The sequence below is a fragment of the Bradyrhizobium sp. ERR14 genome (genome assembly GCF_014198235.1).
GTDB lineage: Bacteria > Pseudomonadota > Alphaproteobacteria > Rhizobiales > Xanthobacteraceae > Bradyrhizobium.
The window spans coordinates 458,463-516,133 of the sequence record NZ_JACIHD010000002.1 but is presented as its reverse complement, the minus strand read 5'-3'; the positions used below and the strand labels follow the sequence as shown (position 1 = coordinate 516,133).

46 protein-coding genes (2 of these 46 cut by a window edge) are annotated in these 57,671 nt (G+C 64.1%); 22 read left to right on the top strand and 24 right to left on the bottom strand.

Annotated elements, in window-relative coordinates:
- The 7 genes from neuB to GGD62_RS08590 all read right to left on the bottom strand — a co-directional run.
- On the bottom strand, positions 1 to 1,060 hold the 5' portion of the coding sequence (neuB, locus tag GGD62_RS08620; RefSeq protein WP_183707997.1) for an N-acetylneuraminate synthase. 11 nt of this gene lie to the left of the window's left edge; 1,060 of the gene's 1,071 nt are visible here — the first part of the coding sequence; its start codon is at positions 1,058 to 1,060; its stop codon lies beyond the left edge, outside the window.
- A complete protein-coding gene (neuC, locus tag GGD62_RS08615; protein WP_183707996.1) occupies positions 1,057 to 2,235 on the bottom strand; it encodes a UDP-N-acetylglucosamine 2-epimerase in 1,179 nt (392 codons plus the stop codon). Before neuC ends, neuB begins: the two co-directional genes overlap by 4 nt.
- A complete protein-coding gene (locus GGD62_RS08610; RefSeq protein WP_312014253.1) occupies positions 2,228 to 3,412 on the bottom strand; it encodes a LegC family aminotransferase in 1,185 nt (394 codons plus the stop codon). Before GGD62_RS08610 ends, neuC begins: the two co-directional genes overlap by 8 nt.
- 19 nt (positions 3,413 to 3,431) lie before the next feature.
- Positions 3,432 to 4,451: an NAD-dependent 4,6-dehydratase LegB gene (locus tag GGD62_RS08605; protein WP_183707994.1), complete on the bottom strand. Its 1,020-nt coding sequence runs from the start codon at positions 4,449 to 4,451 to the stop codon at positions 3,432 to 3,434.
- A gap of 132 nt (positions 4,452 to 4,583) precedes the next feature.
- The gene (locus GGD62_RS08600; protein WP_183707993.1) at positions 4,584 to 5,786 is read right to left on the bottom strand and encodes an HAD-IIIA family hydrolase; all 1,203 of its coding nucleotides are present in this window, start codon (positions 5,784 to 5,786) and stop codon (positions 4,584 to 4,586) included.
- A gap of 83 nt (positions 5,787 to 5,869) precedes the next feature.
- On the bottom strand, positions 5,870 to 8,377 hold the full coding sequence (locus GGD62_RS08595) for a hypothetical protein (RefSeq protein ID WP_183707992.1): 2,508 nt from the start codon (positions 8,375 to 8,377) through the stop codon (positions 5,870 to 5,872).
- 51 nt (positions 8,378 to 8,428) lie between these two features.
- A complete protein-coding gene (locus GGD62_RS08590; RefSeq protein WP_183257265.1) occupies positions 8,429 to 9,313 on the bottom strand; it encodes a class I SAM-dependent methyltransferase in 885 nt (294 codons plus the stop codon).
- A gap of 488 nt (positions 9,314 to 9,801) precedes the next feature.
- Here GGD62_RS08590 and GGD62_RS08585 point away from each other — a divergent pair, with 488 nt between their 5' ends.
- The 3 genes from GGD62_RS08585 to GGD62_RS08575 all read left to right on the top strand — a co-directional run bounded on the left by GGD62_RS08585 (position 9,802) and on the right by GGD62_RS08575 (position 12,698).
- Entirely contained in the window at positions 9,802 to 10,542 is a 741-nt protein-coding gene (locus GGD62_RS08585) for a hypothetical protein (protein WP_183707991.1), read from the top strand.
- 91 nt (positions 10,543 to 10,633) lie between these two features.
- Positions 10,634 to 11,476 (top strand): hypothetical protein, encoded by an 843-nt coding sequence (locus GGD62_RS08580; RefSeq protein WP_246800016.1) that lies wholly within the window; start codon positions 10,634 to 10,636, stop codon positions 11,474 to 11,476.
- Between the two features lie 82 nt (positions 11,477 to 11,558).
- Positions 11,559 to 12,698 carry a hypothetical protein gene (locus GGD62_RS08575; RefSeq protein ID WP_183707989.1) on the top strand — a complete coding sequence of 380 codons (1,140 nt, stop codon included), beginning with the start codon at positions 11,559 to 11,561 and terminating at the stop codon, positions 12,696 to 12,698.
- A gap of 78 nt (positions 12,699 to 12,776) precedes the next feature.
- Here GGD62_RS08575 and GGD62_RS08570 read toward each other — a convergent pair whose 3' ends face one another.
- The 7 genes from GGD62_RS08570 to GGD62_RS08540 are packed head-to-tail and all read right to left on the bottom strand — an operon-like array spanning position 12,777 to position 19,997.
- Positions 12,777 to 13,616, bottom strand: a complete 840-nt coding sequence (locus tag GGD62_RS08570; protein WP_183707988.1) for an SDR family oxidoreductase — start codon at positions 13,614 to 13,616, stop codon at positions 12,777 to 12,779.
- A 13-nt stretch (positions 13,617 to 13,629) separates the two neighbouring features.
- Positions 13,630 to 14,391, bottom strand: a complete 762-nt coding sequence (locus GGD62_RS08565) for an SDR family NAD(P)-dependent oxidoreductase (RefSeq protein WP_183707986.1) — start codon at positions 14,389 to 14,391, stop codon at positions 13,630 to 13,632.
- Positions 14,388 to 15,236 (bottom strand): TIM barrel protein, encoded by an 849-nt coding sequence (locus tag GGD62_RS08560; RefSeq protein WP_312014252.1) that lies wholly within the window; start codon positions 15,234 to 15,236, stop codon positions 14,388 to 14,390. Before GGD62_RS08560 ends, GGD62_RS08565 begins: the two co-directional genes overlap by 4 nt.
- Positions 15,233 to 15,997, bottom strand: a complete 765-nt coding sequence (locus tag GGD62_RS08555; RefSeq protein ID WP_183707984.1) for an SDR family oxidoreductase — start codon at positions 15,995 to 15,997, stop codon at positions 15,233 to 15,235. Before GGD62_RS08555 ends, GGD62_RS08560 begins: the two co-directional genes overlap by 4 nt.
- Entirely contained in the window at positions 15,990 to 16,679 is a 690-nt protein-coding gene (locus tag GGD62_RS08550) for an acylneuraminate cytidylyltransferase family protein (protein WP_183707983.1), read from the bottom strand. The genes GGD62_RS08555 and GGD62_RS08550 overlap by 8 nt, the downstream gene beginning before the upstream one ends.
- The gene (locus GGD62_RS08545; RefSeq protein WP_246800015.1) at positions 16,679 to 18,598 is read right to left on the bottom strand and encodes an N-acetylneuraminate synthase family protein; all 1,920 of its coding nucleotides are present in this window, start codon (positions 18,596 to 18,598) and stop codon (positions 16,679 to 16,681) included. Before GGD62_RS08545 ends, GGD62_RS08550 begins: the two co-directional genes overlap by 1 nt.
- Positions 18,599 to 18,620: 22 nt before the next feature.
- The gene (locus GGD62_RS08540; RefSeq protein WP_183707981.1) at positions 18,621 to 19,997 is read right to left on the bottom strand and encodes a CBS domain-containing protein; all 1,377 of its coding nucleotides are present in this window, start codon (positions 19,995 to 19,997) and stop codon (positions 18,621 to 18,623) included.
- Between the two features lie 197 nt (positions 19,998 to 20,194).
- On the opposite strand from GGD62_RS08540, the gene GGD62_RS08535 reads away from it, so the two are divergent.
- Positions 20,195 to 21,832, top strand: a complete 1,638-nt coding sequence (locus GGD62_RS08535; protein ID WP_183707980.1) for a carbamoyltransferase C-terminal domain-containing protein — start codon at positions 20,195 to 20,197, stop codon at positions 21,830 to 21,832.
- A 2-nt stretch (positions 21,833 to 21,834) separates the two neighbouring features.
- Here GGD62_RS08535 and GGD62_RS08530 read toward each other — a convergent pair whose 3' ends face one another.
- Positions 21,835 to 23,058, bottom strand: coding sequence for a phenylacetate--CoA ligase family protein (locus GGD62_RS08530; protein ID WP_179737674.1), 1,224 nt, complete (start codon positions 23,056 to 23,058; stop codon positions 21,835 to 21,837).
- A gap of 86 nt (positions 23,059 to 23,144) precedes the next feature.
- On the opposite strand from GGD62_RS08530, the gene GGD62_RS08525 reads away from it, so the two are divergent.
- Entirely contained in the window at positions 23,145 to 24,299 is a 1,155-nt protein-coding gene (locus GGD62_RS08525) for an AGE family epimerase/isomerase (RefSeq protein WP_183707979.1), read from the top strand.
- Positions 24,300 to 24,303: 4 nt separating this feature from the next.
- On the opposite strand, the gene GGD62_RS08520 is transcribed toward GGD62_RS08525, so the two are convergent.
- The 6 genes from GGD62_RS08520 to GGD62_RS08495 all read right to left on the bottom strand — a co-directional run bounded on the left by GGD62_RS08520 (position 24,304) and on the right by GGD62_RS08495 (position 31,453).
- Complete coding sequence (locus GGD62_RS08520) at positions 24,304 to 25,143, bottom strand: ABC transporter ATP-binding protein (RefSeq protein WP_018317431.1); 840 nt, start codon at positions 25,141 to 25,143, stop codon at positions 24,304 to 24,306.
- A gap of 143 nt (positions 25,144 to 25,286) precedes the next feature.
- Positions 25,287 to 26,570 carry an ABC transporter substrate-binding protein gene (locus GGD62_RS08515; RefSeq protein WP_018317430.1) on the bottom strand — a complete coding sequence of 428 codons (1,284 nt, stop codon included), beginning with the start codon at positions 26,568 to 26,570 and terminating at the stop codon, positions 25,287 to 25,289.
- A 44-nt stretch (positions 26,571 to 26,614) separates the two neighbouring features.
- On the bottom strand, positions 26,615 to 27,688 hold the full coding sequence (locus tag GGD62_RS08510; protein WP_183707978.1) for a branched-chain amino acid ABC transporter permease: 1,074 nt from the start codon (positions 27,686 to 27,688) through the stop codon (positions 26,615 to 26,617).
- 3 nt (positions 27,689 to 27,691) lie between these two features.
- The gene (locus tag GGD62_RS08505; protein ID WP_018317428.1) at positions 27,692 to 28,585 is read right to left on the bottom strand and encodes a branched-chain amino acid ABC transporter permease; all 894 of its coding nucleotides are present in this window, start codon (positions 28,583 to 28,585) and stop codon (positions 27,692 to 27,694) included.
- A 118-nt stretch (positions 28,586 to 28,703) separates the two neighbouring features.
- The gene (locus GGD62_RS08500; RefSeq protein WP_183707977.1) at positions 28,704 to 30,635 is read right to left on the bottom strand and encodes a long-chain fatty acid--CoA ligase; all 1,932 of its coding nucleotides are present in this window, start codon (positions 30,633 to 30,635) and stop codon (positions 28,704 to 28,706) included.
- Positions 30,632 to 31,453: an ABC transporter ATP-binding protein gene (locus GGD62_RS08495; protein WP_104463664.1), complete on the bottom strand. Its 822-nt coding sequence runs from the start codon at positions 31,451 to 31,453 to the stop codon at positions 30,632 to 30,634. The genes GGD62_RS08500 and GGD62_RS08495 overlap by 4 nt, the downstream gene beginning before the upstream one ends.
- A 334-nt stretch (positions 31,454 to 31,787) precedes the next feature.
- On the opposite strand from GGD62_RS08495, the gene GGD62_RS08490 reads away from it, so the two are divergent.
- Positions 31,788 to 32,462, top strand: coding sequence for a Crp/Fnr family transcriptional regulator (locus GGD62_RS08490; protein WP_018317425.1), 675 nt, complete (start codon positions 31,788 to 31,790; stop codon positions 32,460 to 32,462).
- 7 nt (positions 32,463 to 32,469) lie between these two features.
- Here the strand turns inward: GGD62_RS08490 and GGD62_RS08485 are convergent, their stop codons facing one another.
- Positions 32,470 to 33,732, bottom strand: a complete 1,263-nt coding sequence (locus GGD62_RS08485) for an MFS transporter (protein WP_183707976.1) — start codon at positions 33,730 to 33,732, stop codon at positions 32,470 to 32,472.
- 375 nt (positions 33,733 to 34,107) lie between these two features.
- Between GGD62_RS08485 and GGD62_RS08480 the strand changes: the two genes are divergently transcribed.
- From GGD62_RS08480 to GGD62_RS08465, 4 genes are all read left to right on the top strand, one after another.
- Positions 34,108 to 37,242, top strand: coding sequence for a CHAT domain-containing tetratricopeptide repeat protein (locus GGD62_RS08480; protein ID WP_183707975.1), 3,135 nt, complete (start codon positions 34,108 to 34,110; stop codon positions 37,240 to 37,242).
- A gap of 172 nt (positions 37,243 to 37,414) precedes the next feature.
- Complete coding sequence (locus GGD62_RS08475) at positions 37,415 to 40,732, top strand: adenylate/guanylate cyclase domain-containing protein (RefSeq protein WP_183707974.1); 3,318 nt, start codon at positions 37,415 to 37,417, stop codon at positions 40,730 to 40,732.
- 21 nt (positions 40,733 to 40,753) lie between these two features.
- Complete coding sequence (locus GGD62_RS08470; RefSeq protein WP_018317421.1) at positions 40,754 to 41,434, top strand: redoxin domain-containing protein; 681 nt, start codon at positions 40,754 to 40,756, stop codon at positions 41,432 to 41,434.
- 136 nt (positions 41,435 to 41,570) lie between these two features.
- Positions 41,571 to 43,016: an adenylate/guanylate cyclase domain-containing protein gene (locus GGD62_RS08465; protein ID WP_183707973.1), complete on the top strand. Its 1,446-nt coding sequence runs from the start codon at positions 41,571 to 41,573 to the stop codon at positions 43,014 to 43,016.
- 5 nt (positions 43,017 to 43,021) lie between these two features.
- On the opposite strand, the gene GGD62_RS08460 is transcribed toward GGD62_RS08465, so the two are convergent.
- On the bottom strand, positions 43,022 to 43,861 hold the full coding sequence (locus GGD62_RS08460; RefSeq protein ID WP_183707972.1) for a uroporphyrinogen-III synthase: 840 nt from the start codon (positions 43,859 to 43,861) through the stop codon (positions 43,022 to 43,024).
- A 175-nt stretch (positions 43,862 to 44,036) separates the two neighbouring features.
- Here GGD62_RS08460 and purU point away from each other — a divergent pair, with 175 nt between their 5' ends.
- On the top strand, positions 44,037 to 44,900 hold the full coding sequence (gene purU / locus GGD62_RS08455) for a formyltetrahydrofolate deformylase (RefSeq protein WP_183707971.1): 864 nt from the start codon (positions 44,037 to 44,039) through the stop codon (positions 44,898 to 44,900).
- A gap of 75 nt (positions 44,901 to 44,975) precedes the next feature.
- Here purU and GGD62_RS08450 read toward each other — a convergent pair whose 3' ends face one another.
- A complete protein-coding gene (locus GGD62_RS08450; protein WP_183707969.1) occupies positions 44,976 to 45,278 on the bottom strand; it encodes a hypothetical protein in 303 nt (100 codons plus the stop codon).
- A gap of 571 nt (positions 45,279 to 45,849) precedes the next feature.
- On the opposite strand from GGD62_RS08450, the gene GGD62_RS08445 reads away from it, so the two are divergent.
- The 11 genes from GGD62_RS08445 to GGD62_RS08395 form a co-directional block, all read left to right on the top strand.
- Positions 45,850 to 47,028, top strand: a complete 1,179-nt coding sequence (locus GGD62_RS08445) for an ABC transporter substrate-binding protein (RefSeq protein ID WP_183707967.1) — start codon at positions 45,850 to 45,852, stop codon at positions 47,026 to 47,028.
- Positions 47,029 to 47,209: 181 nt separating this feature from the next.
- Positions 47,210 to 48,079, top strand: a complete 870-nt coding sequence (locus GGD62_RS08440) for a branched-chain amino acid ABC transporter permease (protein WP_018317415.1) — start codon at positions 47,210 to 47,212, stop codon at positions 48,077 to 48,079.
- An 8-nt stretch (positions 48,080 to 48,087) separates the two neighbouring features.
- Positions 48,088 to 49,116 carry a branched-chain amino acid ABC transporter permease gene (locus tag GGD62_RS08435; RefSeq protein WP_183707965.1) on the top strand — a complete coding sequence of 343 codons (1,029 nt, stop codon included), beginning with the start codon at positions 48,088 to 48,090 and terminating at the stop codon, positions 49,114 to 49,116.
- Positions 49,113 to 49,868 (top strand): ABC transporter ATP-binding protein, encoded by a 756-nt coding sequence (locus tag GGD62_RS08430; protein ID WP_018317413.1) that lies wholly within the window; start codon positions 49,113 to 49,115, stop codon positions 49,866 to 49,868. The genes GGD62_RS08435 and GGD62_RS08430 overlap by 4 nt, the downstream gene beginning before the upstream one ends.
- Positions 49,861 to 50,577, top strand: a complete 717-nt coding sequence (locus GGD62_RS08425; protein WP_091959089.1) for an ABC transporter ATP-binding protein — start codon at positions 49,861 to 49,863, stop codon at positions 50,575 to 50,577. Before GGD62_RS08430 ends, GGD62_RS08425 begins: the two co-directional genes overlap by 8 nt.
- Positions 50,578 to 50,601: 24 nt before the next feature.
- Entirely contained in the window at positions 50,602 to 51,717 is a 1,116-nt protein-coding gene (locus GGD62_RS08420) for a cobalamin-independent methionine synthase II family protein (protein WP_092261066.1), read from the top strand.
- Between the two features lie 477 nt (positions 51,718 to 52,194).
- Positions 52,195 to 53,550, top strand: a complete 1,356-nt coding sequence (locus tag GGD62_RS08415) for a hypothetical protein (protein WP_183707964.1) — start codon at positions 52,195 to 52,197, stop codon at positions 53,548 to 53,550.
- Positions 53,551 to 53,612: 62 nt separating this feature from the next.
- Positions 53,613 to 54,809, top strand: coding sequence for a methionine adenosyltransferase (gene metK, locus GGD62_RS08410; RefSeq protein WP_092261068.1), 1,197 nt, complete (start codon positions 53,613 to 53,615; stop codon positions 54,807 to 54,809).
- A gap of 124 nt (positions 54,810 to 54,933) precedes the next feature.
- Positions 54,934 to 56,355: an adenosylhomocysteinase gene (gene ahcY, locus GGD62_RS08405; RefSeq protein WP_092261070.1), complete on the top strand. Its 1,422-nt coding sequence runs from the start codon at positions 54,934 to 54,936 to the stop codon at positions 56,353 to 56,355.
- Positions 56,356 to 56,521: 166 nt separating this feature from the next.
- Entirely contained in the window at positions 56,522 to 56,941 is a 420-nt protein-coding gene (locus GGD62_RS08400) for a nuclear transport factor 2 family protein (RefSeq protein WP_018317405.1), read from the top strand.
- Positions 56,942 to 56,990: 49 nt separating this feature from the next.
- Positions 56,991 to 57,671 carry the 5' end (the start) of an NAD(P)/FAD-dependent oxidoreductase gene (locus tag GGD62_RS08395; RefSeq protein WP_183257239.1) on the top strand. 786 nt of this gene lie beyond the right edge of the window, so the window shows 681 of its 1,467 coding nt (coding positions 1-681); its start codon is at positions 56,991 to 56,993; the stop codon falls past the right edge of the window.

Below are 57,671 nucleotides of genomic sequence, written 5' to 3'. Positions count from 1 at the left end.
CGTCGGGCTCGAGCGCGCGAGGCGCGGCCGTTCCGACCAGCGACCAGTAGTCGATCGGTGGCCGGCCTGCGCCCGGTCGCTTTGCGGTGATGTCGGTGGGGCCGATGGTCTCGCCGGCCATCAGCGCGCGCGCCGCAACGATGCTCTTGCGCGCCACAGGGACGTTCCTGATCTCGGAGTCCTTTGGCGACTTCACGCCGTCACCAAGCGCGCGTTCGACGTTGCGGATGGCGGCGACCATGCGCCTGAAATCGTCCGGCTCGAGTGAGGCCGCGTGATCGGGGCCTTGCGCCTTGCGGTCGAGTGTCAGGTGCTTCTCGATGATCGTCGCGCCGAGCGCGACGGCGGCCACCGAAACCTCGAAACTGTCGGTGTGATCGGAGTAGCCGACAGGAAGCTGGAAAGCGGACCGCATCGTCGCCATCGCCGCGAGGTTCACGTCGCCGATGGGGCAGGGATATTCGGTCGTGCAATGGAGCAGGCTCACATGCTGTGCGAGCGCCGTGCGCGCTGCCGGATCGCGCCACGCCGCGCGGAAGGCGGCAATGCCGGGTGGCCCGCCGGATGGGCCGTAGCCATGCGCAAGCACGCCCAGGGCCTCCTCGATCTCGCCGAGCGTTGCCATGCCGGTCGACAGGATCAGCGTCGCGCCGGCCCTCGCCGCCGCATGCAGCAGCGGAGCGTTGGTGAGATCGCCCGATCCGATCTTGATGCGCGGCAGTTTCAGCGACAGCAGGAAGGCGAGTGAAGCGTCGTCGAACGGCGTCGACAGAAATTCGATGCCGCGTTCCCTGGCGCGTTCGATCAACGTGTGATGCGCGGCACGCGGCAACTCGAGCCGCTCCAGCATGGCAAGCTGGTTTTCGTCGCCGGCCGTCGTGCGCTGCTGATAGTCGGCCTTCTTTGCCGCGCTGCCCGCCAATGCCTTCGCATTGAAGGTCTGGAATTTGACGATGTCGGCGCCGGCGTCTGCGGCGGCATCGACCAGCGCCAGCGCCGTCTCCAGGCTTCCGTCGTGATTGACGCCGGCTTCTGCGATGATCAGCGTGTGCGTTGTCATGCCTGCGCCCCACCTGGCGGAAGCTCGTAAAAGCCCTTGACCAGAAGCTGCCTGAAATCCGGGATGCCGGTGACGATTTCGGCGAATCGCCGGCTGGATTCGCCGTCGCCGTAAGGGTTGACGGTGGCTCGACGGCCGCGCCGGAGCCCTGCCGCGATGGCAGCGGCAATGGCGCCGCGCTCGGGCGCTGCGTGAAATACCGAGGCCGCGCGCTCGCGTCCCTTCTGACGGTCGCCGATATCGACGGAGGGAACGCCGAAGGAGGGCGCTTCGAGTACGCCGCTCGAGGAATTGCCGATCACCAAATCCACCTGGCTCATCAAGCTGAGATAGCGAAGCTGCCCGAGCGAGGCGACCGCGATCGTGTTTGGCCGGCTGGCGGCGAAAGCCTCGATCCTGGCGTTCAGGGCGCGGCCTTCGGCGTCGGCGTTGGCGAGCGTGAACACGAAACGAAAGGCGGGATCGAGCGTCGACAGGGCCGCGAACAATTCATCGAGTTCCGCCACCGAGCGCCCGGCTTCGACCGTGACGGGGTGAAACGTGATGAGCGCATTGCGTTCGCCGAGCGGCATCCCGATCGCACCGCCTATGTCGTGGCGATTCATCAGATCGAGACGCTTGATGGCGTCGATGCCGACCGAGCCGATGGTATGGATACGCGAGGGGTGCTCACCAAGCTGCATCAACCGTTGCGTCGAGCCCTGATTGCTGGTGAAGTGCAGGTGCGACATCTTGCTGATGGCGTGGCGCGTGGATTCGTCGACCGCGCCCTCGGTGACGTCTCCGCCGAACAGATGCGCCATCGGCAGCCGCATGAACATCGCGGCCTGCGCGGCTGCGAACATCTCGAAGCGGTCGCCGAGCACGACGACGAGATCCGGCTGAAGCCTTGTGAAGCTATCGGCAAAGCCGATGACACCGAGGCCGACCGATTTCGCGATGCCGGCGCCGGTGTCGCTGCTCAGCAGCGTTTCGACGCGCTCGTCGACCTCAAACCCCTCATCGCGGATTGCGTTGAAGGTGTAGCCAAACTCCGGCGCAAAATGCATGCCGGTGGCGACGAGCTGAAGTGTCAGGCCGGGCGTTTCCCGAATCGCGCGCATCGGCCACACCAACAGCCCGAAATCGGCGCGGCTGCCGGTGACGAAGCAGATCTTTCGCGCGCCACTATTCATCCGGGGACCTGATGCTGGCGCTGCTGGGCAGGTTGATCAGCCGGCGTTCGATGGATTCGGCGGTGGAAAGATCGCCGCGAGGGTTTTGCGCGAACATCGGCAGCTTGTGCATCAAGGTCCAGGCCGGGCGCGCGCCGAAGCCGGCGTCGTTGAGTGCGGCGAGGACCTCGTCGCGGCGACCGGCATTTTCCTCGTCGAGCAGGATCGCATTCAGCCAGTAATTGCTCGTCGTGTCCTTTGGCTCATGCGAGAAATGGACGCCAGGAACGTCCGCAAAGGCCCGTTGATAGGCCGTGGCCAATTTGCGCTTGCTTGCCAGGAAGCCGTCGAGCTGCTCGAGCTGGGCGCAGCCAAGCGCCGCGTTCAAGTTCGGCAGGCGGTAGTTGAAGCCGATCTCGTCGTGGATGAAGGCCCATTTGTGCGGCAGCTTGGCCGTCGTCGTCAGGTGCTTGGCACGGCGGCCCAGCTCCTCGTCATTGGTCAGGATGGCGCCACCGCCGCCGGTGGTGACGATCTTGTTGCCGTTGAAGCTGAGTGCTGCAAGGCGCGCCTGCGATCCGACCACGTGGCCTTTGTAGATCGATCCCAGCGATTCCGCGGCGTCTTCGACCAGCGCGATGCCCCAGTCGCGGGCGATCGCGGCAATCTCGTCGAGCTCGACCGGGTGGCCAAAAGTGTGCATCGGGGCGATCGCCGCGATGCGGCGGCCGGTCTCGCGGTTGATGGTGCCGGTCGCAGTCTTCTGTGCGATCGCATCCAGTCGCACCGCGAGAGCGCGCGCGTCCATGCCGAGCGTCTCCAGCGAGCTGTCGACGAAATGCGGCGTCGCGCCGCAATAGGCGATCGCGTTCGTCGTCGCGATGAAGGTCAGCGCCGGCGAAATCACCTCGTCGCCGGGCTCGACACCGGCGAGAATGAAGCAGGCATGCAGCGCGGCCGTGCCATTGACGACGGCGACCGCGCGCTTGGCGCCGGTGACCTCCTCGAGCATGCGCTCGAACCGATCGACGAAGGGGCCGACCGAGGAGACGAAAGTGCTCTTGATGCACTCTTCCAGATAGGCGACCTCGTTGCCGGCGAACACCGGCTCGTGCAGGCCGAGAATGCCATTCGGCGTTCCCACCGCGCGTCGCACGGCATCGACGATCGTCTTTTGGTCGAAGCCTGTCCTCGTCACGTGACTGTCCACCATCGCCTCAGACATTGTACACGTCCGCCTTGTAGCGGCTGAGATTTGCAGGATTGGTGAACCAGTTCACCGTCTTGACCATGCCCCGGCGCATACCCTCGATGCCGCCGAATTCCGGACTCCAGCCGAGCTGCTGGCGTGCCCTGGAATTGTCGGCCCAGAGCCGCTCGACCTCGCTATTGGCGGGACGCAGCCGCGCTTCGTCGGTCTCGATTTCGATTGCCGTCCCCATGACGTCGGCGATCATCTGCGCGGTCGCGCCGACTGAGATCTCGAAACCGCTGCCGAGATTGATGGTCTGACCGACGACTTGCTCCGCAGGTGCCGTGAGGCCCGCGATCAGGCCGCGCGCGGTGTCGGTGACGAAGGAGAAATCGCGCGTCGGGCTGACGGCACCGAGGCGGATCTTGCGCTTGCCGGTCGCGATCTGGCTGATCACGGTCGGGATCACTGCGCGCGCCGATTGCCGCGGACCAAAGGTGTTGAACGGGCGGATCACCACGACGGGCATGTCGAACGAAGCCTGGAACGACAGCGCCATCTGGTCGGAGGCGATTTTCGAGGCCGAGTAGGGAGATTGCCCCACCAGCGGGTGACTCTCCTTGATCGGAACCGTCTGCGCGGTGCCGTAGACCTCGCTGGTCGAAGTCTGAACGAAGCGCCGCACCCCGGCCATGCGCGCGGCCTGGAGCACGTTCACGGTGCCGCGCACATTGGTCTCGACATAGGAATCGGGTGCGACATAGGAGAAGGGGATGGCGATCAGCGCCGCCAGGTGCAGCACGTCGGTGCAGCCGCTCGCAGCCGCGATCATGAAATGGGGATCGCGGATGTCGCCAGCGACCACCTCCACGGACTTCATGACGTCGGCCGGTATCGTGTCGAGCCAGCCCCAGGAGTTGAAGGAGTTGTAATAGACGATCGCCTTGACGCGGGCGCCGGCCTTTACCAGCTCCTCGACGACGTGCGAGCCGATGAAGCCGTCGCTGCCGGTAACGAGGACGCGGGCGTCCCTCAGATCTGCCATGCCGGACCCCAAAAGGCGATTAAGCCAGTATTCGCAACAAGATGGCGCTATAGCACACTGGCGGTTAGGCGCAACAGAGCAGGCTTTGGGGGCTGCCAAATGCCCGGGGATGCAGCAGTTTTCGTGGCGCGCCTAAGCCTCGCCCGCCGGACTCAGGCGCTGCTTCACGAACGTCTCCAGATTCCCGCCTTCGAACAGGTGACCCGCAACGCCCGCCGCCTGTGCCGCTTCCATGTCGCTTTCCTTGTCCCCGATCACCATGCTGCGTGTCATGTCGACGGGGAAGCGCCTGACGAGATCGGTGATCATGCCCGGCGCCGGCTTGCGCCGGTCGCTCGTGCGGCAATAGCGCGCCACGGTTCCGTCGGGGTGATCAGGACAATATTCGAATGCATCGATATGCGCGCCGATCAGCGCCATCTGGTCCGCCATCCAGCGGTGCAGCGTGACCACGTGATGCTCCTCGTAATAGCCGCGTGCGACGCCGGATTGATTGGTGATGACGAAGGCAAAATAGCCGGCGTCGTTGACGGCCTTCACGGCCTCGCGTGCGCCCTCGATCCATTCGAGCCTGTGCGTCTCGAACGTGTATCCGGAATCGTGGTTGAGCACGCCGTCGCGATCGAAGAATACCGCCGGCCGCCGCAGCTGCTGGCGCAATTCGCGATCGGCGCGCGCGAAATCGTCGGGAATGCCGATGTCGATGAAGTAACCGCGATAGGCCGTGCCACGCAGCGCGCCGGACTTGGCAAGTCCGGGGAATATCTCCTGCTCGAGCGAAGCGGGAAGCGTCGCGATGTCGTCGAGAACGGACTTGTCGATGACGTAGATGCCGGCATTGACCGGTCCCGTCGCACCCGCTCCCGGGGCGATGAAGTCACGCACCATGTCGCCATCGAGGACGACGCGCCCGTAGCGATCGCCGACGACGCCGTCACGCAATGCCATGTGCACGCGCCCGTCATGCGCGCGGGCGATCAGATCGAGCAGGTTGAAGTCGAACAGGGAATCTCCATTGAGCAGCAGGAAGCGATCGTGCAGCAGATCGCGCGCATGCAGGAGCGCGCCGCCGGTGCCGAGCGGCTCGGTCTCGCGCGACACGACGATTCGCGTCCGCCCCCGGACGGCCGCGGCGTAGTGCGTCTCGACGATCTCCGCCTTGTGGCCTGCGAGCAGGAGAATTTCATCGAACACGCCATAGCGCACGAGCTCGTCGATCAGCGTGTCGAGAAACGGCCGTCCGCCGACGTCGAGCATCGGCTTGGGAACCAGCTTCGTGCGCTCACCCAGCCGGGTGCCCAGCCCACCGACGAGGATCGCGGCCTGTCTCAGCATGAGGTGCCCTTTTCACAGCATGGTTGGCGGGCCGTCGCGCCAATCTGCGACCATGCGAGGATCAATGTCCGGTCCATTTCATATCAGCGCGAGCAGGGAATGCGAACGACGGCAGCCTGCCTGTTGGCAAACAGAACTGGAAACGGCCCGGTGCGCAACGCATCGGCGACCGCAGGATCGATCGGTTCGACGGGAGGAAAATAGCTGAGGCGCTGGTCGGCCGCGAGATGTGTCCAGGCGATCGTGCGGGGCGTGATGATCGCGACCAGGTTCCAGGCGTTGTCGCCCGCTTCCAGGATGTTCTGGATCGTGGATTTGGCTTCCTCACCCGTGAGTTCCGGGCTCACCGAGGCGCTTGGGTCGGAAGACGGTAGCGCCGTTTCCGGAAGCGGTGCCGTTACGGTGCGGACGGATCGCATCATTCCGCCCAAAGCATCGGCCCTCCGCATCTGAAAGAAGGTCTCCGAATTGATTGCTCCCACCAGGGGGGCGATCAGGCTGCAAGTGTCTTCAAGCAGCTGACGTCCTTCGGCCGGCTGCAGCATCGTGCGCACTACCGATTTTGTCCGCTTCGCGAGCGCTTCGTTCACGGTGTCCAGATTGGAGAACAGATAGGCGGCCGGCGCGCCCGTTATCGCCTGGACGATGCCCATCGTATACGGGTCCGAAAGAATGATTCCCTTTCGCAGATTGTCGCGGAGCCAGCGAGCGACTTCAAGGTCGTCGGCGTTGTAGTGTGAAACGACTGCAGTGCGGTCGGGAAGGGCGCCGTAACTGTAGCTCCTGACAATGCCGGACAGGCCAATCTTGTCGACCGCCACGCCCAATCCCACGACCCCCACCAGGCCGTAAAAGTAGATCCGTCTCGACCGGGCGAGGGTCGACAGCGCGAGTATCGCGAGCAGCACGAGGCCTGCGATTTCCGTCGGTCGCAGGAACGCCTGGTAGCGGGCAAAAGGCAGGTCGGCCCGCCAGGCAAACGCGTAGACCAGAACCACAAGAACGGTTGCAAGCAGCGTGACGGCTGCCGCAACCAGGACTCGTCGATATCGGGAAGGGCTGGAATCGATCAGCAACTGACAAAAAGTCTCAGCGGCCGTGATCGTGTACAGCGACATTATGATCGTGCTGATACGATACAGGAAAGGGAAGCCCGAGAGTACGGCGAGCATCAGGCCGCAGCCGGCAATCCAGGACCAGACGAGTGTCACGAAGCCTTCGCTTTGAGGTCCGATCGCCCCCGAGGGACTACGAACGACAGGCCTGGTCATCGACCACCATGCAACGCCCAGTGTGATGCAGATGGTGAAAAGCGGGCCCATCGCCCGGCCGAGTTCGATCGTGGCGACCTGTGGTCCGGAGCCCAGGAACAGCTCTTCGCCGCCCTCGATCCGTCTGCCCAGAATCAGGCCGGTGATCGAGGAGAACGTGTCGTTGGCGCTCATCGGCGGAATGTAGCCGAAGCGCATTCCCGCAACGCAGACGACGATTCCGCCAATGATGAGGGGCAGCGCGAAGGACAAAAACCGCAGGGCCGCGATGCTGGCGGACGGCCAGGCGGAGATCATCCGCACGATGGCGAGATACAAAAGCCAACTGGCCAGGACGGTTGGAACGAACAGGAAGGAGCCGCGATGTGCAAGTAGCAGCGTTGCCGGCCAGATCCAGCCAAGAAAGGGAAGCCCTGCATATCTTCCAGTGTTGCTCAGGATCCTGACCACGAGTAGCCCGGCCATAAGCAACGCAAGTACGAGCGTGTTGTTGTTGAATGCGAACGCGAGCAAAAGCGTCGCGCCGGCGATAACCGCCAGCAGTAAAACGGAACGCGTCGACAGATCGTTTGCGCTCCGCTCCGAATTGCGCATCAGCACGCCGAGAAACACGACACTGCTGGCGACAGCCAGGCTGCCGTTTGTCATCAAGACGACTGCGTTGCCGGTCGCGGCGAAGAAGAAGGCGATCCATTTTCGCGGAGACGTGGAATAGATGCCCTGCACGAAGGCATAGGACGCCAACAGGAAGAACAGGATCGAGAAGAAGCGATAGGTCCAGCTGAATCTCAGAAGATCCAGGCCGAGCGTTCCAGTAAGGGAGCCTGCGAGCGCTGAGCGAAGATCGACATAGGATTGGGCCGCGTAGGGATTGATGACGCCACTGTCGGCGTACTCTTGAGCGGTCTTCATCCAGTGAACATCCGCGCCGATGTCCCCGTAAGGAAAGCTGGAAAATGCGCCGAAGGACCACCACCATGTCAGGAGCGCAATCGGCAGCGCCAGGATGCACCAAGTGGCGGCGGCGCGCGTCTCGCCGGAGCTCGGGCGCCAGTTCGGCCATGACCAGGCAAGGCCGAAGCCGGAGACGGCAAGCATCGCGGCGAATTGGAGCCACATATCGTTTACGAATAGCGACAATAGTCCGAGCAGGATGCCCGTTGTAGAGGCGCCAACCGTAAATCCGAGAACGACGAACTGAGCCTTCGTGAGCCGGCATACCTCGATGAATTTCGTTGACGCAATGGTCAGAATCGAAAATCCGGTCCCGAGCTGTATCAGGAAGAACAGAAGCGTCAGGACAAATGTGGTCGTCCACATCGCGAGATCTCTACAATGGGCTTCCGCCAAGCAACCGGGAAATGGCGATCTTCAGTGTCCTGTCGATAGGTCGGCCGGGCGGCCAACGATCAGCGAGCCGAGCGTAAACAGATCCTCTTCGGAGAAGCCTTTGAAGCATGGCGCCAGTCGTTCCAGGATATGCCGCTCCGGCGGCCGGCGGTCAGGTTGGTCGCTCAGCAGTTGAAACCCCGCTTCCCTGAACAGCTGCAGATATTCGCTGTGGCGCAGACGATTGACGTATTGGAAGCGCGACTGGAAAGGCGCCCAATCCTCCTCGGAATATGTCAGGAAGTTGAATGAACTGATGGACGGATCGAAGCCTTTGAAATGGTCGCCATAGTCGATTTGCATGAGGACCAGTCCGTCAGGACGCATGATGCGTCGCAGCTCCTTCAAGATTGCCGCGATGTCGCGCTTGGGAATGTGCTCGAGCGTTTCGACGGAGACAGCGCAGTCGATCGAGGCGGCGGGCAGGCCCGTCGTCCGGGCATCGGACGGTGCGCGATAGTCGATTCGCCACGAAGGTTCGAGGTCCTCCAGGGAATTTATGTCGGCGTGGTCAGTGCCGCTCAATCGGGAAACAATGGCGGCGTTGGAGCGGATCAGCTCCAGCTTGGCCAGGCGCTCGATGTCGACGGTGATGAAGCGCCGGGCCCCGTGAGCGCTGAAAGCCAGCGGAACGATCAGATCGCGTCCGGCACCGAACTCGAAGCAAGTCGAATCCCGCAGCGGCCGCAAGCTGTACTTTTCGTGGACGGTCAGCAGCCGCTGCGCCAGGGTGTAGATGGATCTGACCTGCTTTTCGGGTCGCGGCAGCCGGCGTGTGACGTAGCGTTGCAGGGCGTAGTGCAGATCTTCGCCCCAGGGAATATTCGACAGCACCGAGAACGCCCGTGCCTTTGTTTGCCAGCGCACGTCAGCGTTTCCCCGGCGGAATGGACGCCGTGATTGGAGTGATGCTGAGGAGCAGTCGCTGAAGCACGGTGTGGATCCAGAAAAGGCCGATGTTCCGGCCTGTTTTCAGGCGGGTACCAAGTCACGTAGCCGGATTCGGTCATACGGGAGCCGCAGCGGCAATGCAAGGATTCCAGGACAGGCAGGATCGCGGGCACCTGTACCGGAAGCGGAGCGTCATCTTGTCTGGCTGCCACGCCTTTTCCGCTGCCGCACGGCCGCAAAGACTGGCTGATCCCGAGCGTGACGACGGTGCTCGCGCGGTCTTTTTGGAGCCGCTCGATGCGACGCCGTTCCCCGGTTGATTCTCCTGTCGGCTCAGCGTAAACAGGCCCTGAAATCGCGTCGACGTTTTAGCATGCGGGCAAGAACATCGCGTTTGATTTGTCCAAAGCCGCCGGCCCGTTCGGTCTGTGCCGATCCCTTGCTTTCCCGCCGAGTCTTGTCGAATGCCCGGTGAATTGCTGATTGGCGAGGCCGTCGCAAGGGGCTATCCGCCCGCCGTGCTCTATCTGCGCAACGATGAGACCGTCACGACGGAAGTCTGCGCATTCAACTACTTCTCGGTCTTCATGAAGGATCATCCGGAGGTGGATGCTCATGTCTGGCTCTTCGACGGAGCGGGCAAGCCGGCCGGATATTTCCACAGGGAACTTGGCGTCAACGGACAATTGCAATTGCAGACTTCGGAGCTGTGTCCGCGCGTTTCGGGAACGGTCGCGATGGCGCTGGTCCCGAAGCACGAGACCAAGCTTCGTCCCGGCCGGAAGGTGACGACCGGCTATTACGCACAATATTTCTCGCAGCACGGGGCGATAACGTTGTCGCACGAGCGCGAACCGGTCGCGGCAGCGCCGTTCCCGACCTCCGCCTGGATGCAGTCCTATCTCACGCGATTCCTGAAGGAGTCCGGCGTGGTGCTTGTGAACTCCTGCATGGCGTCCGAAGGCGTCTCGGTCGGGACCGCACGGCTCATGGCCCTGGATGGCACGGCATTGGGCCAGCGAGAGCTGCCGGAGATCGCGCCGATGGGCGCCATCCGCATCAGCACGCTGGACCTTTTCCCCGAGGCTGAACGGCTGGTCGGCGCGGCAGAGGGTTTTGCCCTGGAGTTCAAGGGCACCAACATCGCCAGCCCGTTCAGCTTTTATGAATTTGCCAACGGCAAGTTCAGCTTGCATCATTTTTAGGGGCGCGTCCGTGACACGTTTCTTGTCCAGCCCCTGGAAGCCCTACGAGCCCAGATTCATGTTCCCGACTTTCGCGGGCGTCGAGTCGCGCATGGGTTTTTCGATCCCTGCCTGGTATCGTCCGGTCGACATCAAGTATCTCCGCAGCCTCGTCGCCGGCAGTCTGCGCAAGAATTTTCGCGAAACGGTCAAGGATCTCGTTCCCGAGCTCGCCAGCCTGGTCGCCTCGGGCTTCAGCAAGAAACTAAGGTTCAAGCTGCACATCCTGTCGCGCGACGGCGAGTACAGGGCGACCTATGAATTTCCGGAAGATTACGCGCCGGGCGCCTCCGTCGAGATCGAGCTGTCGCGCCTTTTCGCCTCGCTCAAGCTGCCGCAGCACGATTATCTGGTCATCGCCGTGATGTCGCGCGGGCGGATGGACGGCTTCCGTTCCTCGCCTGCCAGCTATTCGATGACCTATGTCGATCAGGACAATGTCGCGATCTACCGCACCGGCGCGTTTGCCCGGCCCTTGAACGAGGGCAGGCTCAAGGCGCATGTCGGCTTCACCGGGATCAATCCGAAGATCATTGCGACCAGCGACATCGTCAGCAGCGTGATGCTGATCAATCACTCCTCCGATCCCGAATATGCTCACGCGGCGCGGCCGACGTCGAAGCTGATCCGCGAGGACGGCGAGCAGATCGAGGGCGATTTCGGCGAGATTCCGCCGCTCGGTGCGCGAGAGGTGTCGGTCGTCGACATGTTCGGCAGTCAGGTGTTCGACTTTCTCAAGCCGTTCGGCGGCCGCGGGACCACGGTTACCACTTGCACCGGAATGACACTCGCGAGCCTCCACTTGCAGCGCACGAACGACAATCGGCGGACGTTGCTGGGCATCGAGCACTCACGGCCCGCGCACATGAACCTCGCCGGCATTCTGCAGCATTGATCAGGGAAATCGATTGTCGGAGCACGGGGCAATGCTGTCATGGTCCGGCGGTCTTGGCCGCTTGCTGAAGTTTGACGATCACATGAAGACTCCATCCCTCGGCCTGGTGCTCGGGTTCTGGGTGGTCTCGAACGTTCTGGTCATCGCCTGGTATTGGGTGAATATATCAGACAGGTATCTCCCGGGTCTGCTGCGGTACGCCGGGATAGCCTTCTACGTGGCCGTCGCGCTCGTTCCGCTGCTGCTCCTGTTCAAGGTGAGACGGAGCTTCTTCAATCCTGTCGCGCTGGGACTGCTCGTCAGTTGCTGCCTTGCGCTGTCCATCACCGCGCACGAAGCCAATCTGCTGCGTGAGCAATTGCAGTTCAGCCTCGATCACGAGCGCGAGTTTGCCCATATGGACGCTGTCGAGGGCGTCATGCGGCCGTTGCTCGCCAAGATTACCGAGGCCTACGTCCAGATATTCGGCGACGATCGTACCCACGGCGGCTCGACGTTTCACACCCACATCATCGCCAACTATTTGTTCGATTCTCTGTCGTTTCTTGCCGTCTTTGCGTTGGCCACGCTGCTTCTTTCGCCGACTGCGACGTGGCTCTGTCTGCTGACTTTTGCGTTCTACACCCAGATCGCGATCTACCCGGGACGCATGGGGCCCGTTTTCATCGCGGGTGGCCTGTTCTGGCAGCTCTTTCTGCTGACGTCGCGGCGATATCCCGCCGCGATCATTTCTGCGCTGATCATCAGTTTCGGGCGGACCGATGTCGTATTCGCTTCGGCGTTCTCGCTGCTGGCCCTTGCAGCTTTCGAGCGGCGATTGCCGACACTGAAAGAATGGGTCGTGTTCGGGTTGCTGGTCGGCATCTCACTAGCCGTGCCGAAGACGCTGATCTGGATGCATCCTGGAACGGATTACAGGTCATTCCTGGTCACCAATGGCGACTTCAGCAAGCTCGTCGGCAATCTTCAAACAATGAAGCTCGTGGTGGCGATCGCCAGTCCCGTGCTTGCGATCGTCATCGTGAGGACGTTTGCGCCGAGCCGGACGATCGCCGTGGTCGGTTCGGCTTGCTTGGTCCATTTGGGGCTCGTCTTTTTCATAGCCGATTTCTCCGAGACGCGGCTCATCATACCTGGGCTGGCGGGGCTCGTCTTCGTGGCCAGCGAAGGGCTCGGGAAATTGCTGGAAGGCAGGAGCGAGGCGCAACCCGGTAGCGGCTGAGGCCGGTGCTGCTTTGCGATTACGGCTGAAGCGGCGGCGAGCGCGGTCTCGTCATCCCCATGCCGGCTCCGCGGTGCGCTACCAGACGCTCCGCCCGCCATCCATGACGAGATTCTGCCCGGTCATGTAGCTCGATGCGTCCGAGCAGAGGAACTGCACTGCCGCGCGATATTCATCGACATCGGCCATCCGGCCCATCGGGATCAGGCGCGTCAGTCGTTCAACGAAGGCTGGGTCCTGGTTGTTGAAGACGCCTCCCGGCGAGATCGCGTTGACGCGCACGCCATGATCGGCCCAATAGGTCGCCAGATACTTCGTCAGCCCGATCAAGCCATGCTTGATCACTGAATAGGTCACGGGCTTCACCGGCTGTTCTTCTTCGCGCGTCACCTGCGGCTGGCGGTAGAGCCGCTGGTCCGGCGCGATCACGCCGAGATCGGAGGCGATGTTGAGGATCACGCCGCGGCCCCGTCTGGCCATCTCGCCGCCGAACACCTGCGCGCACAGCATCGCACCGGTCAGGCCGACGGCGATTTCGGTCTGCCATTGCGGCACCGGAAACGCCTCGAAGCGCGAGGAGTGCATGACGCCCGGGCTCGACGTCACCTTCGGATCGATCGCGGCGTTGTTGACAAGGATGTCGACGGTGATGCCGCGGCTTGCCAGCTGCTCATTGGCGGCGCGCACCGATTCGAGCGAGGTGACGTTGATCTCGAGCGCGATCAGATCGGCTGAAGGCGTTGCCTGCTTCAACGCCGTGACGGCGGCCTCGGCCTGCGCCAAGCCGACGTCGGTGACGACCACGCGCGCGCCGGATTCGGTGAGGGCTGCGACATGCTGCTTGCCCAGCAGGCCGCCGGCGCCGGTCACAAGCGCGGTTCGTCCGGTCAGGTCGTAGCGGGAGGAGGGGTTTGCCATCGAAGGCTCCTGTTCAGCTTCTGAGCTGGCCGCCGTCCGCCACCATCACGCTGCCCGTGATGAAGGCGGCGCGGGGCGAAGCAAGGAAGGTAACGACGTCCGCGATCTCCTCGGGCGTGCCGAGCCGGCGCAACGCCACCTCGCGCTGAAGCATGTCGTCGACCGCCTGCCTGTTTTCCGCGATCTTGCGCGCCCAGGTGCCGTCCGCGCTCAGGATGTTCCCGGGCGCGACCGCATTGATGCGGATGCCTTCCAGCGCCAGCGGTCGTGCGAGACCGCGCACTGTGGCGTTCAAAGCCGCCTTCGCACCGTAATAGGTCACGGGCGCGCCAAGCGCCGCCATGCCGGCGATCGAGGAGATGCAGACGATGGCCCGGTCGCCGCTGCCGCGCGCCATCAGCGGCCGGGCGGCCTCGATCATGTTGGTCGCGGCGAACAGATTGAGGTCCATCACCCGCGACCATTCCGCCGCGGTTTCCTTGCCGGGCGGCACGGAGGCGCCGCTGCCGACATTGCAGACCAGGATATCGAGCCGGCCCCATTGCTTCTCGACGCCCTCGACCAGTGTCTTCGCAACGGCGGGGTCAGTGACGTCAGCGACGTGGACGGACGAGATGCCCCCGACGGCCGCGCGGGCGGCGTTGAGCGCCTCGGCACCGCGCGCGGCCAGCGCGACTTTTGCTCCCTCTGCCGCGAGCGTCGTCGCGATCGCAAGCCCGATCCCGCGGCTTGCACCGGTGACGAGCGCGACACGATCGTTCAGCTCGAGCTTCATCGCGCGGCGTCCTCGATCCAGCGAACCGTCATATCGCGATATTTCGCCAGCGCGCCGGCATGGTCGCCGTCGGTGGCGCGTGCGGTCTGCAGGATGTATTGGCCTTTGTAGCCGGAGCGCTCGATGAGGCAGATCGTCCTGGCGAGGTCCGCGTTGCCGGTGCCGAGCGCCACGGTGGTGCCGCCGCGGATGCGATCCTTCACGTGCACATTGAGAATGCGCGGCGCGTAGGCAGCGATCTCCTCGTCGCTATCATAGCCGAGCGAGGCGCTGTTGCCGCTGTCGTAGTTGATGCCGAAAACGTTGGCCGGAAACGCCTCCATGAAACGGGCGAGCTCGCCGGGCGGCAGATCGGATTCGAAGACGATCTTGACGTTCCGCTTTGCGAGCTGCTCGGAGCGTGCGAGCAGCACACGCTTCAACGTATCGCTCTCGCTCTCGCGCTCGATCTTGCCGTTGTCGACCAGCGGGATCACGACGAACTCGATGCCGATGCGGCTGCAGGCGGCGATCAGGAGATCGAGGTCGGCGACGAGTGCGTCGCGCACGACGGCATCGACCTTCCAGAAAGGCGCCTGCATGAAGCAGTCGCCCGTCAGGCTCGGGATGCGCACACCGTTCTCTTGCGACAGCGCCAGAATCTCCTGCTGCCCCGGCTCGGTCGTCAGCGGGTTCTCGCGCAGCCGTTCCTGATCGATGGTCCATTCCATCCGCGTCAGGCCGAGCTCCTTCGCGCGTGGAAACTCGGCCCGCCACTCGTCCCAGGGGAACGCCTGGATCTTGCCGTCGACCAGAGCCGACAGCCGTCCCTGCATGAAGCCGATGCGTTCGAGCGTTGTGGTCACGATTTGCTATCCGAGCTGATGGCGAGGCCCTTGGCGATCCAGCCGCCGTCGACGAAGATCTCCTGACCGGTCACATAGGCGGAGGCTTCCGATGCCAGGAAAACGGCGGCGCCCACCATGTCGACGGGCTGTCCCCAGCGGCCTAGCATGGTGTGGCGGCGTCTCTCTTCGTGCATGACAGGATCGGCAAAGCTCTTTGCGGTCATCTCGGTCGCAACATAGCCCGGCGCAAGCGCGTTGACGCGGATGCCGTCGGGCGCGTAGTCGGCGGCGAGCGCGCGCGTCAGCCCGGCAAGACCCGCCTTCGCCGCCACGTAGCCGGGATTGCCGGGAAAGCCGCGGATCGAATTGATGCTGGTGACGTTGACGATCGCAGCCGAGCCCGCCTTCTTCAGGAGCGGGTAGGCGGCGAGGATGGTGGCGTAGACGCCGGTGAGGTCGGTCGCGACCGTGGCGCGGAAGCGCGTGAGTTCGCTCTCGGCGCTTTGCGGGGGTAGGCTGATGCCGGCGGCGTTGACCAGTACGTCGATGCGTCCGCCCTGCGCCGCTATCGTGCGGAACGCCTCTTCGACCGCCGTGTCGTCGGAGAGATCGCAGGCAATCGCGGTCACACCTTGCGGCGCGGTCCCGGAACGGCTGAGGCCGAACACCATAGCGCCGGCATCCTGCAGGCCGGTCGCGATGGCCGCGCCAATGCCGCGCGAGGCGCCGGTCACCACCGCGATCTTGTCCTTGAGCGAGAAGGCGCTGAGATCAGGCATAGCCGTAACTGCGCATGATGGCGGCACAAAGCTTGACGTCCTCGGGACGGTCGATCTGGAACATCTTGTGACGCTCCATCACGTGGAAGCCGATCTTGCCGCCGAGCCGGTTGTTCTGCTCGCGCAGGAGGGAGGGGATCAGGACGTAGAACGAGCCGTTCTCCAGATAACGCTTCTCGATCTGCTGCCGCATGCGCCGGTTGCGATAATCGTAATTGATGGGCTCCGGTCCGCTTTGGCCGATCCGCCAGTTGAAATAATCCTCGACCTCGCAGACCGAGAGCAGACTGTCGAGATGGTCGCGATCGAAGGTCACAAGCGCGTTCTCGATGTCCCCGGGTTCGCGGATCGGGGAGGTCGCCTGGAGCGCGACGATCCGCTCAAACCGTCCCATCCGCGCGTCGATCGCATCGAGCGCATGCAGCCAGGCGGATTCGGAGGAGGCGAGGTCGCCGGAAATGTCGTCGGGGCGCCGCACGCCGACCGCGCCGGCGGCTTCAGCCGCGGCGAGAATTGGATCGCTGTCGGACGAGACCGCCACCACGTCGACGCCGCGTGCGGCGCGCGCCTGTTCGACCGTCCATGCGATCAGCGGCTTGCCGCAGAGATCGAGCAGGTTCTTGTGCGGGATGCCCTTCGAGCCGCCGCGAGCGGCGATCACGGCCAGCGTCTTGCGCGCCATCAGATGTGTCCCTCGAGACGCTCGAGCGCGGTCCAGAAGCCTTCGCCCATGTTCTTGTGGCCTTGCCAAATTTCCGGAATGAAGGAAGCGCCCGGCGCGTGCTTGCGCAGCACCTGTCCGATGTCGCCGAAATCGATCTCGCCTTCGCCGATCTGCAGGCCTTCGCCATCGAGCCCCTTGGCGTCGCCGAAATGCAGATGCGCGGTGTGCGGCCCGAGCTGTGCGAGGCCTTGCGCGAAGTCGAAACCGAAATGATTGGCCGCGAGCTTGGTGTGCGAGATGTCGACGCACATGCGCAGATCATGCTTGGCGCAGAACGCGGCAGACTCTTCCGGGAAGATGAAGATGTTCTGGTGGCGCTGGCCGCCGAAATGCCAGGGGAACGGCGCCATGGTTTGCGGCGTCAGCTCGACACCGTCCATGTCGAGCTCGGTCAAGCTCTGCGCAAAGATGCGGTAGCGCTCGGCCTTCTCCTCAGGAGGCAGCGGCTCGTCCATGGTGAAGCCGCCGATATTGGCGACGATGGGCGGGCGCTTGGTCTTGGGAAAGTACTTCTTCAGGCCGCGGGTAATGTCGATCACCGCCTGGGTCTGCTCCAGTGAATAGCGCCGCAGCGCCTCGTCAGGCGTTGCCAGGTCCATCAGCTTGGAGCCGGCAAACAGCTCCGGCGCATGCACGACGAAGCCGAGATCATAGGTGCCGGACAGATACGCCGCGGGATCGCGCTCCATGTCGCTGTAGCTGAGATGGAATTCGATGATGTCGGGCTGACAGATCTCCAGGAAGCGCTCGGTGTCATGATAGCGCACCGGCACGCCCCAGGGGCGGTCGAAGCGGTACCGCCGTGCTTTTGCGGCGCCTTCGTCGAGGTCGCTCTGGAAGAAATAGTCGTCGGCCGCCATCGTCCGCGTCAGCTTGCGGCCGAGCAGCGCCGGCATCTTCAGCGGCGACAGGCCCTGTCCCGGGCTTTTCACCGCGATGTCGGCTTCGGAGATCACGGTGCCGGCCGAAAGGTCGCGCGCGGCCACCAGGCTCTTGGCGAGGTTTTCGCGGTTGATCAGCTCGCCCTGGCTCAGCGCGCGCTCGGCCCGTTTCTCGCCGCGCGCCGCCTCCACCTCGCGGATGCCCGAGACCAGCGACTTGAATTCCTCCGGCTCCAGGCTCGCGGCATGGTCCGGACCCTCCATCTCCCGGTCAAGGGTGATGTGACGTTCGATAACGACGGCGCCGAGCGCCACCGCGGCGGTCGAGACGGCAGTGCCGCGCTCGTGGCCTGAATAGCCGACCACCGGATGGATCTCGCGCAAAGTTTCCATGAAACGCAGATGGATGTTGTGCAGCGCGGCCGGATAGGTGCTCTGGCAATGCAGAAGCACGTAGCCGGCGTTGCGCTCGTCGAGGAATTTCGCCGCGGCCTTGATCTCGTCCGAGGTGCTCATGCCGGTCGAGACGATCAGCGCCTTGCCGGTGGCGGCGAGGCGCGCGAGCAGCGGCAAATTGGTGAGGTCGGCCGAGGCAACCTTGTAGGCCTGCACGCCGAAACCTTCGAGCACGGCGACGCTGCTCGCGTCCCAGGGCGTGCAGAGATACTGGATGCCCTTGGCCGCGCAATATTCGGCGATCTTCTTCTGCTGCGCCGTCGGAAGCTCGAAGCGGCGCAAAAGATCGAGCGTGTACTCGACCGCGAGGTCGTCGTCCTTTCCGGACAGGCTCGACGCACGATAGACCTCGTCGAGCTTGCGCATCTGGAATTTGGCACAATCGGCACCGGCCGCGACCGCGGCATCGACCAGCGCAATGGCGCGGTTGAAGTCGCCATTATGGTTGTTGCCGATCTCGGCAATGACGTAGCAGGGCTCGCCATCGCCCAGAAGACGGTTGCCGATGCGGACCGGAGCAGGCTGTTTGGGCGATGTCATCAACATTCTCGTCTCATATGCGTCAGGCGAAGCGCGCGGGAAAGCGTGACTTCCACGTCCGCAGCCCGTTCTCTTCGAACATGATGCGCGAACAGCTATGCCCCTGTTGCTCCAGCGCGGCGATGAGCTGGTAGCGCTCGAACGGACGTACGAAGAACATGAAGTAACCGCCGCCGCCGGCGCCCAGCAGCTTGCCGCCGACCGCGCCGTGCCGCTTGGCGAAATCGTAGATCGCATCGATCGCGTCCGACGAGATCTTCGAGCTGAGCTTCCGCTTGGCGTGCCAGGCCTCGTCGATCAGCCGGCCGCATTCCAGGAGCTGGCCACGCAGGAGATGCCGCCGGATGTGGCGCGTCACTTCCTTCTGCTTGGCGGCCGCGGCGACGGCGTCGCTGGTCTCGTGCTGTGCCTTCTGGTCGCGGTGGATGGCGCCGGAATCGCGGCCCGAGCCGGTGTAGCAGAGCACCAGGCTCTCCTCGAGTTCGGCGATGATGTTGGGGTCGAGACGCAACGGCACGATGGTGTTCTGGTCGGAGAAGAACTCCATGTGATTGAAGCCGCCGAACACGGTGGCGTACTGGTCCTGCCAGCCGCCGGGGATGTTGAGCATCAACCGCTCGGCCTGGAATGCCATCTCCGCGATCTCGTGGCGGTCCCACTGGTCGCCGCGGAATTCGTTGAAGCAGCCGATGATGGCGGATGTGACCACCGCCGAGCCGCCGAGGCCTGAGCCGACCGGGAAGTCGGCGGAGACTTCGAGCTCGAACCCGTAAGTCGGCTTGATCAGGCGCACGACGGACTTGATCAGTGCAAGATTCCCGTCCGTTCCGAGCTCTGCAAGATTGTCGGCCTCGATCGTACTGCGGAAATCGTGCGAATAGATCCGGATGCTGGAATCGCTCCGGCGCCGCAGCGTCGCGTGAGCGTACATCTTGATCGTGGCGTTGATGACCGCGCCGCCGTCATTCTCGACGAAATAGTGCGTCAGGTCGGTGCCGCCGCCGGAGAAGCTGATCCGCACCGGCGAGCGGGCGCGCGCGAACACCTCGCTCTCTTCGGACAGGTTGAACAGCTCGCGGCTGAACACGTCGACGAGCCGGCCTTCGCCATCGAGGATCGGCACCACGTGCACGCGCTGATCGAGCAATTTGAGGATCTGCTCGCGCGGACCGCCGGCCCTCGCCGAGACGAAGTTGCGATTGATGCAGGTCGTAACCCGGTCCTGGATCGTGGTGCCGGTCAGCATGCGCCTGCGGATGTCGCCGTCGGTCACGGCGCCGACGATTCGTCCGCTCGCGTCCTGTGCGAACAGAATACCGAGCATGTTCGCATTCAGGCGCCGGAAGGCTTCCTCAATGGTCTCGGTCTCGGCGATGGTGACGAGGGTTCGTTCAAGCACGTTTCGGGGTCCAGGAAGGGCCAATTCCAGGCCATATCGCAGCAGGGTTGGTAATACGGGAGCGGCAGGGGCGATGCAAGGTTCCTGCGCCCGGCGGCATCGGGCCAAAATGGCCGGCGTCAAGCGCTTCGGTCGGGCCGGGGCCGATTTACATTGGCCGCGGTTTCTATAGAAGGCTCCCGAGGGGTCCACGCGACATGTATGTGATCGGAATCAGCTCGGGGATCAAGCACGGGCATCACGACGGTGCGGCGGTCTTGCTGCGTGACGGGGAGCTGATCGCTGCTGCCGAGGAGGAGCGCTTCACGCTGGCCAAACATGCGCGCGGCGAGCTGCCGCGCGGGGCGATCGGCTTCTGCCTGAAGCAGGCCGGCATCACCATGCGCGACGTCGACTGGATCTGCTCGCCGCTGAAGACCTACACCAACTATACGCAGCGTCTCACCGAGTATTTCAAGTATCAGTTCGGCCACAGCCCGAAGATCGAGCTCTACGACCATCACCTCTGTCATGCCGCGAGCTCGTTCTACGGCTCCGGTTTCTCGGAGGCGACCGTGGCCTGCTTCGACTTCTCGGGCGATTCCAGCTCCGGCCTCGTCGCCCATGCGCGCGGCAACGACTTCCGCGTGCTGACGCGGTTCGGCCGCAACAACAGTCTCGGGCTCTATTACGGGATGCTGACGCAGTATCTCGGTTATCAGATGACCAATGACGAGTACAAGGTCATGGGCCTGTCGTCCTATGGCAGTCCGGACTATCTTGACACGTTCGCCAAGCTGTTGCGTCCGAACGGCATCAATTACGAGCTCGATCCCGAGCTCGACAAGCGCAGGCGCGACGCCGAGATCTTCACCAGCGATTTCTCGACACGGCAGGAGCGCATCTTCACCGAGAAGATGGAGGAGATTCTGGGGCCGCGACGGCTGCGCAGTCAGCCGCTCGATCAGCGGTTGACCAACATCGCCGCAAGCGGCCAGAAGCAGCTCGAGATCGTCACCACCGAGGTGATCCGCACGGCGATTGCCGAGACCGGCTGCGGTGATGTCTGCATCGCCGGCGGCGTCGGATTGAACTGCAAGATGAACATGGAGATTGCGGCCGAACCGTCCGTCAAGCGTCTCTACGTTCCACCGGTGCCGCATGATGCCGGCGTGGCGCTCGGCGCCGCGATGATGAAATGCGCCGAGGCAGGCCACGCCATCGCGCCGCTGACCCACGCCTATTGGGGACCGGAATATTCCAACGACACGATCCGGGAGATGCTGGACAAGATCGGCGCGCGGTTCGAGCTGCTCGACGATCCCGTGTCGCGCTGCGTTACCGATTTGACCGAGCAGAAGACGGTGGGCTGGTTCCAGGGGCGGATGGAGTACGGTCCCCGCGCGCTCGGCAACCGCTCGATCCTGGCCGATCCCAGGCATGCGGGCATGAAGGACCGCATCAACCTCACGATCAAGTATCGCGAGGAATTCCGCCCGTTCTGTCCGTCAGTGCTGTACGAACGCCAGGCCGAGTATTTCGAGGACACGTTCGATGCGCCCTTCATGGTGGTGACGTTCCCCGTCAACGAGAAGGTCGCCGAGACCATGCCGGCGGTGGTCCACGTCGACAACACCGCGCGCATCCAGAGCGTCCATGCGGACAGCAACCCGCTCTACAGCCGCCTGATCGGCGAATTCGCGAAAGCGACCTCTCTGCCGGTTCTGATCAACACCAGCCTCAACATCAACGAGCAGCCGACGGTGAACGCACCGCTGGAGGCGCTGCATACCTATTTCTGCTCGGGGCTGGACGTCTTGTTTCTCGGTAACTATCGGCTCTCGAAGTCGAGCTGAGACTAGCGCTCGTCCGCGATCACCTTGCCGTCGTTCGGCAGCGCGCCGGGACTGACGAACTCGACGCTTCCGCCGAGTTTCGTCACGGCGCGCAAGCTGGTCGCAATCTCCTCGCGCAGGGCGTCACTCGTGGCCGCCGTTTCCGCTTTCAGCGTCATCGCGTCGGTCTCGCCCTGCCGTGTGACGACGAGGCGCAGTCTTCCGAGCGCAGAATGACGCTTGCCGATCTCGGCGATCTGCTCGGGGCGGATGAACATGCCCTTGACCTTGGTGGTTTGGTCGGCGCGGCCCATCCAGCCCTTGATGCGCATGTTGGTGCGGCCGCACTTGCTTGGGCCCGGCAGCGCTGCGGTGAGGTCGCCGAGGGCGAGCCGGATCCAGGGATGGTGCGGATCGAGCGACGTCACCACGATCTCGCCGACGTCGCCCGGCGTCACGGGATCGCCCGTGCCGGGCTTGACGATCTCCAGGATCAGGTCTTCGTTCACGACCATGCCCTCGCGCGCCTCGGTCTCGAACGCAATGAGGCCGAGATCAGCGGTGCCGAAGGCCTGGTAGGCATCGATGCCACGCGCCTTGATCTCCGACTGCAGTGAGGGCGGGAACGCCGCCCCCGAGACCAGTGCGCGCTTGATCGAGGAGACGTCGCGTCCCGCGCTCGCTGCGGCATCGAGCAATATCTTCAGGAAGTCCGGCGTGCCGCTGTAGCCGACCGGGCGGTAGGCCTCGATCAGCTCGAATTGCTGCTCGGTGTTGCCAGGCCCTGCCGGGATCACGGCGCAGCCGAGCGCCCGCGCCGAGGCATCGAAAATGAAGCCGCCGGGGGTGAGATGGTAGCTGAAGGTGTTGAGGACGATGTCATCGGGGCGGAACCCGGCCGCGAACAACGCCCTTGCGCCGCGCCAGGGATCGGCCTGCCGTCCCTCCGGTTCGAAAATGGGCCCTGGCGAGGTGAAAAGGCGGGCAAACGACCCCGGCGCCGCCGCCACGAAGCCTCCGAAGGGCGCGGAGGCCTTGTGCAGGGCGGGTAGTTCCGACTTGCGCAACACCGGCAGGCCCGCCAGCGCCTCCCGGGAGGTCACTGTGGCGGGATCGAGGCCTCTCAGCCGCTCGGCATAGGCCGGGGCGGCCATTGCGGCTCGTAGCACCTCTGGCAGGCGGGAGAACAGATCGGCCTCGCGAGCGGCTTGTTCACGCGTCTCGCGGGCATCGTAGTGGGCGGTCATGGCTGTTCTTTCCGTGTTGGCATCCGTTGCGCGCCGCCGCTGGCGTGGGTATCAGACGGCGATTGGCGAGGCCGAGAGAGGACGCGATGGCGGACGAAGGAATCATTGCGGCGGAGGAGGCGACGGACGTCGTCGCGCGCCTGAAGCGCCGCATGATCGAGGAGGCGCTGCCGCTGTGGTCGACCGTCGGCTGGGATCCTGCTGCAGGCGGCTTCATCGACCGGCTGCATCGCGACGGAACTGCGGATGCGGCCGCGCCGCGGCGCGTGTTCGTGCAGGCCCGCCAGATCTATTGCTACGCCAAGGCCGCGCAAATGGGCTGGTACCCTGAGGGCCGCGCCATCGCGCTGAAGGGGCTGGAGCATCTGCTCGGCAACGCCAAAGCGCCTGACGGCCGGCCGGGCTATGTGCACCGGCTGACGCCGGAAGGTGCGGTGCTGGACGGCCGGCGCGATGCCTACGATCACGCTTTCATCCTGTTTGCCCTCGCGACCGTCTACGCGCTCGACCAGGACGCGCAGGTTCGTGCCGAGATCGACGCGCTGCTCGCTTTCCTCGACGGCCATCTGCGCTCGCCGCATGGAGGCGTGCACGAGGGCCTTCCGGTCTCGCTGCCGCGCCGGCAGAACCCGCACATGCACCTGTTCGAGGCGATGATCGCGTGTTTCGACGCGACCCACGACCTGGCATTCCAGAACCGTGCTGGCGGGTTCTTTGCGCTGTTCCTGGCCAATCTCTACGACAAGCAGAAGCGCATCCTGACCGAGTATTTTGAGGAAGACTGGTCGAAGATCGAGCCGGTCAGCGTCGAGCCGGGCCACCAGGCGGAATGGGTATGGCTGCTGAAGGGGTTCGAGCGCATCACGGGATGCCCGACCGGTCAGCGCCGTGCCGAGTTGCTTGCGACCTCGATGCGCTATCGCGACGAGGCCACGGGCTGCTTGATCGACGAAGGCGACGACATCGGCAATATCCGCCGCAGCACGCGCCGGCTGTGGCCGCAGACCGAGATCGCGAAGGCGTGGATCGCGCAGGCCGAATCCGGCGAGGCGGGTGCGGCGGACGAGGCGCGCGCGGCGCTGGTGCGGCTCGAACGGCATTATCTCAGCCATCCCGTGAGGGGCGGCTGGTACGACCAGTTCGATCGCGACGGCAAATCGCTGATCGACACTATTCCTGCGTCGTCGTTCTATCATGTTCTCTGCGCGGTCACGGAAGCGGAGCAGGTGCTCGAACCCTAAGAGTTCAGAGCCAGCGCTTGCGCCGCTTGAAGCTCTTGAGGTTCTTGAAGCTCTTGCGCTGGTCGCCGGCCCCGCCGAGGTAGAATTCCTTGACGTCCTCATTGTCGCGCAATTCGTCCGCGGTGCCGTCGAGCACGACCTTGCCCTGCTCCATGATGTAGCCGTGGCTCGCCACCGACAGCGCGGCGCGTGCGTTCTGCTCGACCAGGAGGATGGTGACGCCGAGATCGCGGTTGATCTTCTGGATGATGGAGAACACCTCTTTCACCAGCAGCGGCGACAGGCCCATCGACGGCTCGTCCATCAGGATCATCTTCGGGCGCGCCATCAGCGCGCGGCCGATCGCGAGCATCTGCTGCTCGCCGCCGGAGAGATAGCCGGCAAGGCCGGTGCGTTCCTTCAGGCGCGGGAAATAGTTGAACACCATGTCGAGATCGGCATCGACCTCGCGGTCCCTGCGGGTGAAGGCGCCGAGCTTGAGGTTCTCCAGCGAGGTCATGTCGGCGACGATGCGCCGGCCCTCCATCACCTGGAAGATGCCGCGGCGGACGATCTTGTCGGGGTCGATGCCGTTGATCCGCTCGTTCTCGAACACGATTTCGCCGCGTGTGACCTCGCCGTCCTCGGTCTTGAGCAGCCCCGAGATCGCCTTCAGCGTCGTCGATTTGCCGGCGCCGTTGGCGCCCAGCAGCGCCACGATCGCGCCCTTGGGTACGTCGAGGCTGAGGCCGCGCAACACCAGGATGACGTCGTCATAGACGACCTCGATGTTGCGCACGGCGAGGAGGGCGGCGGCGGGCACTGCTGTGGGAGTGGTGCGAGTGGCTTCTGCGATCTGGCTCATGCTTCAAAACTCCGCTGTCGTCGCCCGGCTTGACCGGGCGACCCAGTATTCCAGAGACGCCTGACGTTCCCCGAGAGGCCGCGGCGTACTGGATCCCCCGCCTTCGCGGGGGATGACAGTTGTGTGCAGGGAAACAGCGTGCCTCACCAGCCCAGCAATTCCGGCTTGCGCGGCAGCTCGACGGTCTTGACCTTCTCGAGCTTGATCGTGCCCTTGGCCATGAGGTCGTTGAGGTCGCCGTCGGTCGCGCCCGAGACCTTGGTGCGATAGAGATCGACCTTCAGCGTGCCGCGATGGTCCTTGTCGGTCCAGGTCGAGGGATTGCAGACGCCTTCCATGCCGGCCGGAACCCAATCCTTCTTCTGGTAGAAGCCCTTGGCGACGTTGTCTCCGGTGGCGCCGCCGTTCTTGGCAGCCCAGTCGATCGCCTCCTTCATGTAAAGCGCCGAGCAGACCGCCGCGACGTAGTGCACGGGACGGTAGACCTTGCCGCTGGCGTCGGACATCTTCGAGATCTCCATCAGCGTCTTCATGCCGGGCGCATCGCCGCCCCAGCTCACCGCGGTGCGCAAGGGGAAGATCACGCCGTTGGCGGCGTCTCCGGCCGTCTTGGCGGCGTTCTCGTCCATGCCCCAGACATTGCCCATGAACTGGATCTCGACGCCGGCAGTCTTGCAGGCCTTCATCACCGAGATGTTGGAGGCGGCGGTGTTGCCGAGATAGGCGTAGTTGGCGCCCGAGGATTTCAGGCTCAGGCACTGAGCGCTGTAGTCGCCCGGCGCGAGCGCGAACACCAGCGGCGGCAGCACCTCGAAGCCGAGCTCCTGCGCCATCGCTTCACCGGCGGCCTTCGGCGCGTTCGGATAGGGATGGTTGGCGCCCATGTGCACGAATTTCGGCTTGCCGGACTTGCCCTTGGCCTTCCAGTCCTCGGCCGCCCACATCAGCATCGCGCGCAGCGAGTCCGAATAGCTAGGGCCATAGAAGAAATTGTAGGGCGCGGGCTTGGCCTTGCCGCTGACGCCCTCGGGGTCGGTGAGGGCGGCGGCATAGGAGCCGGACATGTCGGGAATCTTGTCCTGGGCGAGGAAGCCGGTCAGCGCCTCGGTGTCGGCGGTGCCCCAACCCATGATCGCGGCGACCTTGCTGTCCGGCGCCGACCACTTCTTGTAGAGCGCGATCGCGCGCGGCACCTGGTAGCCGTAGTCGTTGGTGTCGACGTTGATCTGCTTGCCGCCGACGCCGCCGTTCTTGTTGACCCAGGCGAAGGTGTCGGCGACGGCCTGGCCATAGGGCGTGCCGACGTCGGAGGTGCCGCCGGAATAGTCGGCAAGGTGCCCGATCGCGATCTGCGCCTGTGCGCCGGCCGAGAATGCGGCGATCGCGACGGCGAGCGATGCGGTGCTCAAAAAGGATTTCATCGTCATGGGTCGGTTCCTCCTGTTTATTGTTTAAGTGAAGTTGCCCGCGCTCAATGCGAGAACGGGTAGAGTTTCCAATACGCCTTGATCTGCCGCCAGCGATGCGCGAGCCCGTCGGGTTCGAACATCAGGAAGGCGATGATGATCACCCCGATCGCGATCTCGCGCAGGAAGGTGATGTTGGTGTTGAGCGATAGCGCCTTGTCGATCGCGCCGCCCTTCAAGTAATGGCTGATGAACTCCATCCCTTCGGGCAGCAGCACCACGAAGGCGGTGCCCATCAGCGTGCCCATGATCGAGCCGGTACCGCCGATGATGATCATGGCCAGGAACAGGATCGAGCGCTCGATACCGAAACCTTCCTGCGACACCACGAGCTGGTAGTGCGCATAGAGCGCGCCGGCGATGCCGGCGAAGAAGGCGGCGAGCCCGAACGACAGCGTACGGTATTTGGTGAGGTTGATGCCCATGATCTCGGCCGAGAGATAATGGTCGCGGATTGCCACCAGCGCACGGCCGTCGCGGGTGCGCATCAGGTTGGTGACGAGGATGTAGCTGAGCAGCACATAGGCCAGCACGACGTAGAAATACTGTTTGTCGCCGCGCAGTGTGTAGCCGAAGATCGAGAACGGGTTGGCGCTCGCCGGCACCGAGCCGCCGGTGAACCATTCGGCGCGGGAGAAGAAGTCGAGCAGGATATACTGCGCGGCCAGCGTCGCGATGACGAGATAGAGCCCCTTCAGCCGCGCCGCAGGGATGCCGAAGATCAGGCCGACCAGCGCGGTGACGACGCCGGCGAGCGGGATCGCGAAGAACACCGGGATCGGCGCGTTGTTGGAGATGTAAGCCGAGGTGAAAGCGCCGAGCAGGAAGAAGGCAGCATGCCCGATCGAGATCTGGCCGGTGAAGCCGACCAGGATGTTCAGCCCGAGCGCCGCGATCGAGAAGATGCCGATCTGGATCAGGATGCTGAGCCAGTATCCGCTGAAGAATTGCGGCGCGAGGCACAGCAACAGCACGCCTACGATGGCGAAGTTGCGGCTGGTCGTGGTCGGGAAGATCGTGGTGTCGGCCGCATAAGAGGTGCGGAAATCACCAGCAGGAATGAGGGCAGGGCCGGCCATGGGTCAGATCCGCTCGATGTCGTGGGTGCCGAACAACCCATAGGGCTTAATCATCAGCACGATGATGAGGACGTAGAACGGCGCGATCTCGTAGAGATTGCCCCAGTGCAGGTACTCGCTGTCGACATACTGTGCGACGTTCTCGAGCAGGCCGATGATGATGCCGCCGAGCACGGCGCCGCCGACGGAGTCGAGCCCGCCGAGGATCGCCGCCGGAAACACCTTGATGCCGTAGGCGGCAAGGCCCGAGGACACGCCGTTCACGACCGCAACGACGACGCCCGCGACCGCCGACACCGTCGCCGAGATCGCCCAGGCCATCGCGAACACGCTTTTCACGGAGATCCCGAGCGATTGCGCGACCTGCTGGTTGAACGCGGTGGCGCGCATCGCAAGGCCGTATTTGGACGCGCGGAAGAACCAGGCCATGCCGATCATCATGGCGACGGAGACCACCAGGCTCATGACATAGACAGTCTGGATCTGTAAGCCCAGCAAGCTGACCGACTGGCTCTCGAACACGCGCGGGAACGGCTGCGGATTGACGCCGAACATCCATTTCAGCGTTGCCTGGAGCACGGTGGAGAGGCCGATCGTCACCATGATCACGGAAATGATGGGCTCGCCGATCATCGGCCGCAGGATCAGCACCTGGACCGCGATGCCGAACACGAACATGAACACCAGCGTCATCGGCATGCCGATCCAGAACGGCACCTGATATTTGGCAAGCAGCGCCCAGCACACCCAGGCCCCGACCAGCAGCAATTCACCTTGCGCGAAGTTGACGACCTGCGTCGCCTTGTAGATCAGCACGAACGACATCGCGACCACGCCATAGAGCGTGCCGACCACGAGGCCGTTGACCAGGAGCTGGATGAGGAAGGCGGTGTTCATGTCGGTTGACCCAGCTCGTCATTGCCGGGCTTGACCCGGCAATCCATCGATGCGGAAGGAAGATTGTTCGGAAGAGGATGGATGCGCGGGTCAAGCCCGCGCATGACGACCATTTGTTTCACTCCGCAGCCTCCGCCATGTGCCCATGTCCGCCGAGGTCGACCACGCGCAGGGTCGTCCGCACGCGCTGGGTGGTGCCGTCCTGGAAGCGGATCACGGTGTCGACGGGGATGTCGGCATCGCCGCGGTAGATGGCATCGATGATGCCTTCGTATTTCTCGTTGATGACGCTACGGCGCACCTTTCTTGTGCGGGTGAGCTCGCCGTCGTCGGCGTCGAGCTCCTTGTAGAGCAGCAGGAAGCGCGAGATGCGCTGCGCCGGCGGCAGCGTGGCGTTGACGGTCTCGACCTCCTTCTGCAGCAGCGTATAGACCTCCGGCCGCGAGGCGAGATCGCTGTAGGTCGTGAAGGAGAGGCGGTTCTTCTCCGCCCATTTCGAGATGATGGAGTAGCGGATGCAGATCATCGCCGCGAGCGCATCGCGGCCGGCTCCGAGCACCACGGCTTCGGCGATATAGGGCGAAAACTTCAGCTTGTTCTCGATGAACTGCGGCGAGAAGCGCTCGCCGCGCGAGGTCTCGGCGAGATCCTTGATACGGTCGATGACGACGAGCTGCTGGTTCGCGTTGAAATAGCCGGCGTCGCCCGACAACATCCAGCCGTCCTTGATGTCGGCGACGCTTGCCTCGGGATTCTTGTAGTAGCCGAGGAACATGTTGGGGTGCCGCACCACGATCTCGCCGACGCCGTGGACGTCGGCATTGTCGATGCGGATCTCGACCTGGTCGGACATAGGAACGCCCGTGGTGTCGGGATCGACCTTGCCCTCGGGATGCAGCGTATAGGCCCCCAGCAGCTCGGTCTGGCCGTACAGCGTGCGCAGCGGCACGCCCATGGCCTGAAAGAACTTGAAGGTCTCGGGCCCGAGCGCCGCGCCGCCGGTGGCAGCCGAACGCAGCCGGGTGAAACCGAGGCGGTCGCGCAGCGCCCGGAACAGGATCGCGTCGGCAAGGCTCGAGCGCTTGCCGTGTTCGAGCGCGGCGAGGCCGCTCTTCATGCCGACGTCGAACAGGCGCTGCTTGAGAGGCGTCGCGTCCATCACCTTGGCGCGGACGTCGGCGGCGATCGATTCCCAGACCCTGGGGGCAAAGAGCACGAATGTCGGCGCGATCTCGCGCAGATCGTTCATCATCGTGTCGGGCTCTTCGACGAAGTTGATCTTCATCCGGCAGAGCAGGCCTTTGCCGAGCACGTAGACCTGCTCCATGATCCAGGGCAGCGGCAGCACCGAGACGTATTCGTCGTCCGGGCCCTTGGGATCGAAGGCAAGATAGGTCGCGCAGTGGCCGAGCACGCGGCCGGCGGCGAGCATCGCGAGCTTGGGATGGGACGTGGTGCCCGACGTCGTGCAGAGGATCGCGACGTCCTCGCCCTTGGTGGCATCGACCAGCCTGTCGTAGAGCTCCGGCTCCCGCGCGGCACGTGCCCGGCCGAACTCGGCAAACCTCTCCGCCGACATCAGCCTGGGGTCGTCATATTTCCGCATCCCGCGCGGATCGGAATAGATGATGTGCTTCAGCTTCGGCGCGCGGTCGGCGAGGGTGAGCAGCTTGTCGACCTGCTCCTCATCCTCGGCGAAGACGAGCTGCGCCTCGCCATAGTTGAGCAGATAGGAGGCTTCCTCGTCCAGCACGTCGCGATAAAGTCCGAGGCTGAGGCCGCCGATGGCGTGCGTCGCCACTTCCGCCGCCACCCAATCCGGCCGGTTATCGCCGATGATGCCGATGACGTCGCCGCGGCCAAGGCCCATTTCGAGAAGACCGAGCGCAAAGTCGCGCACGCGGGTCTGGTAGTCGCTCCAGGTGAACAGCCGCCAGAGCCCGAGATCCTTCTCGCGCAATGCAATTTCGTTGCCGTGCTCCTTCGCATTCAGCCGGAGCATCTTCGGATAGGTGTCGGCCTGCGCGACGCGCCCCGCGTAATCCATCATGCCGCGCTCTCCTGCGCGGGTGCAGCGTCATCAGGGTCGACCAGTACCTCGTCTTCTTCACCAAGATAGGCCCGCCTGACGTGAGGATCGGCGAGCACCGTCGCCGGATCGCCTTCGGCGATCTTCTTGCCGAAATCCAGCACCATGACGCGGTGGGAGATGTCCATCACCACGCCCATGTCGTGCTCGATCATCACCACCGTCATTCCGAACTCCTCGTTGAGATCGACGATGTAGCGGGCCATGTCCTCCTTCTCCTCGAAGTTCATGCCGGCCATCGGCTCGTCGAGAAGAATGAGACGCGGCTCCAGCGCCATGGCGCGGGCGAGCTCCACGCGCTTGCGCAGGCCGTACGAGAGGGTGCCGGCGGTGGCCTTCCGCACCGACTGGAGGTCGAGGAAGTCGATGATCTCCTCGACCTTGCGGCGATGCTCGAGCTCCTCCTTGCGCGCGCCGGTGAGCCAGTACAGCGAGCCCGTGAGGAAATTGTTCTTCAGGAGGTGGTGGCGGCCGACCATGATGTTGTCGAGCACGCTCATGTGGTGGAACAGTGCCAGGTTCTGGAAGGTGCGGCCGATGCCGAGCGAGGCGCGGGCGTTCGGCGTCAGGGCGGTGATGTCGCGGCCCTGGTAGAACAGCTGGCCTTCGGTTGGCTTGTAGCGGCCGGAAATACAGTTCACGATCGAGGTCTTGCCGGCGCCGTTAGGGCCGATGATCGAGAACAGCTCGCCCTCCCTGATGGAGAAGCCGACGTCGGTCAGCGCCCGGACGCCGCCGAATCGCAGGGACACGTCGCGCACTTCAAGACTTGTAGCCACCAAACGAAACCCTCCCGGTGATGGCGCTTTTTAGCGGCGCTCTTCGTCCGTTCCTTCCCAGCGATCCTAGTACGGTGGTGCCGGTGAGGCCATGCAGCAGATGGTCTCGACCGGATCCGCGCCACTCTCGTTCCCGTCAGGGATCAAAAGCCGCATCGTCCGAGGTGGTCCTCAATAGGGGAAAGCGCTATTTTGAAATGTCTCGCGGCTGACAATTCTGCGACAAAGTTTGCCGGGCGGCGGCCTTCATCTTTCGTCGGATGGCGGTTGGAATCATCATGCTGCAATGCAGCAGAAGATGGAGTGACGAAACGGTGCGGCTGGCCGCGAGATCATGATTTCAGAAGATCAACTGAAGCGCGTCGCCGCCTGGTCGCGCGAGCTCACGCAGGCGGAGATCGAGGTCGCGCGCGCCGGAATCACGGAGCGGTCCTACGGCACCGGCGAGACCGTGTTCATGCGCGGTGATATTTTTGGCTACTGGGCCGGCATGGTGGGCGGCCTTGCCCGCATGGGCGGGGTCTCCAGGGACGGCAAGGAAACCAGCCTCGCCGGGCTGACGGCAGGGGCCTGGTTCGGCGAGGGCAGCGTGCTCAAGAACGAGCCGCGCCGCTATGACGTGGTCGCGCTGCGCGACAGCCGCGTCGCGCTGATGGAACGCAGCGCCTTCATGTGGCTGTTCGAGAACAGCGTCGGCTTCAACCGCTTTCTGGTGCGCCAGCTCAACGAAAGGCTCGGCCAGTTCATCGGCATGCTCGAGGTCAACCGCACCCTGGATGCCACCGCGCGCCTCGCCCGCAGCATCGCCTCGCTGTTCAACCCGATCCTCTATCCGGAATCGACCGCGCATCTGGAGATCACCCAGGAGGAGATCGGTGCGCTCTCCGGCATGTCCCGCCAGAACGCCAACCGCGCGCTGAACCGGCTCGAGAAGGAGGGGCTGCTGCGGCTCGAATATGGCGGCGTCACCATCCTCGATATCGAGCGGCTGCGCGGATACGGGGACTGAGGCGACCTCATCGGGCATTGGCGGGCGCGTGCACCGGCCATAGATCGGCGCGCCAGCGGATCGCGATCGCCAGCATCGCGATGAAGCCGGCGGCGGCATAGAGCGAACCCGTCGCGGAATAGCCGATGACGTCGATCAGGCTGCCGGCCGCGAGCAATCCGATCGGCAGGCCGTAGATCACCATCATGCGCACGCCCATCACGCGGCCGCGAAGGTGTGCGCTCGCGGTGCGCATCAGGATCACGGCCGCCGAGATCATGGACATGCTCTGGGCGGTGCCGGCGAGCACGAGGCAGGCCATCGCCACCGGCATGGTCCTGATCTCGACGAATACCAGCAGCATGGCGTACCAGGCCAGCGTCGCACCGATCAGAAGCCGGGCAATGCGCACGCCGCTGACGAGGCTCAGCGTGATGGAGCCGATCAGCGAGCCGACCGCGAAGCTCGCCGAGAGGTAGCCGAGGCCGGTCTGGTCGGTATGAAAGATCTCCCGGGCGATGTAGGGCAGCAATCCGCCAGTGAAGGGAAATGCGGTGAGATTGGCCAGGAAGGCGACGCACAGCGCCGCACGCATTCCCGGGCCACTCCAGGCGTAGACGATCCCTTCCTTCAGATCGCCGAGCAGCCGCGAGATGGCATGGCTATTCGCCGGAAGATCGCTCGTGATGACGGTCTTCTTGGGCCGGGTCAGACACAGCATGAGAAGCGCGGCCACGAAGTAGAGACAGGCGATCGCCACGTAAACGAGGCCAATGCCGAGGACGGCGAACAGCCCGGCGCCCGTCAACGCTCCGGCGATGCGCGCGCTGTCCTGGGTCGTGCGCGCAACGCTGATCGCGCCCACCAGCTGCTCGGCCGGCATGATCTCGGCGAGCAGCGCGCCGCGGACGCCCAGATCCGAGGGACGAATCAGGCCCATGACCGCGACGATGATCATGACGCTCAGCGGCGACAGATGACCGGTCAGCGCCAGAACCATGATGGTCGACGAGAGCACCGTATAGGCAAGACGCATCGCGACCAGCAGATCGCGATGGCCCATGCGGTCGCCGATCATGCCGAACACCGGCGCGACCAAGGTCCCGACGAACTGGAGCGAGGCAAGCACGGTCAGCAGCAGCACCGAGCCGGTCTCGACCAGGATGTACCAGCCCAGCACCAGCGTCTCGACCTCGAAAGCCCAGGAGGTGAGCAGGTCGGACGGCCACTGGAAGCGATAGTTGCGGATGCGGAATGGCGCGAGCGCCGACGGCCGCGTGGCTGCGCTCAAGACGCGATGACGCGTGTCACGGCGAATCCCTTGCCTTGTTGTTTCTTCTTTCGGATCAGCAACGTAGCGTTGGCGACGCGCGTGTCAATCGGACCCGCCGCATGCTGCCATGCATGGCTGCATCAGCACGGCCGCCCGCGGGCGCGTGACCGTCCGTACGAATGTCGTCCCCTGGTTTCTGCGATCGGTTCGTCCATGGACGCAGGAGGCGGTCATAGTGTCTTCATCTTGCTGTGGCCCAACAGGTCGCGGGCGCGGGGGGATCGGAGCGATCGCAGCATGTGGATAGGGTGGCCGAGGTTTGCCGCGCAGTCTTTTTGTTTTGTACTTCTCGTAAGCGTCATGGTCTCGCCGGGGCAGGCGGGGTCGCAAGACATGTTGGCGCTGATGCAGCGCATTACGGCGCTGGCGAAGGAGGGCCGCTATGGCGAGGCGGTCGGCTTTGCCAGGAAGCTCGTCGTTGAGGCCGAGAAAAGCACGGGGCGACAATCGCCCCTGACCGCGACCACGCTCGTCGTGCTGGGTCAGGCGCTCCAGACGAAAGGCGAGACCGCTGAGGCCGAAAGCGTGCTGAGGCGGGCCCTCGTCATTCGCGAGAAGAGCCTTGGTCCCAATCATCCCGATGTCGCAGCCGTGCTCGCTACGCTGGGCCAGATCGAGCTCGGCCAGAACCGGCTCGGCGATGCCGAACGCGACATGTCGCGCGCGATCGCCATCGACGAGAGCGTGCTGGGCCCTGACCATCTCACCACGGCGCTGGCGCGGATGCAGCTCGGCAATCTCCGTCACCGCCAGTTGAAGGAGACCGAGGCGCTCGATCTGTTCAACCGTGCGCTCGTGGTGTTCAGGAAATCTCCGGGACAGGCTGACATCATGATCCCGGTGACCTTGAACAACATCGCGGAGGTCAATCGGGCGCAAGGGCGGTTGCAGCAGGCCGAAGCGAGTTTTGCCGAAGCGCTTGTGCTTCAGGAGAAGCAGCATGGCCCGGACAGCATCTATCTGACGGCGACGCTCAACAATCTCGGCGAGCTCCGGCGGGCCCAGGGACGGCTCCCGGAGGCAGAGCAATTGGCCCGGCGGACTTTGGCCATCAGGGAGAAGGCGCTCGGACCTGATCATCCCGATGTCGCCGCGAGCCTCAACAATCTGGCTCTGGTGTTCTCGCGCGAGGGCCGGGACGCCGAGGCCGAGGGGCTGCTGACCCGCGCGCTCGCGATTCAGGAGAAGGCCGTCGGGATAGCGCATCCGAACGTGGCGACGGCATTGAACAACCTTGCAGAGGCCAGGGCCCATCTCAATCGCAAGCAGGAGGCGGAGCAGCTGTTCCGCAAGTCGCTGGCGATCCGCGAGAAGGCGCTCGGTCCGGCGCATCTGGATGTCGCGATCGCGCTCGACAATCTGGTGACGCTGATGAGCGAGGCCGATCGTTACGCCGAGGCCGAACTGTTCGCGCGCCGGTCGCTTGCGATACGCGAGGCTGCGGTCGGGCATTCTCACCCGCTGGTCGCCAATAGTCTCAACAATCTGGCCGTCATTCTGGACAGCACCGGCCGGCCGCAGGAGGCCGAGCCGCTGCTGAAGCGCGCGCTGGATATCCGCCTGCGCGCTCTCGGCGAGCAGCATCCGGATGTGGCCAACAGCTTCGCCAATCTCGGCGCCCATCATATCGATTCGAAGGATTGGCAGCAGGCCCGCGACGCCTTCGCGCGCGCGGTCGCGATCCAGAACGGCCGCCGCGCCGCCGAGCAGGAGAGCCGCGGCGATGTGAAGGTCCATGAAGAGACCAATCCCTATCCCGGACTGATCGTTGCTGCCTATAATCTCGCGAGCGCCAATGCGGGGCAGGCCGGCGCCTTGCGATCGCAGGCGTTCGAGGCGGCGCAATGGATCGGTGACGAGCAGGCTGCGCGGGCAATCGCCGGCATGTCGGCCCGCATCGCCGATGGCAGCGGGGATCTCGCCGCGCGCGTCCGCGAGCGGCAGGATCTCGCCGCGCAAGCTGTTGCGACCGACAAGATGCTCGTGGCGGCGATCTCGCAGGCGGATGCTGCGCGCAACCCGGCGGCGGAGCAGGCGCTTCGTGCCAGAGCCTCAACCATCGCAGGTCAAATCCGGGAATTGGATCGCACGATCGCTGCGCAGTTTCCGGACTACGCAGCGCTCGTCACCAAGGCGCCGATTGCAATCGAGGATGCCCAGAAGCAGCTTCGTGCCAACGAGGCGATGTTGCTGTTCACGACGACGTCACGCGCCACCTTCGTCTGGACCTTGACGCGCTCGGACGTGCGCTGGCATTCGGCGGATCTCGGCGAAAAGCAACTCGCTGAGGCCGTCGGCGCCTTGCGCTGCGGTCTGGATACGGATGCATGGCTGGACAAGGCGACCACATGTCCGCAGAAGCTCGGCCGCAAGACCCCGCTTGGGGCGGACGAGCCATTGCCGTTCGACCAGGAGCGCGCCTTTACCCTCTACCAGGCGCTGCTCGGGCCTGTCGCACGCGACATCGACGGCAAGGAGCTGATCCTGGTGCCGTCAGGCCCGCTTGCGACGCTGCCCTTTCAGGTCTTGCTGACCGAGAAACCGGCTGCCGGCCAGGACCTCGCGAAGGCGCCCTGGCTGGTCAAGCGATTTGCCACCACAGTGCTGCCCTCCGTCTCCAGCCTCAAGGCATTGCGGCAGGTCGCACGCAAGAGCGCCGCGTCGAAACCGCTTCTCGGCGTCGGCAATCCCGTGCTCGACGGCGATGGCCGCAGCGATGTCGCGATGGCGCGTGCCAAGCTGGCGCGCCAGATCCAGACCTGCGCCGCCCTCCCGACGCAGACGACCCAGGTCGCACAACGGAGCTTGCGCGCCGTGGACGCGCTGTCGGGCGGCACGGCGGACATCGTCCAGCTCAGGCGGCAGTTGCCGCTGCCGGAAACTGCGCTCGAACTGTGCGCGGTGGCCAGCACCTTCGCGCCCATCAGGGGCGACGTCATCCTCGCCGGCGACGCCTCCGAGACCAGGATGAAGGCGCTCGGCCAAAGCGGCGATCTCGCGAAATACCGCATCCTGCATTTTGCGACCCATGGCGCGCTTGCGGGGCAGGTGCGTGGATCGATCGAGCCCGGACTGATCCTCAGCCCGCCAGCGGCGCCGACGTCCACCGATGACGGCTATCTCTCGTCGTCGGAGATATCCGGCCTCAAGCTCGATGCCGATTGGGTGATCCTGTCGGCCTGCAACACCGCCGGAGGGCAGGCCGCCAATTCGGAGGCCTTCTCCGGTCTTGCGCGGGCGTTCTTCTATGCGGGCACGCGCGCGCTGCTGGTGTCGCACTGGGCGGTGAACTCCGACGCCGCGGTCGCCATCACCACCGGTACGATCGACGCGATGAAGACGCATCCCGACATTGCCCGCGCCGAGGCGCTGCGTCGTTCGCTCTCGGCACTGATCACCAAGGGCGGCGACAGCGCGCAGCCCGCAACTTGGGCGCCCTTCGTGCTGGTGGGGGCGGGCGCCATGTAGCCGACCAGCGCGCCGGCGCGCGCTGAACCGGGATGAGCGAAGCCGCGCGCGCGGCCGTTAACCAACCACCGCTTGCTCTTCCTGCACGACGAGCCCATGCTTGCCAGGTTGCTGGGCCCATCGGACAGGCCCAGTAGACCGCGTCATCGCGGCTTCCGCGGGGTCTTGACCCATGAACTGCCCTTGCTGCGGTTCCGAGGTTCAGAGCGGCTTTGCTTTCTGCCCGAAGTGCGGCACGAAGCAGCCGAACGCGTGCCCCGGCTGCGGCTATGCATGCGCACCGGATTTCGCGTATTGCCCGAAATGCGGTGCCCTCGTCAGTGAGGCTCCCAAAGCCGGGGGACAGGCGCAGCCGAGCCGGCCGACAGCGCCGGTCAGAGCGTCGTCACCGCCGCTGGCGCCGGTGGTCGACCCTCACCAGGCATTTCGACCGCAGCCGGACAGGTTGGACAACGAAGCCAACCGCCGCACCATTACCGTGCTGTTTGCCGATCTCAGCGGCTTCACCGCGATGAGCGAGCGCCTCGACCCCGAGGTCATGCAGACGCTTCAGAACGAATTGTTCGAGGAGCTGACGGAAGCGGTGCAAGGCTTTGGCGGCTTCGTGGACAAATTCATCGGCGATGCGCTGCTGGCGCTGTTCGGCGCGCCAGCAGCGCACGAGGACGATCCGGAGCGGGCTGTCCGCGCTGCACTCGACATGATCAAGCGGACGGAGCAGCTCAGCGGGCGTGCGAAGGTCTACGCCGGCGCCCCGCTGCAGCTCCACATCGGCATCAATACCGGGCACGTGGTTGCGGGCGGACTGGGTGTCGGCGCTGCCAAGTCCTATTCGGTAACCGGCGACACGGTGAATACCGCGCAGCGATTGCAGTCGATGGCGCCGCCGGACGAAGTGCTGGTCGGGCCGTTGACCCACCGCCTGACGCGGCATGCGTTCTCGTATGAATCGCTCGGAGAGGTCTCGCTCAAGGGCAAGATGGGCAGTGTCCTGGTCCATCGTCTCAAGGGACCGCTCGACATGCCGCGTGCGGCGCGAGGCCTCGACACGCTGGGCCTCAGTGCGCCGCTGATCGGCCGCGACGCCGAGCTTGCCCGCATGATCGGCAGCCTCGATCGCGCGTGCGGCGGTGCGGCGCAACTGGTGCGGCTGGTCGGCGAAGCGGGTATCGGCAAAACGCGCCTGGTGAACGAATTCGTCGCCCGCATCCGCGATGAGGAGCGCTTCGCAGGTGTGGCGATCCGGCAGGCCGCCTGCTCGCCACTCGGCGAACAATCCTACGGCACGCTCGCCGCGGTCCTGCGCAGCGCCTATGGCATCGCGCAGAAGGCCAGCGCCGCGGCGGCTGAGGCCAGGCTGGCTGAGGCGCTGTCGGAGCTTGGCCTTGCGGCCGAAGAGGCAGAGCGGCTGATGCCGCTCTATGTGCATGTTCTTGGCCTCGGCGGCCCCGACGCCGCATTGCAGCACGTCGAGCCGGAACAGCTTCGGCGGCAGATCTTTTTTGCGATCCGGACCGTTTTCGAACGGCGCCTGGCCTTGTCACCGCTTCTGATCATCGTCGAGGATCTGCATTGGGCCGACGCCGTCTCCCTTGAGGCGCTCCGGTTCCTGATGGATCGGCTGGAGCGCACGCGGTTGATGCTGTTGTTTACGCATCGGCCAATGCTGGAGCTGGATCAGTTCGGTTCGGGTCGGATCAGCCACACGACCCTTCGATTGCTTCCGCTCGGTGACGCCGACGGACAGAACTTGCTGGCGGCTTATTTCAGTCACGGTTGGCGTGAGCCGCCGGGAAATCTGTTCAGTCGAATCCTGGAGCGCGCGAGCGGCAATCCGCTTTTCCTCGAGGAAATCATCCGCGGTCTCATCGAGGCCGGCGCCTTGGAGCGTGACGGCTCGCAGTGGCGGATAAAGTCGGATGAGGCCGCCGCCGACATCCCGGCAAGCATTCAGGCGCTGTTGCTGGCGCGGCTGGACCGGCTGCCGCATGAGGTGCGCCGGCTGGCCCAGGAGGCCGCGGTGATCGGCCCGCGCTTCGACGCGGCTCTGCTCGGTGCGACGGCAACCGCGCCGGCGAAGGTCGAAGTGGGCCTCGAACTTCTGTGCGACGCCGAGATTGTCGAGGAGGTTGCGGGCGCAAACTCGATCTCGCTGCGATCCTACCGTTTCACGCAAACCATGCTGCAGGACGTGATCTATCAAAACCTGCTGTTGCAGCGGCGGATCGAGCTCCACGGACGGATTGGTGTCGCGCTGGAGCGACTCTATGGCAGCGAGCCCGAACGGCTCGAGGACCTCATCCTGCTCGGCCATCATTTCAGCCTGAGCGCGCACAAGTCGAAAGGCGCGCGCTATCTGCGCGCGGCCGGTGATCGTGCACGCGCGACCTATGCCAATGACGATGCCATCCGTCTCTACCAGCAGGCCCTCGCCATGTTGTTGACCGGCGGCGAATGCGTGCCGGAGCGCCTGGTTCTATACGAGCGGATCGCGGACCTCTGCGCCGCGGCGGGCCGCCGCAACACGGCCGAGGAGCACTACCAGAGCGCACTGGAGGGGCACCGCGCCGCAGAGGACCGCATTGGCGAAGCGCGAATCCTTCGCAAGCTTGGCAGGTTGTTGTGGGACGCCGGCAAGCGGATCAACGCAGAGAGGCATTACGCCGAGGCGGCTGACCTGCTTGGAGGGACCGATGCGCCGATCGAACGGGCGCACCTCTTGCAGGAGCGCGGCCGTCTCGCGTTTCGCATGGGCGATCACGTGGCCGCCGCGACATGGGCGGACGAGGCGCTTGGCTACGCCCGATCCGTCCCGGCGGACGCGGACGAGCAAGCCGGACTCGAGGCGGCGCGCGCCATTGCCGAGGCTCTCAATACCAAGGCGGTTGCACTGGCACGGCTTGGACGACACCAGGATGCGGTGCGCGAAGTGGAGCAAAGTGTCGCGGCAGCCGAAGCCGCCGGCCTTCTCAATGTGGCCTGCCGCGGCTACACCAATCTCAGCGTGCTCTACACGATCGTCGACCCGGCGCAAGCCATGGAGGTTTGCCGGCGCGGACTGGACGTCGCGCATCGTATTGGCGATCTCGGGTTCCAGGCGCGTCTTCTCGCCAATTTTGCCGTTGCCTGTTGCACCTTCACGGACAAATGCACCGACGAAGGTGTGCCGGCTGCCGAAAAGGCAATCGAGATCGACCGTGCGCTCGATCAGCGCGAGCATCTCCCCGTGCCCCTGATCGTGCTCGGGCAAATCCATCAATGCCATTTCCGGCCCGATCAGGCCGCCCGCTGCTACAATGAGGCCATCAAGGTCGCGAGCGAAACCGGCGAGCCGCAGCAGCTTTTTCCGTGCTATGATGGTCTTGCGACGCTGAACCTTGATCGCGGCGACATGCCCGAGGCCGAGCGGTATTTCGCGCTGGCCGATGACGTCTGCACCAAGCACGGGCTTGATCCCGCCGGACTGATTGTATTGCCATTTCTTGACTAGGTCATGTGAAGGAGTTCAACCATGTCAGAACGTCATGTCGATGGACCGCTGCAACCTGGTGATCGCGCACCGAACATCGTGCTGGACGCCATCACCCGCGAAGGGAAGATCGCGCTCGAGGATTTTCGCGGGCAAAGTCCGATATTGGTCGGCCTGTTTCGAGGCCTGCACTGCCCGTTCTGCCGCCGCCATATCGCGGCCCAGGCGCAGCTTGACGCGGCACTGCGCGACAAGGGCGTCGAAAGTCTGACGGTCGTCAATACGCCGATCGAGCGTGCTCGGCTCTACTTCCGTTATCACCCGTTGCCCAATCTGCTTGCCGCGTCCGATCCCGAGCGGATCTCGCACCGCGCGTTCGGCCTGCCCAATCTGGAATTCACCGAGAAGGAAACCGAGTGGCCGCGCAAGGTGGGCATGGATGTGGTCATGAGCATGCAAGTGGACATTCCCGGAGAATTGCCCGGGCCGATGAATCGTTTGGCGGCCGCCGAGCAACTCAACAATAAGGATGGCTACGAGATGATGGAGGCCGATCAGCGCATGGCGGCAACCGGCCAGGGTCAGCTATTCGGCCAGTTCCTGCTCGATCGGGAAGGGGTCGTGCGCTGGGCCTTTACAGAAGTTCCGGAAGGCGGCCAGCGCATGTTCGGGATGCCGAGCCCGGGTGAGTTGATGTCGGCAGCCTCGCAGGTGGCGGGCTAGGCAACGTCGCGCGGTTGGCGTGGTGCCCTGACCGCAGCAGGCACGAGCCGGTGCGCGCGAGGTGCTGCCGCCATTTTCCCGACCACGCCTGCGCATGACGAACGATTAATCCGAGCGCACTTAATCCGAGCGCACAATGACCGACATTCAGGAAAGGCTCCTCGAAAGCAAGATGACCGAGATCGAGCGGGCCCGATCCTGGAGCCCCCGCGTGATCTCCAAGTTCGAAACGCTCATCAGGAGCGGTGACGATCTATCGCTCTACCGCGTCAATCCGCTGGCATTCGCGCGCGACCGCGCCATTGCAGAGCCGGAAAGTATTGACCTGTTTCTCTATGCGACGAGAAGCGGGCTATTCGAGATGAGCTGGGACGTTGTTTGTCCCCAATCCGGCATGGTGCTCGATAGCTTCGGCGCTTTGCGCACGCTCAAGACGCACTATGTTTGTGGTTTGTGCGACGTCACTGGTGAAACCGATCTCGACGACTTCATAGAGGTCACGTTTACGGTATCGTCCCAGCTTCGGCGGCTTCCGTTTCATGATCCTGCCTCCCTCTCGGTCGAGGATTTCCATTGGAAGCTTCGATTTCTGAATGACGCGCGGATACCTGGCCAACAAATCCGATTTCTCGACTATTTGCATGCGTTCGTTCGCGGCCTTTCGTTCTTGCCGCCAGGCTCCGCCACGACCATTCGTTGCGAACTCGGTCTCGGCGCGCTGGCGGGGGTCAATATCCAAACCCAGGCTGCGTTCGCCGTCGCGGTGGCCGGCGAGCCGACAACCTCGCCGACAATCCTGCGAGTTGGATACGATGGGCAGCGCTTTTCCCCCTCGCTGGCCGCCGTGCCGCCCGGCCCCGTCATTGTCGAGGCGGAGAACCGCGGATCTACGCGAGGCTCCCTGCTCCTGATCAACTGGCCGCCTGAGGTTCTGGCTCAAGCGATCAAGCCGCCGCTTGATTTCGATCCCTACATGTCCGGCGGGATGTTGCTCGCGAGACAGACGTTTCGCCGCCTGTTCCGGTCAGAACGCGTGGACGAAAAGGAGGGCCTGGGTATTCGGCAGGTGACCCTGCTGTTCACGGATCTCAAAGGTTCGACCGCCATGTACGAACGGCTCGGCGATCTCAATGCCTATGCGCTGGTCCGCGAACATTTTGCTTTGCTCGGTGCGACCGTTCAGGAACATTCCGGGGCCATCGTCAAGACGATCGGCGATGCGGTCATGGCGGTCTTCTCCCGCCCGACGGACGCGATTTCGGCGGCGCTCCACATACTGGGGGAAATCGAGCGCTACAATTCAGACCACGGCGATCCGAGCATCATCCTGAAGATTGGAGCCCATTGCGGCCCCTCCATCGCCGTGACCCTGAACGACAATCTGGATTATTTCGGCCAGACCGTAAATGTTGCCGCGCGTGTCCAGTCGCTGGCGGACGCGGGCGAGATTTGTATCTCGGAGGCGCTGTATTCGGCGCCGGGAGTGAGCGATCTCCTTTCCGGGCATGCCATCGCAGTGTTTGAAGCTCCTCTTCGCGGCGTTGAAGGAAATGCCAGCGTGTATCGTGTCGTGCCCGGGTAGGCCCCTTACGTCCCTTGCCGGGGCAGCTTCTCCGCGAGCGCGACTGCCATCGCCGAGATCAGCGGCCGCATGAAATAGGCGTCTTCCGCGGGCGAGACGTCCGTCCGCAGTCCATGGGCAGCAAGCTCACCCGAGACCGCCGGGCCCACCGACGCAATCAGCGTCCGGTCGAAGCCGGCGCGCAGCTTCGCCTCGCTGCCATGCGCCTTCGCGGCCTCGATCAGGCGGCGGACCTGGCCGAGATTGGTGAGCGCGACGGCATCGATCCGCCCCGCGGCCATGTCGTCGATGGCGGTGACGATGTTGGCATCCGCTGCCTTGGAATCGTAGGCATAGGGCAGCACGGCATCGACCTCGGCGCCTTGCGCGGCAAGGGCGCCGATCAGCGCGCCATGGTCCTTGTCGGGATAGAGCTGAAGGCCAAGGCGCCGGCCCTTCAGGTCGAGCTTGCCCAGCATCTCGATCACGCCCTCGGTGGTCGGCTTCTCCGTGGTCTGCTGCGGTTCGAGACCGACCTCGCGCAACGCCTTGCCGGGCTTCGGGCCGCGAGTGAATTTTCGCGATCCGGCGAGGGCCGCGACAAACGCGCGGTCGAGCCCACGCGCCCGCGCCAGCTCCATGATCCGCCGAAGGCCTTCGCCGGTCATCAGCACAAGGTCGTCAAGGGGCCTGTCGATGGCGCGGCGGATCCAGGCCTCGACCGGAGCAGGGTCCGGTGCATCCTGGATGGTAAACATCGGGCATTGCACGACCTCGGCGCCTTGCTCGGCCAGAAGCTTCGAGAACTGGGCCTCCTCGCGCGTTTCCAGGATCAGGATGCGGTAGCCGTTCAAGCGCTCGGCCATGGGCGTACTCCGGTTAGTCAAAGCAATCGTCCGTTCATCCTGACTCCGCGCTTCAGGTCGAAGCAAGTCTTGGGATTGGCGCAGGGGGACGTCGGTGATAGAGCAGGGCGCAAATCACGGGTCGTTCCGCATCATTTGCCCAAACCTTCATCAAGAGCCAAGCCTGTTCATCAACATGCCCGATCATCAATATGTCCTGACCCTGTCCTGTCCGGATCGTCCCGGCATCGTCTCGGCCGTGTCGACGTTCCTCGCCCACAACGGACAGAACATTCTCGATGCTCAGCAGTTCGACGACATCGAGACCAAGAAGTTCTTCATGCGCGTGGTGTTCACCGCGGCCGATCTCGCCGTGGAACTGTCGGCGCTGCAGACTGGCTTTGCCGCGATCGCCGAGCGTTTCGGCATGGACTGGCAGATGCGCGACCGGGCTGCGCATCGCAAGGTGATGCTGCTGGTGTCGAAGTCGGACCACTGCCTGGTCGACATCCTCTATCGCTGGCGCACCGGCGAACTGCCGATGACGCTTGCTGCCATCGTCTCCAACCACCCGCGCGAGGTCTATGGTGGGCTCGATTTCGGCGGCATCCCGTTCCACCATCTGCCCGTGACCAAGGAGACCAAGCGCGAGCAGGAGGCGCAGATCCTCGACCTCGCCGCCAAGACCAAGACCGATCTCGTCGTGCTCGCCCGCTACATGCAGATCCTGTCGGATGATCTGTCGGCGCACCTTTCGGGGCGCTGCATCAACATCCACCACTCGTTCCTGCCGGGCTTCAAGGGCGCCAAGCCCTATCACCAGGCCCATGAGCGCGGCGTCAAGCTGATCGGGGCTACCGCGCATTACGTCACGCGCGACCTCGACGAGGGCCCGATCATCGACCAGGACGTCGAGCGCATCAGCCATCGCGACACGCCGGAGGATCTGGTCCGCAAGGGCCGTGACATCGAGCGCCGCGTGCTGGCCCGCGCGATCCGCTACCATCTCGACGACCGCGTCATCCTCAACGGCCGCAAGACCGTGGTGTTCGTGGATTAGCGAATAGGGAGTGGCGAATAGCGAGTGGAAGCGGGAGAGCGCCTTATTCGCGATTCCTTATTCGCCATTGCTTCCTTAACGCACCGCGCTGCCCGACGTCGCCCCCGTCGCCCCCGTCGCGCCCTTCTGCGCCTGCTCTTCCTTCTCGCGATCCGCCGCCGGCAACAGCCGCTTGCGTTCGCGCTCCTTCATGTAGGCATCGTATTGCGGCGTGCCCGCTCGCGGCGGGGCGTCGGCCGGCAGCCCGCCGGCCCATTGCGGGACGTAGTCGCCCATGCCGGCGGAGAGTCTTTCGTTGACGGTGCCGCAGCCTGCAAGGTTGGAAGCCAGCAAGGCAACGACGGCAGCGATTGAAGGCAAACGGAAACGCATGAGCATCTTCTGGGTCGAGCTGGACCGGGCGCGGATGGCGGGACGCCCGATGGCGCCAGCGGCGCACTCTAGTCCTCAACAAGTAAATTGGCTTATTCGGCGGCGAATTTGTTTGTATACATTAAGGTAAGATAATACGCTGTTTTTGGCATTGATCGCCTTTGCCAAGGTGATACGGTATACAGTTCGTATTCACGTCTAAGGGGAGGGATTGGGAATTCGATCCGGTGATGCCCGGCAAATGTTCGAATTCTGCAAAGCAGAGGCGGATTTCTCCAACCACGTCGCCGCCGGGCGTTCTTAGAGTGCAGCATCGGCCCGGAGGGCCGGCCAGCGCAGCGAAAGGGTTTCTTGTTGACATCGCCATTTTATTTGTACAATCGTACAAATGCCTCCCCCGCCGTCGATCCGATCGCGCGGCTTGCGCCGAATGGTCGCCCAACGTCCGATTGACAACGGGGTTGCAGAGGACGCCATGTGGCCGTGCGGCATGGCTTGTCCGTAGGTTAGAGCGCGGCAAGGACCGGGTACTCGGTCTGGCGCACAACAGGTCAGGAATGAAGGGGAGGGACATCGGATGTTCGTACGCAGAATTTTTTCACGCACCGTCGCAGCAGCCGCTATCGCGGGCGTTGCAGGCCTTGCGCCTGCCAAGGCCGAGGACAGCGTCAAGGTCGGCCTGATCCTGCCGATGACCGGCGGCCAGGCCTCGACCGGCAAGCAGATCGAGAACGCGATCAAGCTCTACATGCAGCAGAAGGGTGACACCGTCGCTGGCAAGAAGATCGAGATCATCCTCAAGGACGACGCGGCGATCCCGGACAAGACCAAGACTGCCGCGCAGGAGCTGATCGTCAACGACAAGGTCAATTTCATCGCCGGCTTCGGCGTGACGCCGGCTGCGCTCGCGGCCGCGCCGCTAGCGACGCAGGCCAAGATCCCGGAAGTCGTAATGGCGGCCGGCACCTCCATCATCACCGAGCGCTCGCCCTATATCGTGCGTACCAGCTTCACGCTGGCGCAGTCCTCGACCATCATCGGCGACTGGGCGGTGAAGAACGGCATCAAGAAGGTGGCGACGCTGACCTCGGACTACGCGCCGGGCAATGACGCGCTGAACTTCTTCAAGCAGAACTTTACAGCCGGCGGCGGCGAGGTGGTCGAAGAGGTCAAGACGCCGCTGCAAAACCCCGACTTCGCGCCGTTCCTGCAGCGCATGAAGGACGCCAAGCCCGACGCGATCTTCGTGTTCGTGCCGGCCGGCCAGGGCGGCAACTTCATGAAGCAATATGCCGAGCGCGGCCTCGACAAGGCCGGCATCAAGGTGATCGGGCCGGGCGACGTCACCGACGACGACCTGCTCAACAACATGGGCGATGCGGTGCTCGGCACGGTTACCGCGCATCTCTACTCCGCGGCGCACCCCTCGCAGATGAACAAGGATTTCGTCGCAGCCTACAAGAAGGCGTTCGGCAATCGTCCGGGCTTCATGGCGGTGAGCGGCTATGACGGCATCCACCTGATCTACGAGGCGCTCAAGAAGACGAATGGCGACACCGACGGCACCAAGCTGGTCGAGGCCATGAAGGGCCAGAAGTGGGAGAGCCCGCGCGGTCCGATCTCGATCGACCCCGAGACCCGCGACATCGTGCAGAACATCTACATCCGCAAGGTCGAGAAGGTCGACGGCGAGCTCTACAATGTCGAGTTCGCGACCTTCGAAGCCGTCAAGGATCTCGGCAAGACCAAGAAGTGACCCGCGAAAGCGGGGCATCTCGGGGCGAGCATTAGCGCGAACCCGGGATCTCGCACCCCTTGCTCCGCGTCATGCCCGGGTTTGTTCCGGGCATCCACGCGAAGCCAGGAAAGCAAAGTCCGGACAAGAACGTGGATGGCCGGGACAAGCCCGGCCATGACGATAACTCTAAGCTGAGACGATGACCTCTATCCTCACCAACCTGTTCGATGGCGTCGCCTACGGCATGCTGTTGTTCGTGCTCGCGTGCGGGCTCGCGGTCACGCTTGGATTGATGAACTTCGTCAATCTCGCCCATGGCGCCTTCGCCATGGCCGGCGGCTATATCTGCATGGTGCTGGTCAACCGGATGGGCTGGCCGTTCTTCGCAGCGCTCCCGCTCGCTTTCGTCTCCTCTGCCGCGATCGGCATCGCGCTCGAACGGACGCTGTACCGCCACCTCTATGCGCGCAGCCATCTCGATCAGGTGCTGTTCACCATCGGCCTGACCTTCATGTCGGTCGCCGCCGTCGATTACATCCAGGGGTCCTCGCGCGTCTTCATCAACCTGCCGGCGGCGCTTCAGGGCCAGTTCGATCTGTTCGGCGTCGGCATCGGCCGCTACCGGCTGATGATCATCGTGATCTGCGGCCTGCTCACCATCGCGCTGCAGATGGTGCTGGCCAAGACCCGTTTCGGCAGCCGCCTTCGCGCCGCCGTCGACGACCCCCGCGCCGCGAGCGGCCTCGGCATCAACGTGCCGCAGGTGTTCGCCTTCACCTTTGCCTTCGGTTGCGGCCTCGCCGGTCTCGGCGGCGCGCTGAGTGCCGAAATCCTCGGCCTCGATCCGTATTTCCCGCTGAAGTTCATGATCTACTTCCTGATCGTGGTCACCGTCGGCGGCTCTTCCTCGATCACCGGCCCGTTCCTCGCCTCGCTCCTGCTCGGCATCGGCGACGTCGCCGGCAAATATTACGTGCCGAAGATGGGCCCGTTCGTGATCTACACCATGATGATCGTAATCCTGATCTGGCGTCCGAACGGCCTGTTCGGACGCACGGCCGCGCGTTGAGTTCGCCGATGAGCGCTTCCTCCGACGTCGGTTTTCACGCCCAGCGCCAGGCGCGCTGGCACTACGGCGAAGTCGCCTTCTGGCTGATCGTGCTGGCCTGCGGCTTTGCATTTCCCACGCGCTATCTGATCATGACCGATATCCTGCGGCTGGCGCTGTTTGCGATGTCGCTCGATCTCATCCTCGGCTATGCCGGCATCGTCTCGCTAGGCCATGCCGCCTTCTTCGGCGTCGGCGCCTATGCGGCGGGGCTGCTGGCGCTTCATGGCATCGTCAACGAGCCCGTGCTCGCGCTTGTTGTCGCTGGCCTCGCCGCGATGGTGCTCGGCTTTGCCACCAGCTTCCTGGTGATCCGCGGCGTTGACCTGACGCGCTTGATGGTGACGCTCGGCATCGCGCTGCTGCTGGAAGCGCTCGCCGAACGCTTCTCCAACATCACCGGCGGCACCGACGGCCTGCAGGGCATCGAGATGCAGCCGATCTTCGGCGCGATTCCGTTCGACATGTTCGGCAAGGCCGGCTTTTTCTATTCGCTGGCCGTCCTGTTCCTGCTGTTCCTGTTCGCCCGCCGCGTCGTGCATTCGCCGTTCGGCCTTTCGCTGCGCGCGATCAAGAACAATCCGCTGCGGGCCGCCGCGATCGGCATTCCCGTCAACCGCCGCCTGATCGCGATCTATACGCTCGCGGCGTTCTATGCCGGCGTCGCGGGCGCGCTGTTCACCCAGACAACGGCGATCGCCTCGCTCGATGTGTTTGCCTTCGAACGCTCCGCCGATCTGATGCTGGTGCTCGTCATCGGTGGGACCGGTTACCTCTATGGCGGACTGGTTGGCGCGGTGATCTTCCGCATGCTCCAGGAAGTGTTCTCCACCATCACCCCGCAATACTGGCAGTTCTGGATCGGCCTGGTGCTGGTCGTGATCGTGCTGGTCGGCCGTCAGCGCCTGCACCGCTGGGTGCTGTACCTGCCCAATCTGGTCATCAGGCAGATTGCGGGACGCAAGGCCATCGTCGCCGTGCCGGAAAGCGACGCATGACCATCGTGCTCGAAACCCAAAATCTCGAAAAGCAGTTCGGCGGGCTGCGCGTCACCCGCGATCTGTCCTTGAAGATCGAGCAGGGCGCCCGCCACGCGCTGATCGGCCCGAACGGCGCCGGCAAGACCACGGTCATCAACCAGCTCACCGGCGTGCTCAAGCCGAATTCGGGCCGCATCCTGCTCGAGGGCCAGGACATCACCGATCTGCCCGTGCACAAGCGCGTGCTGCGTGGCCTCTCGCGCACCTTCCAGATCAACCAGCTTTATCCCGACCTGACTCCGCTCGAGACCATTGGCCTGGCCGTCTCCGAGCGCCTCGGCCATGGCGGCGACTGGTGGCGGCGGATGGGCACGCGCAGCGACGTCAACGGCGAGATCGCCGATCTGCTGGCGGGCTTCCATCTGCTCGACGTCATGAACGAGCAGACCGTGACGCTGCCCTACGGCAAGCAGCGCCTGCTCGAGATCGCGGTCGCGATCGCCGCCAAACCGCGCGTGCTGCTGCTCGATGAGCCCGCCGCCGGCGTGCCGGAGAGCGAGCGCCACGACATTCTCGCCGTGGTCGGCGCGCTGCCGCGCGACGTCACGGTGCTGCTGATCGAGCACGACATGGATCTCGTATTCTCCTTCGCCGACCGCATCTCCGTGCTGGTTTCGGGCGCGCTGCTCACCGAGGGCCCGCCCGAGCAGGTCGCGCGCGATCCGCAGGTCAAGGCCGTCTATCTCGGCGAGGAGGCGGTCAATGTCTGACCTGCTCGCGATCGATGCACTTCGCGCCGGTTATGGCGAGGCGGTGGTGCTGCCCAACATGTCCTTGCGCCTCGCCGAGGGCCAGGTGCTGGCGCTGCTGGGCCGCAACGGCACCGGCAAGACCACGCTGATCAATTCGATCGTCGGCGTCACCCGCCGCTTCTCAGGCAGCGTGGCGCTCGCCGGCGCCGATGTCACGTCGCTCCGGCCCGACCAGCGCGCGCGCGCCGGCATCGGCTGGGTGCCGCAGGAGCGCAACATCTTTCGCTCGCTCACTGTGGAAGAGAACATGACCGCGGTGGCGCAGCCCGGTCCCTGGACGGTCGAGAAGGTCTACGAGATGTTTCCGCGGCTGAAGGAGCGGCGGAGCAATTTCGGCAACCAGCTCTCCGGCGGCGAGCAGCAGATGCTGGCGATCGGCCGGGCGCTCACCCTCAACCCGAAAGTGCTGCTGCTGGACGAGCCGACCGAGGGCCTTGCTCCCATCATCGTCGAGGAGCTCTTGAAGGCGATCGGCAGCATCACGCGGGCAGGCGGCATCTGCTCGATCATCGTCGAACAGAATGCCCAAAAGATTCTGGGGCTGGCCGACCGCGTTGTGATATTGGAGCGCGGAACGATCGTCCACGACGCTCCGAGCGCCGCGCTGAAAACCGACCCCTCGGTCCTGGAACGCCATCTCGGCGTCGCCGGGGCGGCGGCTCACTAAACTAAAATGTCCAGGGAGTAAGACATGCAGCGAACCAAAGCCCCCTTCCGCGCCGACGAGGTCGGCAGCCTCCTGCGTCCGGCCAAGATCAAGGAAGCCCGTAGCCGGCTCGAGAAGGGCGAGATCTCGGCCGACGATCTGCGCAAGATCGAGGACATGGAGATCGAGAAGGTCGTGCACAAGCAGGCCTCGATCGGGCTCAAGCTCGCGACCGACGGCGAGTTCCGCCGCTCCTGGTGGCATTTCGACTTCCTCGCCAAGCTCACCGGCTGCGAGCTGTTTCATCCTGACACCGGCATCCAGTTCGCAGGCGTGCAGACCCGGCACGACGCGGTGCGGGTGATCGACAAGCTCGACTTTCCCGACGACCACCCGATGCTGGACCACTTCCGCTTCCTGAAGAAGGTCGCCGACCAGGCCCACGTGGCCGCCAAGATGACGATACCTTCGCCGGCGGTGCTGCACTTCCGCGGCGGCCGCAAGTCGATTTCCAAGGACGTCTATCCCGATCTCGAAGCCTTCTACGAAGACCTCGGCAAGACCTACCGGAAAGCCGTCAAGGCGTTCTACGACGCCGGCTGCCGCTATCTCCAGTTCGACGACACCGTGTGGGCCTATCTCTGCTCGCAGGATGAACTGCAGAAGGCGCGCGAGCGCGGCGACAATCCGGACGGTCTCCAGCAGATCTATGCCCGCATCATCAACTACGCGCTGGCCGAGAAGCCCGCGGACATGGTGGTGACGACGCATGTCTGCCGCGGCAATTTCCGTTCGACCTGGATTTCTTCGGGCGGCTATGAGCCGGTTGCCGAGACCATGCTCGCCGGCACAAATTACGACGGCTATTTCCTCGAATATGACAGCGACCGCGCCGGCGGCTTCGAGCCGCTGCGCTTCCTGCCCAAGGGCAACAAGGTCGTCGTGGTCGGCGTCATCACCTCGAAGTTCGGCGAGCTCGAGAAGAAGGACGATATCAAGCGCCGTCTGGAAGAAGCCGCCAAGTTCGCCCCGCTGGAGCAGCTCGCGCTGTCGCCGCAATGCGGCTTTGCCTCGACGGAAGAGGGCAACGTCCTCTCCGAGGAAGAGCAGTGGGCGAAGCTGAGCCTTGCTGTCGAGATCGCGAAGGAAGTGTGGGGCTAGTAAGCGTCACAGAACTCCGCTGTCATTCCCCGCGAAGGCGAGGAATCCAGTACGTCGCGGCTTCTCCGTATCACGTCGGCGTCTCCGGAATACTGGATCGCCCGGTCAAGCCGGGCGATGACACCTGAGTGTAGGGCCAATAGCGCGGCGCTCCTGACCTGCGGGCGCGCAAGCCCACCCTCACTTCTCCGCCAGACCTCGCCCGGCAGCATCGACCACGCACCTGCTTATTCGTCGTGGCCGACTCCGCCTCCCCCCGCACCCGCGTCATCATCTCTGCTCAACCTTCAGACTTGGCGCCGCGCATGGCGCGCGAGCGGCGAGTCGCGCCTCGGTTGTCGAACGCAACTTGGCCGGCGCGATCGCATCGGCAAGTGGATGGGGACTGCGGCGCAACGGCATGGATCCCCTATTTCCTGAGTGGGCAGAATTTGCTAGGAGGCAGATCCCAATCATTCTGCCCACCGCGTCCCACCCATGAAAAACGACGAAATCCTGAGCCAGATCACGGAGTTCTGCCGCAAGGCGGACATGGCGGAATCGACGTTCGGCCGGCGCGCGGTGAACGATGGGAAGCTGGTGCATCGCCTGCGCGAGGGCAAGCGCATCACCATCGATACGCTGGACCGGATCCAGGCCTATATGGCGGCGTCCATGGCCGGCGGCGTGCCGCCGCCGCGCGGGCTTCAGGTGCCGCCCGAAAAGCGCGATCCGCGCGGCAATTTCCGCTTCTTCGAGAACCGCCAGAAATACCTGCTGTTCGTCCACACCTGCAGCGAAAAACGGGTGATCGCCGACAGGGTCGCGCTGGAGCTTTCCTCCATCCATCCGCGCCCGCCGGCCCTGCGCGTGTTCGACGCCGGCGTCGGCGACGGCACGGTGCTGGCGCGGGTGCTGCGCGCGACGCACCAGCGCTACCCGCACATGCCGTTCTACGTCGCCGGCAAGGAGCTCAGCCTGGAGGACCTGCGCCTGACGCTGGAGAAGGTGCCGGATCGCATTTTCGAGCATCCGGCGTCGGTGTTCGTCTTCACCAACATGTTCTATTCGGAGGCGCCCTGGCTCACGCCGGCATCGCCTGCGGCGGCGGCGGCGACCGTCTGGCACGAGGTCCCGCTGCGGGGCGCCTCATCGGGCGAGTTCGAGCAGCAGATCGCGGAGCTGAGGCCGTTCCTCGAGCAGAACTGGCGTGCCGCGATCAGCCCACGCACCGCCATGCCGCTGTACGAGCGGCCGGTCGTCCTGGTGCTCTATCGCGAGGACCACAGGTTCTTGCTGGATTCGACCATTCCGCGGCCGGGCCAGACCGAAGCCAATTTCGACCTCGTCATCGCATCCCAGCCCTACCGCGCCCTGTCCTCGGTCAACTTCCGGGCCAAGCGGATCATCGCGCCCCTGGCGCGGGCGCTTCGGCCGGGCGGCCGTCTGATCGGAATCCACTCCCATGGCCAGGATCCGGGCATGGAAATGATCCAGGCGATCTGGCCCGGAGAAAATCCTTTCGCTGTGACCCGTCATGAGCTATTGCGCGCCGTTAAGTACGAACTTGGTTCGTTGGGCCGCGACTTAAATTTTAATGCATATGCGGATAACCGCTCGATCTTCAGGTATGATATGGAAGCGCTGCCCAACGAGGTAACCGGGACCATCGGAACCTCGACGGCCTTTGCAGCGTGGAATGCGGCGGTGTATGTCGCTCAGATTGAGGACGACCGGTTGACAGAAATGACTCAAAACGGCCGCACTCTGGATGCCGCCAGGGACGTGCTGCGGAAGTACAATGGGCTCTGGTTTCTCGACGAATCCTACGTCATCTCGCGCCGGCGTGATTGACATCATCCACAGGTAAACATCGCAAACGCCCGCCGGTTTAGCGGCGGAACAAGGGGTTACTGATGCGCGCGTCCTATCTCTTCACCAGCGAGTCCGTGTCCGAGGGCCATCCGGACAAGGTGTGCGACCGGATCTCCGACGAGATCGTCGATCTGTTCTACCGCGAAGGGCCGAAGGCCGGCATCGACCCCTGGCAGATCCGCGCCGCCTGCGAAACGCTCGCGACCACCAACAAGGTGGTGATCGCCGGTGAGACCCGCGGTCCGAAGTCGGTGACCAACGAGCAGATCGAGGGCGTCGTCCGCGGCGCGATCAAGGACATCGGCTACGAGCAGGAAGGCTTCCACTGGAAGACCTGCGACATCGAGATCCTCTTGCATCCGCAGTCGGCCGACATCGCCCAGGGCGTCGATGCGCTGCAGCCGGGCGAAGTCAAGGAAGAGGGCGCGGGCGACCAGGGCATCATGTTCGGTTACGCCACCAACGAGACGCCCGATCTGATGCCGGCGCCGATCTTCTACGCCCACAAGATCCTGCGCCTGATCTCCGAAGCCCGTCACTCCGGCAAGGAGAAGGTGCTCGGTCCGGACTCCAAGAGCCAGGTCACCGTGCAGTACGAGAACGGCAAGCCGGTCGGCGTGCGCGAGATCGTGGTCTCGCATCAGCACCTGGTCGAGGACATCTCGTCCAAGCAGATCCGCGACATCGTCGAGCCCTATGTGCGCGAGGCGCTGCCGAAGGACTGGATCACGCCGAAGACGATCTGGCACATCAACCCGACCGGCAAGTTCTACATCGGCGGTCCGGACGGTGACTCCGGCCTGACCGGCCGCAAGATCATCGTCGACACCTATGGTGGCGCGGCCCCGCATGGCGGCGGCGCGTTCTCAGGCAAGGATCCGACCAAGGTCGACCGCTCGGCGGCCTATGCTGCGCGCTACGTCGCCAAGAACATCGTTGCCGCCGGCCTTGCCGACCGCTGCACGCTGCAGCTCGCTTACGCGATCGGCGTGGCCCGTCCGCTGTCGATCTACATCGACACCCACGGCACCGGTAAGGTGTCGGAGGAGCAGCTCGAGAAGGCGGCGGCGCAGGCGATGGATCTGACGCCCCGCGGCATCCGCAGCCATCTCGACCTCAACCGCCCGATCTACGCGCGCACCTCGGCCTACGGCCATTTCGGCCGCACGCCTGACAACGAGGGCGGTTTCTCCTGGGAGAAGACCGATCTCGTCGAGCAGCTCAAGCGCGCGCTCTGATTCACTTGCGTCATTCCGGGGCGCCGCAACAGCGGCGAGCCCGGAATCTCGAAATGCTTGATTCCGGGTTCGCTTGTTTCGCGAGCGGGTCCGGAATGACGAGCCAAACAAACAGGAACCTCCAATGAACGCGAAGCCCGGCTTCACCGATTACATCGTCAAGGACATTTCGCTCGCCGATTTCGGCCGCAAGGAGCTCTCGCTCGCCGAGACCGAGATGCCCGGCCTGATGGCCACCCGCGAAGAGTACGGCCCGAAGCAGCCGCTGAAGGGCGCCCGCATCGCCGGCTCCTTGCACATGACGATCCAGACCGGCGTGCTGATCGAGACGCTGGCAGCCCTCGGCGCCGACATTCGCTGGGTCTCCTGCAACATCTATTCGACGCAGGACCACGCTGCCGCCGCGATCGCGGCCGCCGGTATCCCCGTCTTCGCCGTCAAGGGCGAGACGCTGACCGAGTACTGGGACTACACCGCAAAACTGTTCGACTGGCACGGCGGCGGTCACCCGAACATGATCCTCGATGACGGCGGCGACGCCACCATGTACGTCCATCTCGGTCTGCGCGCCGAGAACGGCGATGCTGCGTTCCTGGACAAGCCGGGTTCGGAAGAAGAGGAAGTCTTCTTCGCGCTGCTGAAGAAGCAGCTCAAGGAAAAGCCCAAGGGCTACTTCGCCGAGATCGCCAAGAGCATCAAGGGCGTGTCCGAAGAGACCACCACGGGCGTGCATCGCCTCTATGACATGCAGAAGGCCGGCACGCTGCTGTGGCCCGCCATCAACGTCAACGACAGCGTCACCAAGTCGAAGTTCGACAATCTCTATGGCTGCCGTGAATCGCTGGTCGACGGCATCCGCCGCGGCACCGACGTGATGATGTCGGGCAAGGTCGCGATGGTCGCCGGCTTCGGCGACGTCGGCAAGGGTTCGGCGGCCTCGCTGCGTCAGGCCGGTTGCCGCGTCATGGTGTCGGAAATCGATCCGATCTGCGCGCTGCAGGCCGCGATGGAAGGCTACGAAGTCGTGACCATGGAAGACGCCGCGCCCCGCGCCGACATCTTCGTCACCGCGACCGGCAACAAGGACATCATCACCATCGAGCACATGCGCGCGATGAAGGATCGCGCCATCGTCTGCAACATCGGTCACTTCGATAACGAGATCCAGATCGCGGGTCTGCGTAACCTGAAGTGGACCAATATCAAGCCGCAGGTCGACGAGATCGAATTCCCCGACAAGCATCGCATCATCATGCTGTCGGAAGGCCGCCTCGTGAACCTCGGCAACGCGATGGGCCATCCGTCCTTCGTGATGTCGGCCTCCTTCACCAACCAGACGCTGGCGCAGATCGAGCTGTTCGCCAACAACAAGGACGGCAAGTACAAGAAGGAAGTCTACGTGCTGCCGAAGTCGCTCGACGAGAAGGTCGCGCGCCTGCACCTCGCCAAGATCGGCGTCAAGCTCACCGAGCTGCGCAAGGACCAGGCCGACTACATCGGCGTCAAGCAGGAAGGTCCGTACAAGTCGGACCACTACCGCTACTGATCCGCACGCAGTTGCGACACAAAGGCCCCGGCGTGATCCGGGGCCTTTTTTTGTTGGGCCTTCCTGTGGTACGCTTTCAGGTAGAGCCGAAACAAGCCTGCCACTTCCGGAGCGGGCGGCCGCTTTTTCCTACGTTCATTGTCAAAATGCATATGGAGGGAATGCGATGTCCAGCGAAGCCAACGTTCAGCTTCTGAAGGAAGCCTATCGCGAGTGGAGCGAGAGTAAGGGCAAGAACGTCGACTATTGGTTCGACCATGTCATTGGCCCGCAAATCAAATTCGATTCGATTCCGCAGGGAGCTGCGGCAGTGCCTTTTGCCAAGCGTTATGACGATCGCAATGCGCTGCGCAGCTATTTCGACGGCCTGCTGGCCGACTGGAGCATGCAGTACTATACGATGAACGAATTCGTCGCGCAGGGCGACACCGTCTTCGCGCGCGGCGAATGCGCGTGGACGAACAAGAAGACCAACAAGGTCGCGAAGACACCGAAGGTCGATTACTGGCGCTTCAAGGACGGCAAGGTGGTCGAATTCCACGAGTATTTCGACACCGCCACAGTGTACGGCGCCACCGTCCCGTGATGTTGCAATTCGGCGCGGCGCTGCCCATGCTATGACGAGGGAGAACGCCATGACCGAAGCCAAAGAACATTTCGACGTCCTCATCGTCGGTGCCGGGCTGTCCGGCATCGGCGCGGGTTATCACTTGCAGACCAAGTGCCCCACCAAGAGCTACGTCATCCTGGAGGGGCGCGACTGCATCGGCGGCACCTGGGACCTGTTCCGCTACCCCGGCATCCGCTCCGACAGCGACATGTTCACGCTCGGCTATTCGTTCAAGCCGTGGACCGATCCGAAGGCGATCGCCGACGGGGCGCAGATCCTGAACTATGTGCGCGAGACCGCGGCCGAGAACGGCATCGAGAAGCACATCCGCTTCCGCCATCGCGTCAAGCGGGCTTCTTGGTCGACGCCGGACGCGCGCTGGACCATCGAGGCCGAGCGCATCACGGGCGAGGGCGCGACGGAGCTGGCGCGCTTCACCTGCAATTTTCTCTTCATGTGCTCGGGCTATTACAAATACGAGGCGGGCTACACGCCGGAGTTCAAGGGCGCCGCTGATTTCGCCGGCCGCATCGTGCATCCGCAAAAATGGACCGAGGACATCGACTACGAGGGCAAGCGCGTCGTGGTGATCGGCTCGGGCGCGACCGCGGTGACGCTGGTGCCGGAGCTCGCCAAGAAGGCGGCACTGGTCACCATGCTGCAGCGCTCGCCGACCTATGTGGTGTCGCGCCCGGCGCAGGATCCC

Coding starts and splice junctions, on each gene's coding strand:
- GGD62_RS08440 (WP_018317415.1), top strand. CDS start 47,210: ATGACCTCTATCCTCACCAACCTGTTCGATGGCGTCGCCTACGGCATG.
- GGD62_RS08520 (WP_018317431.1), bottom strand. CDS start 25,143: ATGAGCCAGATCGCAGAAGCCACTCGCACCACTCCCACAGCAGTGCCC.
- GGD62_RS08605 (WP_183707994.1), bottom strand. CDS start 4,451: ATGGCAGATCTGAGGGACGCCCGCGTCCTCGTTACCGGCAGCGACGGC.
- GGD62_RS08525 (WP_183707979.1), top strand. CDS start 23,145: ATGGCGGACGAAGGAATCATTGCGGCGGAGGAGGCGACGGACGTCGTC.
- GGD62_RS08460 (WP_183707972.1), bottom strand. CDS start 43,861: ATGGCCGAGCGCTTGAACGGCTACCGCATCCTGATCCTGGAAACGCGC.
- GGD62_RS08510 (WP_183707978.1), bottom strand. CDS start 27,688: ATGGCCGGCCCTGCCCTCATTCCTGCTGGTGATTTCCGCACCTCTTAT.
- GGD62_RS08550 (WP_183707983.1), bottom strand. CDS start 16,679: ATGGCGCGCAAGACGCTGGCCGTGATCGCCGCTCGCGGCGGCTCGAAG.
- GGD62_RS08600 (WP_183707993.1), bottom strand. CDS start 5,786: ATGCTGAGACAGGCCGCGATCCTCGTCGGTGGGCTGGGCACCCGGCTG.
- GGD62_RS08490 (WP_018317425.1), top strand. CDS start 31,788: ATGATTTCAGAAGATCAACTGAAGCGCGTCGCCGCCTGGTCGCGCGAG.
- GGD62_RS08445 (WP_183707967.1), top strand. CDS start 45,850: ATGTTCGTACGCAGAATTTTTTCACGCACCGTCGCAGCAGCCGCTATC.
- GGD62_RS08420 (WP_092261066.1), top strand. CDS start 50,602: ATGCAGCGAACCAAAGCCCCCTTCCGCGCCGACGAGGTCGGCAGCCTC.
- GGD62_RS08535 (WP_183707980.1), top strand. CDS start 20,195: ATGTATGTGATCGGAATCAGCTCGGGGATCAAGCACGGGCATCACGAC.
- GGD62_RS08500 (WP_183707977.1), bottom strand. CDS start 30,635: ATGATGGATTACGCGGGGCGCGTCGCGCAGGCCGACACCTATCCGAAG.
- GGD62_RS08480 (WP_183707975.1), top strand. CDS start 34,108: ATGTTGGCGCTGATGCAGCGCATTACGGCGCTGGCGAAGGAGGGCCGC.
- GGD62_RS08565 (WP_183707986.1), bottom strand. CDS start 14,391: ATGAAGCTCGAGCTGAACGATCGTGTCGCGCTCGTCACCGGTGCAAGC.
- GGD62_RS08465 (WP_183707973.1), top strand. CDS start 41,571: ATGACCGACATTCAGGAAAGGCTCCTCGAAAGCAAGATGACCGAGATC.
- GGD62_RS08580 (WP_246800016.1), top strand. CDS start 10,634: ATGGGTTTTTCGATCCCTGCCTGGTATCGTCCGGTCGACATCAAGTAT.
- GGD62_RS08555 (WP_183707984.1), bottom strand. CDS start 15,997: ATGCCTGATCTCAGCGCCTTCTCGCTCAAGGACAAGATCGCGGTGGTG.
- GGD62_RS08595 (WP_183707992.1), bottom strand. CDS start 8,377: ATGTGGACGACCACATTTGTCCTGACGCTTCTGTTCTTCCTGATACAG.
- GGD62_RS08470 (WP_018317421.1), top strand. CDS start 40,754: ATGTCAGAACGTCATGTCGATGGACCGCTGCAACCTGGTGATCGCGCA.
- GGD62_RS08415 (WP_183707964.1), top strand. CDS start 52,195: ATGAAAAACGACGAAATCCTGAGCCAGATCACGGAGTTCTGCCGCAAG.
- GGD62_RS08450 (WP_183707969.1), bottom strand. CDS start 45,278: ATGCTCATGCGTTTCCGTTTGCCTTCAATCGCTGCCGTCGTTGCCTTG.
- GGD62_RS08545 (WP_246800015.1), bottom strand. CDS start 18,598: ATGACATCGCCCAAACAGCCTGCTCCGGTCCGCATCGGCAACCGTCTT.
- GGD62_RS08575 (WP_183707989.1), top strand. CDS start 11,559: ATGAAGACTCCATCCCTCGGCCTGGTGCTCGGGTTCTGGGTGGTCTCG.
- purU (WP_183707971.1), top strand. CDS start 44,037: ATGCCCGATCATCAATATGTCCTGACCCTGTCCTGTCCGGATCGTCCC.
- ahcY (WP_092261070.1), top strand. CDS start 54,934: ATGAACGCGAAGCCCGGCTTCACCGATTACATCGTCAAGGACATTTCG.
- GGD62_RS08475 (WP_183707974.1), top strand. CDS start 37,415: ATGAACTGCCCTTGCTGCGGTTCCGAGGTTCAGAGCGGCTTTGCTTTC.
- GGD62_RS08585 (WP_183707991.1), top strand. CDS start 9,802: ATGCCCGGTGAATTGCTGATTGGCGAGGCCGTCGCAAGGGGCTATCCG.
- GGD62_RS08400 (WP_018317405.1), top strand. CDS start 56,522: ATGTCCAGCGAAGCCAACGTTCAGCTTCTGAAGGAAGCCTATCGCGAG.
- GGD62_RS08515 (WP_018317430.1), bottom strand. CDS start 26,570: ATGACGATGAAATCCTTTTTGAGCACCGCATCGCTCGCCGTCGCGATC.
- metK (WP_092261068.1), top strand. CDS start 53,613: ATGCGCGCGTCCTATCTCTTCACCAGCGAGTCCGTGTCCGAGGGCCAT.
- GGD62_RS08430 (WP_018317413.1), top strand. CDS start 49,113: ATGACCATCGTGCTCGAAACCCAAAATCTCGAAAAGCAGTTCGGCGGG.
- neuC (WP_183707996.1), bottom strand. CDS start 2,235: ATGAATAGTGGCGCGCGAAAGATCTGCTTCGTCACCGGCAGCCGCGCC.
- GGD62_RS08530 (WP_179737674.1), bottom strand. CDS start 23,058: ATGACCGCCCACTACGATGCCCGCGAGACGCGTGAACAAGCCGCTCGC.
- GGD62_RS08505 (WP_018317428.1), bottom strand. CDS start 28,585: ATGAACACCGCCTTCCTCATCCAGCTCCTGGTCAACGGCCTCGTGGTC.
- GGD62_RS08435 (WP_183707965.1), top strand. CDS start 48,088: ATGAGCGCTTCCTCCGACGTCGGTTTTCACGCCCAGCGCCAGGCGCGC.
- GGD62_RS08425 (WP_091959089.1), top strand. CDS start 49,861: ATGTCTGACCTGCTCGCGATCGATGCACTTCGCGCCGGTTATGGCGAG.
- GGD62_RS08570 (WP_183707988.1), bottom strand. CDS start 13,616: ATGGCAAACCCCTCCTCCCGCTACGACCTGACCGGACGAACCGCGCTT.